The following is a 57,630-nucleotide window of genomic DNA, read 5'->3' as shown; positions in this document are numbered from 1 at the left end:
CTTAAGTTTGGGAGGGTTACCATAGGTAGTAGTGAAAAAGGTTGCTCACGTATTATAAAATATAGCGTTAGCAACCTTTTTGTATTTATCATTTTACTTAGGTGGTGTGCTTAATATTGGGGTTTGAAAATAGGTCGACCTTAGAACAGATAAAGAAATATCCCAATTTAAGTGTTTTTATAGAAAATTTTAAACATGTAGAACAACCATTAAGGTCGCAATCTGAAATTGCTGAACGGACGAACAGTAACTTAAGTAAGACCCTATTCTATAATCAAGAAGACCATAGCATGCAGCCGATAATCACTATTGGTGCACAGTGCTCAGTAGATTTAACTAAACGCACTATAAAAAACGGCAAGTTTTACTTGATAAGAACGGATAGCTTTTACGGGGTAAGAGCACTATTTAATCAGTCTGATGGTGGCCTGCTACTACAATGTAAGAACAAGGAATATCCAGATGAGAAAATTTCTAAATCCAAAACAGACAGCTTAGAGGTTCTCGGTTATGTTTATGCTTGGACTAATATGGATCCTTGGTAAAGAAATGTCTTAACGTGACCTTAAAGCTACTTATGAAGAGTACTAAATATTAAAAAAAGGTCATCTGCACCTTTAGGAAGCATAAGCAAATAATAAGCTCGACTATCCAAACGCGCTAAATCAATAGTTTAATGACAATCGCTCGAATCTGAAGAGGATCAGTGATATTAAATGCATTTGGACTACTAAGGACTGCTTGTATCTAATGTATAATAAAGAATTATGTACTAGAGAGCTTATTGGCTAAGCAATAAATAAATGTACGCAGCTGATTCGATATGCTGCGCATTCAATGTAATAATTAGGGATAAACGGTTGGGTCAAAGTTTAATTATTACAATCTATATAATTTAATATTTTGTACAATCTGCTGATAACTTTTTTGGTACTCTTAACTGAATCGAAGTCCGTTACATAAATGCGTTTCATCATATTAAAATTAACGACGAGATCTAAAACTAGTTAAACAAACCAATTTTTAAAAGTAATTTTGATACTTATTTGATACTTGAAAAATATTGTTACATCTTTTTAGTTATAGTTAAATATAGTTAATTTAACCCTAAGTAATTGTTTATAAATATATTTTATCTCTACTCATTGCTTATTATCGTTAAGTATATCTAGTTATTTGAGATAGCCAAAGGATTCAAAATCCGTTGCCTTTAAAAGCGTGTCGGTTCGAGTCCGACCACTGGTACCAATACTAAAACAATCTAGCCTCCTCTTTTGGAGGTTTTTTTGTGTCAGTCGTATTTGTCGTGGTGCTTACATCTCTATTTCGTGTTGCGTGACAGCACTAATTTTTATGGGGACGGCAAAGCTCCATGGTGTACCAGCACGGCAGTGAAAGTATCCGTCATGAAATGACACGATATAAGCAGTAAAATCATTATCATAGTGATCCATCATGGCTTGCTCATCACTTTCATCACAGACCGCACACCATATTTGTTTATGTCCGCCTGCTAGCATCGCTCGCGTTAAATCGCTCCCTTTTAGTTCATTATTCATCTTTAGCTCCTTAATTCTTTTAAACACCTTGAAAACTATGCAGTTTTAAAGCGTTAATATTACCAAACACCTTTTTCATGTTTGGTACGAGCCATAAGCAGTGTCTTTTTTTATTTATAAAGAGGCAAAGAAGACACTGTTTATCGTTCCCCCGTGATTGATTACGTTGGAGATTCTAGTGTAGAACACCAGCGTCAAAACTGTAACATTTACCTAAAATATTCATGACAGACGGTTAAATTGTCGTGATAAAAGGTAGCGAAGAAAAACCAAATTTAATAAATGTAGTATTCTGCATAAATGGCATTTTTATTCCACTAACGATTGATACTGACGTCAAGCGGTGAAGTCAGATAAGATAACAGTTATGACAGCTTCTACAAATCCGAGCCTTCGTAAGATTATTCATATCGATATGGATGCTTTTTACGCCAGTGTTGAACAGCGTGACTTTCCTGAGTTGCGTGGTAAGCCATTGGTTGTTGGGGGCGATCCGAATGGTCGCGGTGTGGTCGCAGCGGCCAGTTATGAGGTACGGCAATTTGGTGTCCGTTCCGCTATGTCCTGTTATGAGGCACGCAAACGTTGTCCAGCGGTCATCTTTGTACGTCCGCGTTTTGAAGTTTATCGAGCCGTCAGCAGCAAAATTCGTGAGATCATGTACGACTTAACGCCTCTTGTGGAACCCTTGTCATTAGATGAGGCTTACTTGGATGTCACTGGCTTGCAAGTTCATCAAGGTTCAGCGACGTTAATGGCCAATTGGCTAAGGGCGCAAATCCTAGCGCACACAGGTTTAACGGCTTCGGCTGGGGTATCATTTAACAAGATGTTGGCCAAAATCGCTTCGGATATCAATAAACCCAATGGCATAGCCGTGATCACGCCAACAGATGCTGACGCCTTTATCAGTACGCTACCTATCGAGCGCTTTCACGGTATTGGCAAGGCCACTGCCAAGCGTTTACACGCGATGGGCGTGAAGAGTGGCGCTGATCTTAAGCACACGCCAGCTGCGGTATTGGTGCAGGAGTTTGGCAAGCGCGGACAGTTCTATCATGATATTGCTCATGGCCGTGATGAGCGTGCGGTAAAACCTGAACGTACGTATAAGTCTGTTGGTTCGGAGACCACATTCAAAGACAATTTACACAATGATGATGAACTGCGAGTCCAGATTTATGAACAAAACAAAGATGCGTTTCATCAGATGCAAAAAAAACAACTCATTGCCTACACCATTACGTTAAAAGTCAAATATGCAGACTTTACTCAAATTACGCGCTCACACACCCTATCGACTGCTTTTGACAGTGCTGAATCCGCACATTATTGGTTAGATAAGCTGTTTTTAGACATTCCACGCGAGCTGCCTATTCGCCTCGTCGGCGTTACTTTCTCATCATTAGCACCAGCTGCACAGTTACGGCCGCAGTTAAATTTATTTGAGTAATGTAGTCTATAATTTTTTTCATAGAACTTTACTGATTATTATTAAATTTTACTTAGGCTATTTAAAAGTTTCAGAGCGTTTTTATATGTCTGCGTTTCTATTAAACTGTCCTTTCATAGCCTCATTTCTGCTACAATTACGCCAAAATTTACATTCATTTAAAGACTGATTATGACCAACTCTCACTCTGTAGATACTGATACTAGCGCAATGATTGATTCCGATAAAAATAATGACACTTTGAGTTATCTGAGCGTCGATGACTACGATTATGAGCTACCAGATAGCTTGATTGCTCGCTATCCGCTGTCACAGCGTTCTGCTTCAAAACTTCTGTATTTGCCCACCAGTGCACAAAGAAACCCTACCCAAGTCGAAGATCGCTTATTTGCTGAGTTGCCGGACTTGTTAAATGAGGGTGACTTAATCGTATTTAATGATACCAAGGTAATGAAAGCGCGCTTGTTTGGCCAAAAAGACACTGGCGGTAAGGTTGAAATACTGATTGAGCGTTTGGTTGATATATCAGACTTGGATACAACGACGCTGCATTTAGAAACAACAAACGAGACACCCGTCAATCGAGAGCATCTTGCCCTTTGTCATGTCAAAGCCAGTAAAGCACCCAAGCTTGGCCAACGCCTGCACCTTGCCGATGATCATATGAATGCGGTGATGGTTGGCCGTCAAGATAACTTATTTATCCTAGCGTTTGAGGCACCTATTTTGCCGCATTTAGAGCTTTACGGTGAGTTGCCTATTCCGCCTTATTTTGAGCGCCACGCTGATGAGACAGACAATACCCGCTACCAAACGGTCTTTCACGATCCAACCAAGCTTGCGAGTGTGGCGGCCCCTACCGCAAGCTTACACTTTGATGAATCCGTACTCAGTAAGCTTACGGCAAAAGGTGTGAATACGGCTTTTGTGACGCTACACGTTGGCGCTGGTACGTTTGCTCCTGTGAAAACAGACAACCTACTCAATCACACCATGCATAGCGAATATGCCCATCTGCCGCAAGCCACTGCCGAGCTTATTAATCAAACGCATGCAAATGGCAAAAAAGTCATTGCTGTTGGCACGACCGTCACGCGCGTTCTCGAAACGGCGTATCAAAAAACCGCCAGTGATGGACAAGCCCTTTCTAGCTGGTCAGGGGATACGGATATATTTATTTATCCAGGGTTTAAGTTTGGGGTCATAGATCGCTTGTTGACCAATTTTCACTTACCCAAATCAACTCTGTTAATGCTGGTGTCGGCGTTTTCGGGTAAAGCGGCTATTGAACAGGCTTATCAGCATGCCATCAAAAACCAGTATCGATTCTTTAGCTACGGTGATGCGATGCTGCTTGATAAAAAATCTGACTGAACACGATAAAGACATTTTTTATGGTGTGCCCAACAGTTATGAAATAAACTGGTAAACTAAACACTATTTTGTTATAACAGCAAAGATAACTTATCTTCATCTCCTAAAGGGCGGCTCATGTCTTGTCATTTATCTCATCGCTTGACTCCTGTATATCGCGCGATATCAATGACACTTCTCTGTTCGGTGGGCTACGTCGCTCTCATGTCGAGCACACAAGCTGCTACGATTGGCAAGACGGTTGTGACCTCTGCTCAACATGAGCCCCTCACCGCGAGTATTACGGTCACTGGCATACAAGCAGCGGATTTTTCCGCCAGCTTGGCAAGCCCAGTCATTTATCAGCAAATGGGACTTACCCCAACGGACTCCATGACGATACGCTTTACGCCTACCTCGGCGACCAGTGGTCAAGTATTTATTAGTACCTCAAAGCCTGTGTCTAAACCTTTTGCTGATGTGGTGTTGGCCATAAACGATAATGGTCAGCGCAATGTCGTCCCTAAGACTTTACTGATGCCACTTAGTGATAGCCTACCGATTGACACGACAAAACATATTGTGACAGGCGCCAAAAAACCCAACTTGCCAAGCGTTTCTGCCAGTGTGGCTAAACCCTTGACCGTTCGAGAAGGGGCACCGCCGCCACTCATATCAGCGCCTAGTAGACAAGCCCCTAGTATTCAAACCCCTACTGTGACCGCTACACAACAAAGTAACAACTTGGCTTACGCCCCTAGTCGTTTAGATAGCGGCCGCTTAGCTAATGCCCACTTAAACTCAGACAGCAGTGCTGTGACCATTAGTATTAATAATGGTACTAATAATACCGACAGCAACTCTGTTCAGCGTGCAGCTCATAATCAGACGGGTAACAAAACCGATGTAAATGACGCGGCCACAATCAGTGGTAAAGCGTTAGTGAAGGACAGTAATACGCCTACTACAGTCACGACTAACAAACCCTTGGACGTGTTAAATATACAAGTCACTCGTCAAATACAGCCCAGTAGTCAATCAGAGAAGGGCATGGTCGCTACTACGCCTACTCTTCCAGCTCCAGAATACAACGAAGTAAATACTCTAAAGACCGTTTCAGCCAGCAATGTACCTACCAGCACCGTTGAAGCGGCAACGCCTAACGTAGTCCGTAGCAGTAGTAGTACTAACACCATCGCAGCTAATAGCACTACCGCCCAGTATCAGGTGCAGCGCAACGATAGTCTATGGGTTATAGCACAGCAAATCGCGCAAGAAAACAATCTAGATATCCAAACAGTGATGAAACAGATCCAATCACAAAATCCGGACGCTTTTATCAATAAAGACGCGGATCAATTAAAAGCAGATGCCAAACTACACTTACCTAGTTACGACGTCATACCCTCACAAAAAGACCTAGAAGCCGCTATCAGTGCGCAAAGACTGTATAGTCGCAGAACGAAGCCACTTGTGCCAAAAAAATCCGCTAAGTCACCCTCCAACACATCGCCTGAGACGACAAAAACGGCCAAACGTTCTGATAAACCAACAATCACTAAAACACAAACATTACCAAAAGCACAGTTTTCAGTGCTAGCGCCTGGTAGTGAGGGTCGTGCAGATGGGACACAAGAAAAATCAGCAGCGACAACAGGCAACGGTGTCAGCACAGATATATTGGCCACGCTTAAAGCCTCAAGACAAACTGCCGCGTCACAAGCTCAGCGCTTGTCAAAAACCAGTAGTGCACTGGATAGCTACACTAAAAAAATTCAACTACAAAACCAAAAACTGGCTGAGCTACAAGCTCGTCTCAAAAAACTACGCAATCAATAATTGCCTGACTGATCAACACAGTGTGCCATGATCATAGGCGTGGGAGTAACTATGGACAATATGCTATATATCATCGCCGGATTGGTGCTTATCTTATTAGTCGCGGGTTTGGTACTGCGCAAACAAAAAGCGCAGAAACCTTCAGTACCACCGTCAGGCAGGAAAGTAGCGATGCCAACTGCAACGGCTAAAACGGATCATGATGCTCCTGCCCAAAGCAATAAAGGTGACGACAAAAAATTCGACCATATTACCATTGCCCAACGCTTTATAGATCAACAGCGCTATGACAAAGCGATTGAAACGCTCAATCGTGGTCTTAAAGAAAAGCCGCATGATAGCCAGTTGTCGCTGAAGCTACTTAGTGTGTACGCTACTACCAATCAGCCAGAAAACTTTCAACACGTGTATGACGCTATCAAGACTCAGAACGATGCAACCAGCATCGCGCGAGCCGATGAGCTAAAGGCTCTATTTTTTGAAGAGCAGAGTCAAGACGTGACACAAGAGGTGCCGGTAGAAGATAACCCCAACTTTGAAAGTATTGATTTTGATTTAGCGAGCAGTCCAGTCGCTGAGAAAAAAGCTCTTGCCGACCAGCCAGACGCTGACGAAAATAGTAGTACTTTGATAGACGCGCCTAGCGCCACCCCCACACTTTCAAATGATTTGCATGAGGTTAACGCTGCCAGTGAAAATAGCGCAGACGACTTTGACCTTAGTCTGAGCGATTTTGAAAATGACTTCGATGAACCCAACACTACTAGCGTCTCTCCTGTCACATCGTTAGATAGTACAGACTTAGATAGTACAGACGATGACAGCCGTGATGTCTCCACCACGGATGACGCTATCACCAGCGAAGACACTGACATTAGTGACTTTGATTTTAGTTTTGACGCATCTGAAGAAAACACTACACTGACAGAGTCCCCTGTCCATCCAAATAGCCCTGATAGTGCGGCTGAAGAGTTGTCGCTAGATAATGAAGAATTTATTTTAGACTTTGACGATTTAGCGAGCGATGTCGATAAAGAAACGGAACAACCTGCCGCTGAAGCATTGGCGCTTGATACCACTCAAGCAGATGACAATGACTTTACTTTATCTTTAGACAGTTTAGACGAAACAAATAGCCCAGAGACAGTATTAGAAAACGAAAATCCTGTGTTTGCAGATGACAGTAGCGATAGTGATGGTTTTATTCTTGAAGACGCTGATGTTGAAGAGAGTAAACTTGAAGACAACGATATTGAGCATGGTGAGATTGCAGAACTGTCCCTCGATGATGACTTACAACTCGATGATGACTTAGAAAATGCGCTTGATGAAGAGTCTAGTACCACACCAACTGCTCCGTTGTTATTTGATGATCACATTTTAATAGACGATGACTTCGATCTTGACTCTTTGTCTGACTCACCAACAGCAGCCACCCCAGATGCTCCGGTTGAAATCAACACTGACATTACTACTGAAGCAGAGGCGGAAACAGCAGAAGACTTCTCATCACGTTTTTCAGCAGACTTTGACTTTGTGAAATCGTTAGACAGTCATCAAGTGACGCTAGACTTGGCGGCTCAGTATCTACAATTAGGCGAATATGACAGTGCCAAGCGTTTGCTGAATGAAGTGATGGTTCAGGGTAATAGTGAACAGCAAAATCAAGCCAAAGCATTACTTGAGCGTACAGCGTAGTAAATCGCCCGCTCGCGCAACAGCAGGTATTCTATCATTGTGGGATACTTGCTGATTTTTTTGCGTTCAACCGTTATATTATGACTAGCCTCTTTTTTCTCTCACACTTTTTTATTGCACCAAGACTATACTATGCCCTCTTCTGCTATGACAAAGACCCTCTCTGATCCCATTCAACTGATTTATGCTGGTGGCACCTTTGGTAGCTATGGGCGACCCTTAGCGCCATTATCAGCAGAAGTGTTTTTACCCACGTTACAAAAACTCTTGGCTGATCAAGATAATGCTATCAATTTGCCGAAAATTTCATGGTTAGATAACCCACTGATTAAAGACAGTAGTCAACTGACGCCTAGCGATTTTACGCACTTCTATCAGCTGCTGCTAACAGCATATGCGCAAGGTGACAAGCGCTTTGTGGTCATCACTGGTACTGATACCTTAAGTTATTTGGGTGCATTTTTAGCAGAAGCCTTCGCAGGTAGCGATATTTGTGTCGTTGTCACCGGAAGTATGCGCCCATTATTGGACAGCGAGAACCTACATGCTTATAGTATCGATGCCCATAGCGATGCTTGGGACAACCTTAACGAGGCGCTAAAACTAGCAGCGGCTGGTGAGGCAGGTGTCAAGATAAGTTTTGGCGGTGAAGCTTGGCCTGCGCAGACAGTACAAAAGATTCACAGTCATGATTTGATGGCATTTACCGGTCATGCTCGGGCAGCATATCCAGCCAATAGTTATATAAAAAACCTCTCAGATATCCGCCGGCAGCATTGGCTTGATGATCGGCAAGAAATATTAAGTAGCATTCAAAGCCGCGCTCACTATGCCCGCGTTCATGCTTTATACTGTTTGCCGAATGACGTTGAGGTCATCACTCAACAACTCCAAGCCCTATTATCACAGCAACCCTGTGGCATTATTCTATTAGGCTTTGGCGCTGGTAATATTCCTTATTCAAAAGCCTTGGCAGATACGCTAGAGCTGGCTCATGAAAAAGGACACATGGTGATATGTGCCAGCCAATGCCCGTTTGGGGGTGTTAGCGATAACTATGCCGCTGGCAGTTGGCAATATGACCATCATGTCATTGCTGGTGGTCGTTTAACCATTCCTGCTATTTATGCACGGTTACTGTGGTTACTACTACGTTATGACACCCCAGCAAGGCGCAGACAGCGCTGGTTGAACAGTATCAATCAAACTGGCACGACCATCAAAAAACGGTAAACCACCATTCATTATTCTCACTTTATAAGCGCCGAAACGCCAATGTCCCAGACTAAAATCAGTAAACCTGAACGTTCGCCAACTTACACGTTAGCGATTGCGATTGAATTTTTAGGCACACATTACCACGGCTGGCAGCGGCAACGAGAGGTGCTGGGTGTGCAAGAGGCACTAGAGACGGCTATTGGTAAAGTCGCCAACGAGCCAGTAGAGGTCATCGCCGCTGGGCGTACCGATGCCAGCGTGCATGCCAGCAATATGATTGCCCATTTCACCACTCACGCGTATCGTCCCACTCACAACTGGTTGCGCGGCGTCAACAGCTTACTACCTGACGATATCGCGCTACGCTGGGTACAACCGATGCCAGCTGACTTTCATGCGCGCTTTGGTGCTATTGCCCGTCGTTATCGCTATATTACGCTCAATCAAACGCAACGTCCGGCGATACTCAATCATCAAGTGACGCACATCTATGAACCTCTCGACTTAGCAGCAATGCAACGGGCAGCGGCTGATATCGTTGGTACTCACGATTTTAGTAGTTACCGGGCGGCGGCTTGCCAATCCAATCAGCCAGTGCGTAACGTCAGCCACGCAAGGATTTTTGCTCATGGTCAGTTTATCGTTTTTGACATTCAAGCAGATGGGTTCTTACACCATATGGTGCGCAACTTAATGGGCACCTTACATGCCATTGGCAAGTATGAGTTAGTACCAGACGATTTTTTGAACATTTTGAATAAAAAAGACCGTACCATTGCACCGCCTACCGCTTCTGGTGATGGCTTATATTTTATTAATGCTTACTATCCTGAGCGCTTCCAACAACTGTTGCCAGACGCGCCTTTAACCCCTATTTGGCTCAATTTACCTGATTGACATACATATCACTTACAGGCTGTCAAGTCAAAACCAGGTTTCGTATTGCTTTAATCCGCTAACTTACGTATAATATGGGCTTATTTTTAACTGATTGATACAAATTATGGCAAAAGACGATATTATTGAATTTGAAGGCGAAGTCATCGACACCCTTCCTAATACTTTATTTAAAGTTCGTTTAGAAAACGGACACGAAATCATTGCGCACATCTCTGGTAAAATGCGTAAGCATTATATCCGCATCTTGACTGGTGATAAGGTTAAGGTTGAAATGACGCCTTATGACCTGTCTAAAGGTCGTATTACTTACCGTGGTAAAAACTAAATTTTGCTTAACTAAAATGGTTATAAAAGCATTTTTGTAAATACAGCCAGCTACTAACTATTAAATAGCTTCTTTATTACTGATATGAATGCTTGAGTGGTTTAACTGATAATAATAATGAAAATGCTAATCTGCTCATTATTGCCTATCAATGTTTTAGTGTTCAATAAAATTCCTGTTTTACCATAAAAAATACCGCTCATTTCAGCGGTATTTTTTTGTCTGGTTTTTACAGTTTATTGGAATAAAAACGTCACCTCAAGATCAAGGATTTATTTAAATTCAACCGTCGCATCATCCTTAATTACGCCCAAAAGCGCCAATGCATCCCAATTGGTCAACCGTACGCAACCCGCTGAGGCCTGACGGCTAATGCGAGCGGGATCTGGTGAACCATGAATACCATAGGAAGGTTTGCTAAGACCAATCCAAACCAATCCGACTGGGTTGTTAGGACCTGGAGGAATGATAGATTTTTCTCCGTCATCAGCTGTGTACGTATAGTTAGGCTCATGAATTTTCACTTCTACGGTGTGGGTTCCTGTTGGCGATGGGGTTGCTGTACTACCCACTGTCGTCGGATAACTGGCAACTAATTTGCCATTTTCACCGTAGGCGTATAATGTTTCTGTCGCCTTGTCCGCAACGATGCGGCTAACAGGCTTAGTATTAGGATTACCGGGATTATAGACAGTGATCGTCTCACCCGCAGTAAAACTGGCGTTAGGGTTCAGGGCTTTTAAATACTTCTCGCTGAGATGAAATTTTTCTGCTAACGCTTCTGGGATACTCTCATAGTACATACCATCGAGTTTGGCTTTGGCTTCAGCACTAGCAGGAATAGTGGTCGTCGTGACATTCACGTCAGCATCGGTAAGCTGATACTTGACCAACACTGGCTGCCTCGCGAGTTTTTCGTTTTTGGTCAGCGCTTGCCATGTCTCATTGTTTAGAGTGTCAGTAACAGTTAGACCATTTGCCTTTTGGAACGCTTGCATTGCTTTACGAGTATTTTTGCCCCAATAGCCGTCCACAGGTCCAGCACCATTATGATGCCAATTCAACAACGCCTGCAATTTCGTACCAACATTACGGTCTACATCTGACCCTGCGGTCCAAGTGGCGTCATTTACTTTTTTGGCCACGGTTGATAAGTTATCTGTCGTATACTTGATAGTAGGAAGTAACTCGTTTAGCGATGTTACCGCCTTGCTATCTCCTGTGAGCTTTTGACTGACGCCATTGGTCACGGGGCTGATATCTTGAGTAGTGCCTGCTGCATTACCCACACTCGCGCTATCCGTCGTTGCGGCAACGCTCTGCCCTATAAACATAGCCGTAGAGACGCCAATCATAGCTAGCGCCGTGCTCATTTTTTTTAATTGATACATGTCACACTCCTAATTTTTTATAAAATCGTTATTTTTTTTAAGGTTATCAAGGTTTGTTATTTTGAATTTTTGACCCTTTCATGATGAAGTTTATTGAAAGCCGACGTTTCATCCCTGCTACCTTCTAAGGCAGCCGTCAATTTTTTATTCCTTTACAAGTATAGTTATGGTGCCATAACCCTCTGTGAGCATATAACAGCTTTGTGTTAAAAAGACCTGCCTTGTACAGTGTCTCTGTTAATGATGGCTCATCATTTACGCTGCATTGTTAGAATCGAGATTCTATTAGCCATTTTTCTCTTCATTGAGATCAGTGTCCTAACACCAATAATAGCGCCATAAAAAACCCATAAATTGCTTAGCAACTTATGGGCGGAACAATCACAAAATGAGAATGGCAAAAATTCTATAAAAAATACGGCTGTACGAGAAGTGGTTTGTTTATAGCAGCTTGGCCAACACGGCTTGACCCATTTCTTGACAGCCTACCTGCTTCAATCCAGCTTCACTGCTATCTAAGATATCAACAGTACGAAGTCCATCATCTAAAACATCACTTACCGCTTGCTCGATCACTTGGGCGGCCGCTTCTTGCTTAAACGTATAACGCAGCATCATGGCGACAGACAAAATAGTGGCCAGTGGATTGGCTTTATCTTGTCCAGCAATATCAGGCGCCGAACCATGGCATGGCTCATACATGCCTTTACCTGCTTCATCAAGGCTGGCTGACGGTAGCATACCAATAGAGCCTGTTAGCATCGCAGCTTCATCAGATAAGATGTCACCAAACATATTGCCCGTCACCATAACATCGAACTGTTTAGGGTCTTTAATCAATTGCATACAAGCGTTATCCGCGTACATATGCGACAGTGCCACATCGCTATAGTCCGCTTGCTGCATTTGGGTCATCGTCTGCTTCCACAGCTCGGTGACCTCTAAGACGTTCGCTTTATCTACTGAGCAAACTTTTGCTGCCGTACCCGCTGCTTCGGCACGCGTTTTTGCCAGCTCAAAAGCAACCTTTCCGATACGTTTGATCTCGCTTGTGCTATAGACCATGGTGTTATAGCCTTGCTGCTCGCCATTTTCTAACGTGCGAATACCACGTGGCTCACCAAAATAAATACCACCCGTCAGCTCACGTACGATCAGCAAATCTAAGCCTGCAATGATATCAGGTTTGATACTTGAGGCATTGGCAAGCTGCGGATACAGCTTTGCCACGCGTAGGTTGGCAAATAAACCAAGCTCCCCACGAATTTTCAAAAGGCCACGCTCAGGACGTTTGCTACGTTCAATACCATCCCACTTAGGCCCACCAACGGCCCCCAGTAATACGGCATCTGCTGCACGTGCGCGCGCCAACGTCTCATCAGGCAAAGGCTCACCAGTCGCATCAATGGCCACACCACCAATCAAACCCGATTCTAGGGTCAAACCTAAAGCAAATTTTTTGTTGATAGCTTCGAGCACATCAATGGCTTGAGTCATGATTTCAGGGCCGATACCATCGCCTGCTAATGTTAAAATCGTTGCCATACTGGTCCTTTTGAATAGGTGGTTTATATTGATTAGAGACTTTATTAATTAGAGACACTGTAACTTAAAGGGTACGAATAAGTTTGATACTCTAATGCGCTGTTTATTTTGTTTTGGCTTTTTTACATAAGACACGACTGGCACTGCCTAAATCATGCTGGTTTCCACAAACTCACCTTGATGCTCAGTATCCAATTGCTTACAGAAGCGGCGCTGTACTTTACTACCTTGCAGCAGCTCAATACAGAGAGGCTCAGGTGAGGCGGTTTCTAGCAAACTCCCAGAACGCTCGCTAGATTTTTTTTGATAAGCGCGTAACTGATAGGTGCCCGCCTCAACAAAGTCATGAATCATCGCAAAACGCTCAACATAACCGATGTTGTTTTCTGGATAGAAATTAACGTGGACTTCGCGCTTTGCCGGCATGACCCGCGCGTAGTAGTTGGTCAGACCTGGCATCCCAGACGCGGCTAATGGAACTATTTTGATGGCACTTTTATTGGCGAGTGGAGCCACTTTCATATTCGCTGGTACTTTTACCGTATTTTTGGCCGCATAGACACTTGGTACATTGACCAGCATCTTCGAATTGACGGGTTCATGAGTGTCTGGGGCAATAACAAGCGTTTTATCTATCTGTACAATTTCGCAGTGATAAGTACCCACACAGGCAATATTCACTTCACCAGCAATAGGATGGATTTTACCTGCCCACTTCTTAGCACTTTCTGCCTCATCTATTTTCTGATAGCCAGTTAATAGCTGACAGCCTGACAATAACAAGCTCGTAGCAAAAATTGTACCTGTCCATAGAGCATAACGTTTTTTATTCATAGTGGTGGCTACTCTTCATAAGAGAAATGATAAAATATTGTAGAAAACTATCCTTCATTTTAGCCAGTTCACCCTCATAACTCAACGCTGCATTGCCGCTGTTCAGCAGTTTTCTGAGTAATAGCTTACCGATTTACTACTTATGCGCGTACTTCGTTAAATATCCACGGGGTTTTTTGCATCATCTTATGCTCATAGTTTTTAATAGCATCGCTTTGTTGCAAGGTTAAGCCAATATCATCCAGTCCATTTAATAGACAATGTTTGCGAAAAGCATCCACTTCAAACGCGTACTCTTCACCCGTTGGGGTAATAACCACTTGACGCTCAAGATCTGCGGTCAGCTCATAGCCTTCATTGGCAACCGTGGCTTTCATTAAGATATCGACAGTGGCCTCATCCAATACAATTGGGAGCATACCGTTTTTGAAGCAATTGTTATAAAAAATATCAGCAAAGCTTGGCGCAATGACCGTACGAAAGCCATACTCTGAGAGGGCCCAAGGGGCATGTTCACGACTAGAGCCACAGCCAAAATTTCGGCGTGCCAGTAAGATGCTCGCCCCTTGGTAACGCGGCTGATTTAAGACAAAGTCTGGATTGATAATGCGTGTGCTATTGTCTTGACCTGGATACCCTTCATCGAGATAACGCCAGTCATCAAACAGATTTACGCCAAAGCCTGTACGTTTAATAGATTTCAAAAACTGTTTTGCAATAATTTGATCGGTATCGACGTTTGCGCGATCAAGTGGGCAAACGATTCCGGTTTGAGTGTTATAAGCTTGCATAAAATGTCCTGTCCATTATTTTTTATTGATGAGAGGGGATCACTAGTCATTACTAGCGACCAAGCCCCAGTCTTAAAATGTTCTTACATCAACAAAGTGACCAGCCAACGCGGCGGCGGCGGCCATCGCGGGACTCACTAAATGTGTACGTCCGCCATTGCCTTGACGACCTTCAAAGTTACGGTTAGAAGTGGAGGCACAGTGCTCTTGTGGCTCAAGCTTATCAGCATTCATTGCCAGACACATCGAGCAACCAGGCTCACGCCACTCAAACCCTGCCTCAGTAAATAAAGTGTCTAAGCCTTCAGCTTCGGCTTGTAGCTTCACCTGTCCAGACCCAGCAACGACGATCGCTTCTTTGACATTATCAGCAACTTTACGGCCTTTGATCACAGCTGCCGCATCACGCAAATCCTCAATACGAGAGTTGGTGCACGACCCAATAAATATACGATCAAGGTGAATGTCAGTAATTTTCTGACCGGCTTCTAATCCCATATACGTATAAGCACGCAACCAGCCCTCTTCTTGCGCTTCATCAGCTGCTTGATCAGGTGTGGGAACCGACTGCGTGACATCCACGACCATTTCAGGCGATGTACCCCAAGAGACTTGCGGCGCTATCTCACTACCATCAATCTCGACCACCGTATCAAACACCGCATCATCATCTGAATAGAGTGTGCGCCAATACGCCTCCGCTTGCTGCCACTGTGATTCGTTTGGTGCATAAGGACGACCTTTGACATAATCAATGGTGGTGTCATCAACGGCCACCATACCCACGCGAGCACCCGCTTCGATCGCCATGTTACAGACGGTCATGCGACCCTCCATACTCATGTCTTCAAACACTTGTCCTGCAAACTCAATAGCATGCCCTGTCCCGCCAGCCGTACCAATTTTTGCAATGATAGCGAGCACCACATCTTTTGGTGTCACGCCAGCGCCAAGCTTACCAGTGACACGGATTTGCATGTTTTTCGATTTCTTTTGAATCAAGCACTGCGTGGCCAAAACGTGCTCAACCTCTGATGTGCCAATACCATGTGCCAAACAGCCAAGTGCGCCGTGGGTCGCCGTGTGCGAATCCCCACAAACAACCGTCATACCTGGTAATACTAAGCCTTGCTCAGGACCGACAACGTGCAAGATACCTTGACGCGCATCGTTGATGGTAAACTCTGCAATATCAAACTTGGTACAGTTATCATCGAGTGTGACCACTTGCAAGCGCGACACTTTATCTTTAATACCAGGTACGCCTTCTAGACGCTCTTTGGTCACCGTTGGCACGTTATGATCGGGGCTTGCGATATTGGCAGACAAACGCCATGGCGCCCTATTAGCCAGCTCTAAGCCTTCAAACGCTTGCGGACTCGTCACTTCGTGCAACAGATGGCGATCAATATAAATCAGGCTCGAACCATCATCACGTTTGGTGACTTCGTGAGCGTTCCAAAGTTTGTCATATAACGTTTGACCGGCCATGTTGCTATCCTTTATGAGTTGCTGACGACTGAATTTTTCGTTTGCTGACTAGTAAACGAGCGTCTTATTTAAATGTATGTCTATTTAGCACCGCTTTTAGAGCCACTTTATGTAAACTGCTGTTTGAGAGTAGCTGCTTTTTTAGCGTAACAGTCATTTTAAAACAGACACATCGCTTACCTGTCATTTTACATTTATTACTACATTGGGCTATCAGAACGCGCTTTATACGGCAAATTATCAAGATAATAGAATAAATATGTCACAATACGCCCTGATGTCTTGTGATTATAGCAGGCTAATCCTATAATAATAATTGATGATTTTTAACCAGATACAAACTTTTATTTCTAATACATTGTGATTAGGTTAGCCAACTTTTATTTATAGCTCGCTAAGTAGCTAAGGACATCCGTTTGAACACCACAAACTTAACGACATTCGTTACTGTCATGCACACAGGCAGTATTTCAGGCGCTGCAGAAAAGCTGTTTATCACACAGCCTGCGGTCAGTAAGCGCATCAAAAATCTAGAAGATGAGTTTAACATTACTTTGTTTGACACGGTAGGTCGCGGGATTGTGCCCACCCAAGCTGCCAGTGAAATGCTTCCCCATGCCAAGCGCTGGTTAGAAGATTATGAGAATTTCAAAATCAACCTACAACACTCTCAACATATTGTCTCTGGTAAATTAGTCATCGGCACCAGTCATCACATTGGTTTGCACCATTTAGCGCCTGTGCTTAAGCATTTTATTCAAACTTATCCTGCCGTGCAGTTAGAAGTGCATTTTGTCGATTCAGAAAAGGCACACAAAGCGGTATTGGACGGGGATTTATCGTTGGCTTTTGTTACCCTGCCCCCTGTTTACGATAAGCGTTTGACCTATCATACGCTATGGTCAGATCCGCTCTACTTTATGACAGGCACGCTGTCACCGTTAGCGACCAAGTCCAATGTGACCTTAGAACAATTGGCACGTTACCCTGCTATTTTGCCATCTGCCAATACCTTTACCAGTCAGATTACGTTAGCCGAATTCGCTAAGCATAATCTCAAGCCTTATGCCACCATGAGCACCAATCCACTTGAGTCGATTCGCATGTTGGTATCTGTCGGGCTTGGTTGGTCGGTATTGCCACAGACGATGATCAGTCAGGATTTAGAACGTATTGACATGGCAGATAACATTGAGTTGCAGCGCTATCTAGGCGTGGTCATCAATCCAAAGCTGACTCAATCTAGCAGTGTGACCGCGTTACTAGATTTACTCGCCCCCATTGAATAGGAACTAATGCGACGTTTGGCGTGCGGGCCTGCTGCTCAAGTAGAGACGTACGCCATTCGCATTTGTGACAGTCATACGTTATAATACGGCTGACGTTGTTTTTATAACAAAATTTTACCATAAGAGTACTGATAGTCATATATTGAACACTTCGAGTAAGATATGATGGTTGACAGTAGGTTTAATGGTTTTAAATGATTGGTTATATAGGCGGCTTATATTGAGATATCACTAGCAGATGCGAGCAATAAAAATGCACAGACGGAATGCGAGATTCCGGTTGCTTCTCACCCCTGCTTATTCATATTAGCCCTAGAACAGCATCAATCATATAAAACTAACAGCAAATACTGAAACAAGCCATTATGTCCTACTTAATGGCTTTTTTCGTCTTTAGATATTGTTTGGGACATCGTCTGATAAAACTTAATCTTTATAGTTAAAAATAATTACAGCCAACGATGTTGGTTAAGGACAATTATATGAACGGAGTTTCTAGTGGCGTGCTGATATCACTTGGCGCCTATTTTTTAGTGATGATTGGGATTGGCATTTACGCGTACTTTAAGCAAGCCAATGATACTGAAGGCTATATGTTAGGAGGGCGTAATTTAGGCCCAGCTGTCACCGCCCTTTCGGCTGGTGCATCAGATATGTCAGGTTGGTTACTCCTTGGCCTACCGGGTTACATGTATGCTGACGGTGTGGTTAGTGTCTGGATCGCGCTTGGTTTGACACTTGGTGCGTTTTTAAACTATATCATCGTAGCCCCTCGTCTTCGCGTTTATACCGAAGTCGCTGACAACGCCATCACTTTACCTGATTACTTCGCCAACCGCTTCGAAGATAAATCGCACATGCTGCGTGTTATCTCTGCTGTGGTTATCATTCTATTCTTTACCGTCTACACAGCAGCAAGCTTAGTAGGTGGTGGTAAACTCTTTGAAAGCTCGCTCAACCTATCTTATAGTACCGGCCTTTGGGTTACTGCTGGTGTGGTCGTTGCTTATACGCTATTCGGTGGTTTCTTAGCCGTATCAATGACTGACTTTGTACAGGGTATTATCATGCTGTTTGCCATGGTAATCGTACCTGTGGTCGCCTTTACGGATCTTGGCGGGGTTTCAGCCACTTCGGAAGCTGTTAGAAACATTGATCCAAGCTTGCTCAATATCACTAGTGGTATGAGTATTCTTGGTATTGTCTCATTAATGGCATGGGGTCTAGGGTACTTTGGTCAGCCGCATATTATCGTGCGCTTTATGGCGATTCGCTCAGTAAGAGACGTTCCTACTGCACGTAACATTGGTATGAGCTGGATGATCGTGAGTCTGATTGGTGCATTAATGACTGGTTTTGCTGGTCGCGCCTACGTACAAAAAACCGCCATGACGCTAGATGATCCTGAGACTATCTTTTTAGTCTTTACTCAATTCTTATTCCATCCATTGGTTTCAGGTTTCTTATTAGCGGCAATTTTGGCAGCTATTATGAGTACCATCTCATCGCAGCTATTGGTAGTATCAAGCTCTCTAACCAAAGATGTTTATAAGTTATTCTTTGATAAAGACGCACCAGAAGCTCGTCAAGTACTGGTCGGTCGTATATCCGTTATCATCGTTGCACTCGTTGCTATTTTATTGGCTTCTAATCCAGACAGCTCAGTACTGAACTTGGTGTCTAACGCTTGGGCAGGATTTGGTGCAGCTTTCGGACCGTTGGTGATTTTCAGTCTCACATGGCGCCGCATGAACCGTAATGGCGCAGTTGCCGGTATGGTCGTTGGTGCATTGACTGTTATCCTATGGATCTATGGTCCTTTCGAGATGAATGGTATGGCACTTAATAGCTGGTTATATGCTATCGTTCCAGGCTTTATCTTAAGCACCATTGCTATCTTTGCAGTTAGTATCATGACTGGTGGTCCAAAACCTTCAGTATCTGCTAAGTACAAAGAGATGGAGCTAAACCTAAACAAGTAAGTTTACATCCTATCTTATCGCTATAAAAAAACCTCGTCATTATTGGCGAGGTTTTTTATGGCAGGTTACTTACTGTATCTATGCAAACTTGATAAGTGATAAGCTCAAACGACTCTTATACTCCGTACCTCAACGTTCATTAATAACCTCCATGTATCTGTAGAACTAGATACAACTTCCTTACTTAATACTTAACCGCGACTCTATTACTTCCTTATTTTATCAACAATTATCTTTAATTTCACAACACACGAATGCACAACCCGCCACTCAAAGAACTAAGTGAAAGAATTAGGTACAGAGAGAAGCTTTAACCTTCAAAGTGACAAACTCTAGCGGTTCCATATAAAAGTACACGCTATAAAAGTGTTGAATTACCGTCTTTTATAAAAAGCGTTTTATCGTAACTACGGCACTAGAACCCCATTAAAAAAGCGACCTGCTATAGGTCGCTTTTTTATTATCTAACAGTTATATAAGGAGATTATTTCGCTTGGTAAGACAGCTTCAAACCAGCGACATAACCCTCATTGTCTTGGAAATCACCAACGATTTTTCCTGTTGGTAATTGACCTTTTGCATCACCGAACCACAAGTATTTACCACCAGCTGATACTGCCCAGTTTTCAGTAACGTTGTATTTGGCACCAAGACCGACACTATAGTAGCCATCGATAGGTCCTAGTGATGTGGTTGGATCACCGGCACCACTGTCCCAGCCAACGGTACCACTGATAGCAAGGGCTGGTGCGACACGCTTGGCTAGGCCCAACTCCACCTGCCATTGATCGTCTTTATACTCAACCAAGTTTAACCCATCATCGCCATATAGCTCACTATCTACACTAACCTGATTGTATAGGGGCGGGGTGATAACAAAGTCACTCCATGGCACCCAACGAACTTTTGCTGTGGCTAGTGTCGTCGGGTTGATGCCTGTTTGGAAATCAAAATTGACTGACTTGGGCGTAGTAATCTCGTAGTTACTGACTCTATTTGCTTGTGCTGCTGCCTGTTCTGGAGTAGCTCCTTCTGCTGCTGCTCTAATCCCAACTAAAGGATAAGTCTCAGATATTTTTATATCGTGATCAATCTCAGAACGATAAGTCAAAGCCGCTTTTAATGCAATTTCAGGCTTACTATAAGCGATACCTGCGATATAGCCGTAATCCATATCAGGGTTACTATTTGAGGTATAACCAGTAGCCGGACCGTAAGCCAGTCCACGTAGTTTTGTTTCAGATTCAATACGCTGTGCAACTGGACCACCATAAATTTGGAAGTTTTTGTTAGCACCAAACTTCATACCAAGAATACCTGTTAAGCTTTGACTACGAACCTCTACATTGGTATTTTCGCCTGCACTGCCTGCTTCGGCTTGTGCTATTGCACCTACCGTACTAAGCTTTGTTATTTGCTCTATAATTCCAGCTCTTATTTCTGCATTAGGCTCTGCTGCAGCTTGGTCTCTTAACGCATCTATTGTAGGGCCAAGAGTTGCACCATTAAACTGATTATTGGTTAATTGCTGAATAGAAGAATTGAGGTCGCCTTTCGAAACAAAATTGCTATCGCCAGTATATTCAGCAGCAGCACCGAAAGGCTCATCATATAGCACACCCACACTGAATGTATCGTTAATATCAGCTTTTACGCCATAACGGAAAAAATCATAAGATTCAGCAATATCACCCGTTTTGCCACCACGCTCATAATCATTTTCATTAGGATTGTTGTTAGCACTGTCATAACCGCTTACGTCAGCATCGATATAGGTATAGACAGCTTCGGCATAGGTGCCATCTTGTAAGAATGCGGTGATATCTTGACCAGAACGATCAAGACCAGCAGCGTTGGTGACGCTAGCGACAGAAAGAGCGGCAATTGCCACTGCAAGGGTTTTTAAGTGAAAGGTAGTGCGCATTGTGTATCTCCAACGGTCCTTGTTGTATTACTACTCTAATAATCAATACGTAGCATTGCTATGCTCAGTATTGAGACTATCAAAGTCGTTCCCTAAGTTGAATACTAATGCCTTTTTGACACTAAAACAACAATTAAAGCACTTTATTTCCCAAATATGACTGAACAGTACACATAATATGTAAACAAGATACTGGTTTTTTCTTTTATAACTTGACTGATCTATCTCGCTATATCTAATACAAAAGCCAAATAACACATTATATTTTAGTATTTAAACGATTTGTATAATTTAAGCAATAAAAAAGCGACCCCATAAGGATCGCCCTTTTCAACACCGCTAAGCTATATGCTCAACAGCATAGCTGGTTTACCTATTACTGCGCTTGATAAGAAAGCTTCATACCTAGTACGAAACCATCATTGTCCTCAAAGTTACTAACGATAGTTTTACTTGGTATTTGACCTTTAGCGTCACCGAACCATAGGTATTTACCGCCCGCAGAGACTGCCCAATTTTCAGTCACATTGTATTTTGCACCAAGGCCAGCACTGTAATACCCTTCGATAGGACCTAATGAAGTCACTGGATTGCCCGCACCGCTATCCCAACCGACGTTACCTGTTACTGCTAACGCAGGTGTTAAACGCTTGGCCAACCCTAGCTCAACTTGCCACTGGTCTTTATCATAGCTAACTAATGGTAGACCATCAGGACGAAATGCTGGATTAGCTGTACTAACTTCATTATACAATGATGGTACGATTGCAAAATCACTCCAAGGCACCCAACGTACTTTTGCTGTTGCTAGTGTGGTGGGATTAATACCCGTTTGGAAATCAAAGTTTACTGATTCAGGGGTAGTAATCTCGATATTACTACTTCTACTTGATGGGAACACAAAAGGTCCTCCAGCAATTGGAGGTATCGAGCCACCAACAACAGTGGCTAAAGGGTATTGCTCAAAAGCATCTGTATTATGTTCAATTTCTGAACGATACGTCAACGCAGCTTTTAATGCAATTTCAGGTTTGCTATAAGCAACACCTGCTAACCAACCGTAATCTTGATCCGCACTGATGTGGGTAGTGTAACCATTAGCAGCTTCATAAGCAGTACCACGTAGCTTTACATCAGCTTTTACACGTTGGGCAACTGGGCCACCATACACTTGGAAGTTTTTATTTTCACCAAGCTTGGCACCGAGGATGCCGGTAATGCTCTCAGTACGTACTTCTACGTTAGTACCTTCACCATTTGCATCTATAAAATTATTGTCGCCAATGTCGCCAGTATAGTCAGCCGCTGCACCAAAAGGCTCATCATATAAGACACCAACGCTAAAAGTTTCGTTGATATCTGCTTTTACGCCATAACGGAAAAAATCATATGACTCAGCTATATCATCAATTTTATTACCTGACGAGTCTTTACCACTTACATCGGCATCGATATAAGTATAAACAGCTTCGGCATAGGTGCCATCTTGTAAGAATGCGGTGATATCTTGACCAGAACGATCCAGACCAGCAGCACTAGCAACGCTAGCAACAGAAAGAGCAGCAACAGCTACTGTGAGAGTTTTTAAATGAAAAGTGGCGCGCATTATATATCTCCAAACATCCGCATTGTTTTACTGTTGTACCCAATTTTTATGGGTAAGCAGTATCCGAGGTGGAGGATATTAAAGATTTTCGAACGGTAAAACAACTGCAAAAATACATTATTTCCTTATTATGACCAAACAGTCACCAGACAGTACATTCATTTAACAACAAAAATATAGTTTTTTTACCTAGAATTTAGGCTAATGGCGTTTTTAGTCATTAGTAGTGAGGGGGTCTATCGGCCATGACATCAAATGGAGCAATCCCCCCTTCGGTGTCTTGGCTTTCAACTTGCTTATAGATGAGCTGCAACTGTCGTTGTAGCGTCTGAATGTCTTTGTCTTGTCGCGCAATCACCTCATCGAGGCGCTCTACTGTCAGCTCAAGGTGTGCCATGCTCATTTGTAAATCAATAACGTGTTGTGTCTGTAAGTCATGCTGTCCAGTCGAAGCGTCGTTTTGAGCGTTAGATTGATTCATATTCTTCTCTACATTTAGTAAATACAGGGCTAGCAGGGTTTGTTTATGATATAGATGGGTAACCCATAAATAGTAGTAATAATCTACGATGATAGCCCTAAAGCAGCGGCTAATTATAGAAGCGATAAATAGTGCTTATAAAACCATTTACGTTCACTACTGTTATGCAGTGGCATGTTATACTGCTGGCAATTTTGCAACAACCCCTATCTCTCTATTATATAAGCTTAAGATACTCTATGGCACTGATACATTTAAAAGATATTCACTTAGCCTTTGGCGTCGCACCTGTTCTTGATGGTATTGATTTTGCTATCAATGCAGGTGAGCGTGTGTGCTTAATCGGCCGCAACGGCGAAGGCAAATCCACCTTATTTAAACTGATTAATGGCTCATTGCAGCCTGACAGTGGCGAGATCATTACCAACAGCAGTATGCGTGTCGCCATGCTAGAACAAGATGTTCCTGAAACCAGCGGACGCATCTTAGACATCGTTATGGGTGGCAGTCGCCGGACGGCTGACTTGCTGATCAACTATAATAAACAAGTTGATCTTTGTGCCAATGGCGATATGGATGCCTGTGAGCACATGGCAACGCTACAGCATGATATTGATGCGGTGCATGGCTGGGATCTAGAGCGTGACGCTAGGCGCCTGATTACGACAATGGGACTTGACCCAGAAGACGATCTGTCCTCTTTATCGGGTGGTCGTAAGCGCCGTGTACTACTCGCCAGATCCTTGGTCACTAAACCTGATGTCCTACTGTTAGATGAGCCAACCAACCATTTGGACGTCGAGAGTATCGAATGGCTAGAGCGCTTCTTACTTGACTGGCAAGGATTGACGCTGTTATTTGTGACCCATGATAGAGCGTTTGTGAACAAATTGGCCACCCGTATCGTTGAGCTCGACCGTGGTCAATTGACCAGTTACGACGTCACTCAAGGCGCCAAAGGATACGCGCGCTACCAAGAGCTAAAAGAGCAGCAACTACTGGCGGAAGAAAAAAATAACGCCAACTTCGATAAAAAATTGGCGCAAGAAGAAGTATGGATTCGCCAAGGTATCAAAGCACGCCGCACCCGTAATGAAGGCCGCGTCCGTGAACTAAAAGCCTTGCGCGAAGAGCGTAGCGGTCGCCGTGAGCAAGTGGGTAATGTCAATATCACCATGGGCGAAGGCGAAAAAAGCGGTAAGCTGGTCTGTAAAGTTAAAAACCTGCATCTTGAATACGATGGCAATGTCTTGGTTGATAATTTTAGCACCACGATTATGCGCGGTGACAAGATTGGTATTGTGGGGCCAAACGGCGCTGGTAAAACCACATTGATCAAAGCCCTACTCGATATGTCTGATGCTGAAGTGACCAAAACAGGCAAGGTTGAGCTTGGTACCAATTTGCAAATTGCGTTCTTTGATCAGTTGCGTGACCAATTAGATCTTGAAGCCAGTGTGGCTCAAAACGTCTCAGAAGGCTCAGACTTTGTCGAAGTCGGTGGCCGCAAGACCCATATCATGAGTTACTTGCAAGACTTTCTGTTTGCACCAGAGCGGGCACGCACACCGGTCAAGGCCTTATCAGGTGGTGAGCGTAACCGCGTACTGCTTGCCAAGCAATTACTAAAACCTGCCAACATTTTGGTACTAGATGAGCCGACCAACGATTTGGATATGGCCACCCTTGAGTTATTAGAAGAATCTGTCAGCAGCTTTAACGGCACGATATTGCTCATCAGTCATGACCGCTCCTTTATGGACAACGTGGTCACCTCTACTTGGGTGTTTGACCAAGATGACGACGGCAAAGGTATTGTGAAAGAGTATGTCGGCGGCTACCAAGAATATTTGGTGCAAAAAAACCGTGAAGAGGCCGCCCGCGCTGCCAAAGCGCCTGCTAACAATGCCACAAGTAACAAGACGGCTCATAAAACAACAGCAGCTAAACCTACAAAAGCAGCCAAAAAACTCAATTATAATGAGCAACGTGAACTCGATAACTTACCCAAAGAGATTGCAGCGCTTGAAGCCGAGCAAAAGCAGCTAGAAGAGAAGCTGGCCGATGGCTCATGGTTCAACAAAGACGTTGATGCCGCCACTGCCGCTAGCGCGCGATTACTGGCTATTGAAGAAGAGATGATGAGTAAACTTGAGCGTTGGAGTACGCTTGAGGGTTAGTAGCAACAACTAAACTACTGTCTTTATATCAGTGTTCAATGCTCGTTGCTTATTTTTGTTTAAGTAAGCCGTGAAAGCAGCCAATAATCACCACTCTATCGTATAGAGAGGTGATTATTGGTTTATAGCGGATTACAAAGTAGTTAGATACTGAAAGTTAGTGAACATTGCCTTAATTTCAAGTATCATTCGCTATTGCTAAATATCCTTATTAATTATAAGGTCATCGCGTTTACAATCCTCAACAAAAAAACGGATGTTAAACATTGATAATCAAGCTGTTTTGCTGTGGTTACCGTGTTCAACCTTATAATATGGCCTATAAAGGTTGCTTTATTTTTAACGCAATAATTTATTTTATCACCGAAATAGCTTAGAATAGCAACAATTAGCAAAATTAGGCACAGCCAAAGTGGCTTGATATTGTATATTTTCTAAGCCACAAACCCAGTGTGGGATAATCCCATTTCATTCACCTGGAGGAAGTATTAATGAGCCAAGCCGAAGGCGTTAATGTACAACGCCGTAGAGTTCTTATTGCCTCAACTGCCGCGATTGGTGCAGCTGGGGTAGCTGCTGTGGCAACCCCTTTTGTCCGTTCTTGGTACCCAAGCGCTAAAGCTGAGGCTGCAGGGGCTGCAGTAACCCAAGATATTGGTGCTATCGAAGCCGGACAGATGATTGTTGTCAAATACCGCGGTAAACCCATTTATGTGGTTAAACGTACCGATGATATGCTGGACACTCTTGATGCAGTTAGGCCACTACTGTCTGATCCTGATTCTAGTGCCTCAGTGCAACCTGAATACTGTACCAATCCTACGCGCTCTTTAGAACCAACCGTGTTGGTGGTCGAAGGCGTGTGTACACATTTGGGCTGCGCACCAAACTACCGTCCTGATGTTGGCGCAGCTGATCTAGGTGGTAATGACTGGTATGGCGGATTTTTCTGCCCATGTCACGGTTCTAAGTATGACTTAGCAGGTCGTGTTTATAGTGGCGTTCCTGCACCGCTTAACTTACCTATTCCACAATATAGCATGGATGGTACCATCTTAACGGTTGGGGAGGCTTAATATGAGTATGGGTAAAAAGTTAATGCATTGGGTGGACGCACGTTTCCCAGCGACCGAAACCTATGAATACCACATGTCAAAGTACTATGCACCAAAGAACTTTAACTTTTGGTACTTCTTTGGCGTATTGTCAATGATTGTATTGGTCAACCAGTTGGTAACCGGTATATGGCTGACGATGATGTATAACCCAAGTGCCGAAGGGGCGTTTGCGTCTGTTGAATATATCATGCGTGACGTAAAAGGTGGCTGGCTCATCCGTTATATGCACTCGACTGGCGCATCTGCGTTTTTCGTCGTGGTGTATCTACACATGTTTAGAGCACTGCTGTACGGTTCATACCAAAAACCTCGTGAGCTAATTTGGCTCATCGGTATGGGTATTTACCTAGCACTTATGGCAGAAGGTTTCTTTGGTTATCTACTTCCTTGGGGCAACATGTCATTTTGGGGTGCACAGGTTATTCTTAACCTTCCTGCTGCTCTACCTGTAATCGGTGACGGCCTTGCTGAGTGGGTACGTGGTGACTATATCATCTCAGGTATTACCCTAAACCGCTTCTTTGCGTTGCACGTCGTTGCGATTCCATTAGTCCTTGTGGGCTTAGTGTTTATGCACATTGTGGCATTGCATCATGTGGGTTCAAACAACCCAGATGGTATCGACATCAAGAAGCTAAAAGACAAAAATGGTGTGCCATTAGATGGTATTGAATTCCATCCGTACTATACTGTGCATGACATGGTGGGTATCGTCGTATTCTTTATCTGCTTCTTTGCAGTGGTGTTCTTCTTCCCCGAAGGCGGCGGCTTCTTCCTTGAGCCACCAAACTTTGAGACAGCGAACTCACTAAAAACACCAGCGCATATTGCCCCAGTATGGTACTACACGCCATTCTATGCCATCTTACGTGCGGTTCCTGATAAGCTTGGTGGTGTTATCGCGATGGGCGCAGCCATTGCTGTGTTGTTCTTGATTCCATGGCTTGATAGATCGCCTGTCCGCTCTATTCGCTACAAAGGCATCTTGTCTAAGATCGCGCTGACTGTCTTTGCTATTAGCTTTGTTGTGTTGGGATACTTGGGTGCGACACCTGCCACACCAACTGCCACTATCATGGCACGTGTATTTACCATTCTATATTTCTTGTTCTTCTTACTGATGCCGTTCTACACTGCCATCGAGAAGTGTAAACAGCCACCAGAACGCGTTACCGGAGGTCACTAATGAACACGCTAATTAAATCCCTAGCTGGTCTAGGCTTAGGCGCGGCATTAACGTTGACTGCTGGGACTGCACTGGCAGCTGGCGGTGGCGGATGTGGTACGTTCACTAATGCTGAGGGCGTAGAAGAACATTTGGCTTGTAGTACTGCTCCTATTGATTTTACCAATAAGGGCTCACTACAAAACGGCGCAAAAATCTTTATGAACTACTGTGCGGGTTGTCACTCAGCAAAGTACGTTCGTCATTCGCGCATTGCCAAAGATTTGGACATACCACCTGAATTGGTTGAAAAGTATCTGATGGTCACCACCGATCAAATCGGTGACCATATCACAGCTGAGATTGATCCTGATGTCCAAGCCGCTTGGTTTGGCGCGGCACCGCCAGATTTGTCACTTGAGACAAGACTACGCGGTGATGACTGGGTATACACCTACCTACTGTCGTTTTATGAAGACCCAAGCCGTCCTTGGGGCTCTAACAACTTGGTGCTAGCAAATGCTGCCATGCCTCATGTCTTGCATAACATGCAAGAAGAATTGAGTGCAGAAGAGTTTGAGTCTGAAGTGGGTGACTTGGTCAACTTTATGGCATGGATGGCAGAGCCTGCACGTCATGACCGTCAAGTAATCGGTTTCTTTGTGATCTTATTCTTATTAGTACTGCTGATTCCAGTGTACTTATTGAACAAAGAATTCTGGAAAGATGTCAAATAACGTCGTGTTTAGAACGTAAAATAACCATACAATATTAAGCACTACTTCGGTAGTGCTTTTTTTGTGCTTTGTCATCAAAGCAAGTGCTAAAACCAGACAAATAAGGTCCTCACAAGCAATGTTTACGTACGTTACCTTGATAAACAAGGCGACTTTGTTTACGATGACAGTCTTCACTATTACCATTAGGCTTTCATGATTGATGCGAATGACATTCCAAGTAGTCAGCTAATTTTATACGCTGATGACGGCTACGACAGTCATGTGGTGCGCCTGTTACTTGAAGAAAAAAAGCTCGCTTACTATTTGTCACGCTTGCACTCTGAGCGTCCTGAAGATTTGACTGAGCTAAACCCTTATCACACGCTACCTGTGTTACAGCAGCGTGAAATTGCGCTCTATGAAATCAACGTGATTTTTGAGTATCTTGAGGAGCGCTACCACACAAATAAGCTGCTGCCTGATACACCGCAAGAGCGGGCGCAGTTTCGACAGTTGGCTTGGCGCATTCAGCACGATTGGCTAGCCCTTGGTAAGCGTCTACTCATGCATCCAGACAGCTTTAATAAAAGCCAAGCAGCAGTCGCTAAAAAGCAGCTGAGCGACTCTTTGATTACCTTATCGCCCCTATTTGCTCACAAGCCTTACTTTATGGCTGACGAATTTGGCTGGTGTGACGTGCTATTAGCGCCTCTTTTATGGCGGCTAGAAGAAATGGGTATCGAATTACCGCGCGCGATTAGTCGCCCACTGTTTGACTATCAAACGCGGGTCTTTGAGCGTGCAAGCTTCCAAAAAAGCGTGCGTTAATTAGACAAGTATGACTCGCTGCCTTAAAATAGATACAAGTAAATAGAGGGCAAATGTCACCCCTTTATCCTGATCATTCGGTAGACTGCTGAACAAATATCTTTTAATCATTAAAAACCATTCGTATAGGAAAGCATCAGATGAGCGAAACCACGTCTATTACCCCAACCCGCCCTTATATGGTACGCGCGTTATATCAATGGATAGAAGACAATGCGCTCACGCCATATCTGATGGTTGATGCCACTGCTGAGAATGTCCAGATTCCAACGGAACACGTACAAGATGGACGCATCGTTCTCAATATTGCCAGTCGGGCAACGGGCAACATGAGTATGGAAAACGACTATATACATTTTAGTGCCCGCTTTGGTGGGGTCTCACAAGAGATTTGGGTACCACTCACTGCGGTGATGGGTATCTACGCCAAAGAAAACTCACAAGGGATGTTCTTTGATCCAAAAGAGTATGATCACTATCAGCCTGAAGACGATTCGATCACGGCTGCTAAGAAAACCAATACGACCTCTAAACCTAAGCGCGATAATAAAGCGGGCTTAAAAGTGTTAAAATAAAAAATTGAGTCGTAAAAAAAGCCAGTCATATCACATGTATGACTGGCTTTTTTACTGGTGTTTGAGCTGAACTGGACTGTTAAAACTGTTACTAAGTTCTAGGTAGTGTCACGCCGCGTTGACCTTGGTATTTACCACCGCGATCTTTATAGCTGGTTTCACACACATCGTCCGCATCACTTTGGAAAAACAGCATTTGCGCCACCCCTTCCCCAGCATAAATACGCGCGGGCAGATTGGTGGTATTACTAAACTCTAAAGTGACGTGCCCTTCCCATTCAGGCTCAAGCGGTGTGACGTTGACAATGATACCGCAGCGCGCATAAGTGGACTTACCAAGGCAGATGGTCAATACATCACGTGGAATACGGAAATACTCCATCGTGCGTGCTAATGCAAATGAGTTTGGTGGAATAATGCACTCGTCACCGACGATATCGATAAAACTTTTTTCATCGAAGTTTTTAGGATCAACGACGACTGAATGCACATTGGTAAAAACTTTAAATTCAGGTGCGCAGCGTACGTCATAACCATAGCTTGAGGTACCATAGCTCACCAAACGCTCGCCTGCATCATTAAAACGTACTTGACCCGGCTCGTATGGCTCAATCATGCCGTGCTCTTCAGCCATTTTACGAATCCAGCGGTCAGATTTGATAGACATTTTTGTTCCTTAGCAAATATTGAATAGCGATGATTTTTTGATAGCGACGATTATACGGAATTGATGGCTCAATTTATAGTGGAGCGCCTACTTTAAATCAAAGCGGCTATTTAAGTGCTTACTACTGTGAGTAAGCCATCTTTGATGAGTCACCATTTGGCAAAATGGTCTTCCGCCAGCCCTATCACTTTATCAAGCGTAATCACTCTTTCTCCTAGATGTATCTCGCCACTATAAAAACCAATCCACTGCTCAAAAATACTGGCAACCACGCCGAAGTTATCGGTCTTTTTATAGGCCATGATAGGCGTAAAGGTTAAGTCGATATGTACTGTGCTCCAACCCAAGTTTTGATGATATATCCGCCAAGGTTTTGGGGTACTAGTCTCTGTCGTTTGGGCAGAGGCAGCTTGCTGGCCTACTGATGGTTTACACTCGTCACGAACAAACATAACAGGCGGTAAGTAGGATATCTGCCCATCAAGCCAACAGGCATTTTCACTCGCGCCCGTTTCATTTACCCCCATCGCTAGGTTCAGTACAAAATGTCGACCATCAGCCAAATAATGATTGATACACGCCCAAAACCAGTTGGTCTCGTGGCGCATATAACCAAGCGTCCAATCTAGGTTGGCGACACTACTAGCCGTAAAATCTATATGCTGGGCTTGCGCCTCAACAGCAAATTTTGAATGCGCTTTAATGAATAAGTGGCCAGATAGCGCTGTCAGTGGCTCCTTTTGCGTGAAGGTCCAGCCGCGCCTGCCAGTTGGTGTACAGACGACTAAAGGCTGCGCTTGTCGCACAAGCGTGGCCTTTACGCCAATACAGTGACTGTCTAATAAAACGCTGACTTGCGAAGGCGTAAAACTCAATGTCATCGACAGTTTGGCATGAGTAAATGCCATACGCCCTTGATAACAGTCCCCTTCTAGCTGTGTCTGGAGAGTCAACGGCTGTAGCGCTTCACACACCTCTAATTGCTCAGTATCTTCGTTATAAATATAGACAAAAGCACTGGTCGCAAGCTTAATAGTCGCAAGGGCTAAGCAGATTCGATAAGGGGGTTCGATAATCTGGATAAAACAAAACTGATTGGCTTTTAACGCTTTACGCCAAGTGGGTAGCGACTTTTGTGAGATAAGATGGCTGTGATAATCGAGATAATTGATGTTTTTAACGTGGGAGAAAACGCCAAAAACCGGTTGGCCGTTTTGGATAAGTTGCTCGAGCACAGCGGGTTTACTGGCCTTCGCGGTTTGCTCACTATAGTGTTGGTTCATCATTGCGGCATCCTAGCCAAATTTTCCTAAACGCACTATCTGTCCTTGACAGTACACGGTGGTAAGTACTACTTTTCTTCTCGTCTGTGTAAAACCCTCAAAAGTGCGGCAGTGATAACCCTAAATTTCAAGCTGGTTGATCCCTCATCGAGCGCTTGTGTCACATTTGTACTTTCTAAAGCTGATTACTATGACCATCTTTATCATAGCAATCAAAAGCTAACGGTTTTTTGATAGTTCAATTACTTATTTGGGCACGTGAGAAACACGATAATAGCGGATGTCTATAGAGATGCTTTGCAAATACTATCCTTAATAACCAAATGAGGCCATAGCACTCTTTTTAGGTAAGCATCTCAGTATAAAAGCATTCCCCATAAACAGTTTTCTCAACTATCAGAAAATGCGTTTATCATCGACAGGCTTAGCGAATTTATCAATGTTGGTTTCGATATTTTTAGCAATGTCCAAATAATAAGTGGCAAACTCATCATCAGCCAATACACTTGGCTCCCCTTTATCTACTTGCGCACGTATACCGCTTGCTAACGGCAATTGCCCTAATAACGGCACATGATATTGCTCAGCGATGCGCTCCCCGCCGCCCGTACCAAAAATCGCTTCGGTATGATTACAATTGCTACAAGTATGCAGCGCCATATTTTCAACCACACCAAGTACAGGAATATTGGTTTTATTAAACATCTCGATACCTTTTTGCGCATCGAGTAACGCCACATGCTGCGGTGTCGTGACAATGACGGCTCCAGTGACGGGAATTCGCTGTGCTAAGGTCAGCTGAATATCACCTGTCCCTGGTGGCATATCAATGACCAAATAGTCTAGCTGCGGCCAGTTGGTTTGATTATACAGTTGCATCAAAGCGCCTGTCGCTTTAGGACCGCGCCATGCAACCGGCGTGTTATCGCCATCGAGCAGGCTACCAATCGACAACATCGCCATGCCATGGGCATTCACAGGAACAAACTGCTCATTTTCCAGTTCAGGCTTGACACTATCCACGCCTAGCATGGTTGGCATACTCGGACCATAAACGTCGGCATCCAATACACCAACACGGTTGCCAAGCTTTTGTAACGCCAACGCAATATTGACTGTCGTGGTTGATTTACCAACGCCGCCTTTGCCGGACGCCACCACGATGATATGACGAATACGGGGATGCGCTGCTAATGATGCTTGTGTCGGTGCGGCTTTGGTGATTGGCGGCTCGGCATTGGTATCATTAGAATGACTATCAGCGCTTGATGATGATTTAGGCTGAGCTTCCATGGCATTAGTCGTTTCGGGCATTGGCTTTGGTAAGGTTGAGCCAGCGCCTTTCTCTGGGGCAGGTAAACGCACATTCATATGGATGGTTTTGATACCGTGCGGATGCAGAAGCTGACCAAGCTCTTGTTGAATGGTTTCAGGATTGCTACCTTGTGGCAAGCGCAAATCTAGAGTGAGCTGGTCTCCATCCCGCTCTAAACCTGTGACCATGGTTGCGATACTGAGGGTGCCGACTTCATAGCCAAGCAGCACCTTATCGACCGCACTGTCACGTTCAGCCCGCTGTTGCGGCGTTTCAGACGCTGAATTGGATTTTTTCTTCATAAAGTTAAACATAGCTACCGTTACTACCTATATAAGTGGATTGGTATGGTAAGGCGAATCGATCAATACCGTAGCAGATAAGCCTTTTGTCCAAACCTTTTATCGTGACAGTGTAGCTCAATTACAGGCATAAAAAAACCACAACGCCAGTAGGATTGAGCGTGTGGTTTTGTACTCCTCATAGCCTCTTTTAATTCATAAACCAACCATGACTGGCGACGATAGACTGGCCAGTAAAGACATTACTTGGAAACGCTGCTAAAAATAAGGCCACTCTTTTTGACAAATCCTGTTGTAATTGGGTCGCCATGTACGTTCCTTAACAGTGATCTAAAGTGAGGGTTTAATCATTTAAAGAATAGTGGAGCCAGTTGATAAATAACCCACTAAAGTATAGCGGCTACTGTTAGGCGTGTAAAAATTAGCGAGCAATGCTGACTGGTGTTTTATCTTGCAGCTCATCAAAACTAACGCCATCCGCCAGCTCAACCAGTTTTAGCCCTTTGTCCGTGACATCTAGTACCGCAAGCTCAGTGATAATACGATCGACCACCCCTTTACCTGTCAATGGTAGCTCACAATTGGCAAGGATTTTTGGATCGCCATGTTTATTGACTTGCTCCATCAGTACAATGACGCGCTGTACGCCAGCGACCAAATCCATGGCACCGCCCATGCCTTTGACCATTTTTTTCGGAATCATCCAATTGGCAAGATCGCCGTTTTCTGAGACTTCCATTGCGCCTAGTATCGCAAGGTTGACATGTCCACCGCGAATCATCGCAAACGATTCTGAGCTACTAAAATAACTGGCACCCGCCTCTGCTGTTACGGTTTGTTTACCTGCATTAATCAAGTCAGCATCGACGTTTTCTGCGGTTGGAAACTCGCCAATACCTAGCAAGCCGTTCTCTGACTGTAACCAAACATCCACGCCTTCAGGAATATAATTGGCCACAAGCGTTGGTAGACCAATCCCTAAATTGACATAATAGCCGTCTTGTAGCTCTTTTGCGGCACGCTGTGCCATTTGTTCTCTTGTCCATGCCATGTTGATTTCCTTATTTTTTACGATATTCTATTTTTATTCACTTACATAGTCAGTTATTTAAACAATTAGCTATCTAAATTATCATCCATCCAAAAACTGACCGTTAATTTTAAATACACTTAAGCTTCTACAACGCTCTGATTTAAGCACCTTCTACCGTTTTAGTGGTGGTTTTTTCGATGCGTTTTTCAGGGTTGCTGTTTAACACAATACGTTGTACAAAAATACCGGGCAGATGCACCTCATCAGGATCAAGGGTGCCCGTCTCTACGATTTCCTCTACTTCAACGATGGTGATTTTGCCAGACATCGCGCAGTCTGGATTGAAGTTACGCGCGGTTTTATTGAACATCAAATTACCGGCTTTATCGGCCTTTTGCGCTTTAATAAGTGCCACGTCCGCACGCAATGAATGCTCAAGCACATAAGTGCGACCATCAAAATCACGTGTCTCTTTGCCTTCAGCGACGAGGGTGCCCACGCCAGTTGCGGTATAAAACGCTGGAATACCAGCACCACCTGAACGAAGTTTTTCGGCCAAGGTGCCTTGCGGTGTCAGCTCAACGTCTAGCTCGCCTGCCAAGTATTGACGCTCAAACTCCTTGTTCTCACCTACATAAGAGGAGATCATTTTTTTGATTTGGCGCGTTTGTAGTAATAATCCTAAACCGAACCCATCGACACCCGCGTTGTTACTGATACAGGTCAAGCCCTTAACCCCACTATCACGCAGCGCTTCGATCAGTGCTTCTGGAATACCGCACAGACCAAAACCGCCAATAGCGAGCGTTTGGCCATCACTAACGACATCTTTTAACGCCGCTTCCGCGCTGTTATATACTTTTGAGCGACTCATGCTTATCTCCTTGCAAGTCTATTTTTTTTATTCAAGTTTATTAATCATCATTGATCTTTGCTTTTTTAAGACGCTGATACTAGCTATCTAAGTTATTGCTGACTGATACATTACTAACATATGGTTTTTAGACATTATACCAATACACTCCCTATCGATATATCATATATAAGATACTTATGCTAACTTAGCATATTATTCTAGCAGCGACTAGAGAATAACATTAAGAACGCACGAGCCAGCGCAGTGATACAGCATGTGTGAAGTCAGTATCCACCTCAGTTTATACTTAACAGAACACATTCAATAGCTCTGCTGCATTGACGTATGGCTATCTGCGGCTTAACGCATAAGCAGTCGTACTTAAACTTAGCAATGGTCACGATGGTGATCCCCCTGATCGCTGTGGTCGCCGTTATTATCTTAGGTACGATGTTTGGTTCATTCTAAGGCCTATTGAAATTATCATTCGTTTTTCATTATCGAAGCGTCCTGAGCAAATACAGGTCCCACTGAGCGAGTAGCTTGGTGGGACTTTTATGTCTGATCTACAGCTACCAAATGGGGTGCAGGCCTACTGTTTATGGTGAAAAAATGCCTGACAAACGAGAAGTAATTACTAAGGAATATCACAAATTTAGTCGAATTACGGTATCATAGGCACACTTTTTAAATTTTTATTATTTTTAGAAGTTTTTAATATTGATAATATCGCGTCTGCTGGCTATAAATCGCTTGAGACGTTAGATAACCAACCCGTTTATATAAAAATATAGGTGATAAAAGTGCGTGAGATTCTAGTAACCAGTGCGCTGCCCTACGCCAATGGCTATATCCATTTGGGGCATCTTGTAGAGTATATTCAGACAGACATTTGGGTACGCGCGATGAAAGCGCAAGGTCATCAGGTCACTTATGTCTGCGCGGATGATGCACACGGTACGGCAATCATGCTCAAAGCAGAAGCCAATGGCGTAACGCCAGAGGCGCAAATTGCCTCAGTGAAAGCCTCTCACGAAGCAGATTTTTCGAAGTTTTTGATTAACTTTGATAACTATCACACCACTCACTCAGAGGAAAACAAACAATTCTCTGAGATGATTTATCGTCGTCTAAATAATGCAGGGCACATTAGTACAAAAGACGTCGAGCAGCTTTTTGACCCTGAAAAGCAGTTGTTTTTGGCCGACCGTTTTGTCAAAGGTACTTGCCCTGAATGTGATTCGCCAGACCAGTACGGTGATAATTGCGAAGTTTGCGGTACCACTTATGATGCAACAGATCTAAAAGACCCACATTCAACGTTATCTGATGCCACACCTGTTCTCAAAACCTCTAAGCATTATTTCTTTGACTTGCCTGAATTTGAACAATTCTTAAAAGATTGGACGCGCAGTGACAATCGCTTGCAAGTGTCGGTCGCCAACAAACTACAAGAGTGGTTTGATGCTGGACTTGCCAGCTGGGATATCTCACGCGATGCGCCCTACTTTGGCTTCCAGATTCCAGACACCCCAAGCGATGAGCCAGATAAATACTTTTACGTGTGGCTTGATGCCCCAGTTGGCTACATGGCAAGCTTTAAAAACCTGTGCGATAAGCGCGAAGGGACAGAGCAAGCGCTCGATTTCGACCGTTATTGGATGCAAGAAAACGAGCACAAAACCGAGGTTTATCACTTCATTGGTAAAGATATCGTTTATTTCCACGCTTTATTTTGGCCAGCCATGCTTGCGGGTAGTGAATTCCGCACGCCAACGGGTGTCTTTGCCCACGGCTTCTTGATGGTCAACGGCGAAAAAATGAGTAAATCACGCGGCACTTTTATCAAGGCTGAAACTTACGCTGAGCATTTGCATCCTGAATATTTGCGTTATTACTTTGCCAGCAAGTTGTCTGACAAAGTTGAAGACATCAACCTTGATTTAGAAGACTTCATGCAAAAGGTTAACTCTGATTTGGTCGGTAAAGTGGTCAATATCGCCAGTCGCAGTGCTGGTTTCTTGGTGAAAAAATATGACGGTATACTCTCGGATGTTTGCGTAGAGTCTGAGCTGTTAGAAGATATTACCAAAACGGGCGATGAGATTGCTGCCGCTTATGAAAACCGTGAATTCTCACGTGCCATGCGCTTAATCATGCAGTGCGCGGACAAAGCCAACGAATATATCGACGCTAAAAAACCGTGGTCATTGGCTAAACAGGAAGGCACTGAGCAAGAAGTCCAAGACGTCTGCTCGGTGGCGATTAACATCTTCCGTCAGTTGATGGTCTATCTTGCGCCAGTACTGCCTGAACTGACGGCCAATGCCAAAGCATTCTTAAACATTGATGACTTAAGCTTTGCCAGCCGTAATGAGTGGCTGCTTGGACATAAAATCAATAAGTTCAAACCACTGATGCAGCGTATCGAAGAAAAAGATGTCGCGGCCATGGTTGAAGACTCAAAAGCCTCGTTAACGCAAACAGAGACGCCCGTACCTAGCGAAGGCAACAAACCAGACGCAAAAAATCAAACGTCTTCAACAGCAGATACCGAACAAACAGACTATATTGGTATCGAAGACTTTGCCAAAGTTGAGATGAAAGTGGCACACGTTTTAGCATGCAATCATGTCGAAGGCGCTGATAAGCTATTACAATTTACCCTAGATGTCGGCGAAGACCAACCACGTAATGTATTTAGCGGTATCCGTAAGTTTTATGAGCCTGAGCAACTGCAAGGCAAAAAGGTGATTTGTATCACCAATCTTGCCCCACGTAAGATGAAGTTTGGTGTTTCAGAAGGAATGGTATTGTCAACTGGCGAGCCAAAGACTGGCTTAACAGTCGTTACCTTACCGGATGCTTGTGTGGTTGGTGATACGTTGGCCTAACCCTATGAGGTTGGGATCAATACTGTCATGATAGGATGATTACTCAGTAGACTCTAGACACGAATAAAACTATCGCCATAAAAAAACGGTCTAAACAGACCGTTTTTTTTGTGCCTGATTTATAAAATTAATAAAAATAAAGCCTTACCCTTATCTACTCAAGATATCAATGATCTGCAACGTGTCATTAATCACCGTCACAATGTTATTTTCTGGCGTACGAATACGAACATAGCGGTCGTCATAACGATCTAAAACGACTGACCGATCATAGATATCTCTATCGAGATTGCCGACTACTCTATAGCCGTATTTATCAAGATCACGCTTAAATGAAGCATTAGGGCTAGCATTGCGATAAGCATTGATACTCGGATGGGCATTGCCCCTATGGTTATTACTGACATAAACGGATTTGTTTTTGGCATTTCCGTGACCGTTGCCATTGTGCCCATGATGGTCTTTTGCCATAGCAGGTAAACAAGTCAACGAGACGGCCGTAATACCAGCAATGGTTAGTAACTTAAGATTAGCAGTGTTCATGATGGCATCCTTAGAATATTCGGTTATAAAAGATTAGCTAAATACCAGAGTCTATCGAACATTCATTAAATCGATATCCTATGAATTTTAGACTCTCTTTAACGTTACTTTTTAATGTTACTTTCTTATGAAAATTAGCTTATGTTCATTATAAAGTGGCTACGTAATGAATGCGTTGCTGGCTTGTATGCTTTTGAACGACAGTTTTATTAGATATAAACACGCCTTAAGCGGCATTTTTTGTGATCAAAATCCGTGAAACCTTCTCTGATAAACCCCTTAGCACATGCCTTAACGCACCCTATGACGAATACGCTTTAATTTTTTATTGCGATAAGTTACATTACTGTCATAATATGACCATAATGATCGATGGAACGATTACTTTATTGTTAGCCTGCTGTCTTGGCATCAACATAGCATTGACTCGGCTAATCTGCACTTTCCAATATCATTCTTAAGAACCAACGTTAACGAAGACGAGCGTAAGCCTTACAATAATTAGGCTGAGCAAGTAATAACGTGCGCTTGGTTTTGAGACGGATATAACCTATGAGTTAACCTGATAATGACTATTGCTTCTACCTTACGCTTGAGCCTATACGGTGCTGCTATCAGCGCCACCCTTGGATTAATTGGCTGTTCAAATACTACAGACACCGCTGCCACGACTGATGAAAATACAGCTGCCGATGCTGATAAGCCTGCCAAAACATTGGCCATCACGCAAATCGTCGAACATCCTTCATTAGATGAGATGCGTCGCGGCATTATTGATGAGCTGGCTGATAAAGGCTATGTCGAAGGTCAAAACCTAACCGTCAATTTCCAAAGCGCCCAAGGCAACACAGCGACAGCGGGTCAGATTGCAAAACAGTTTGCCGGTGACAACCCAGATGCTATCGTCGCAATCTCGACGCCATCTGCGCAGTCTGTTGTCGCATCAACCAAGACAGTGCCAGTTATTTATACCGCCATCTCAGACCCGGTAGCAGCGAAGCTTATCGATGAAAATGACGTGCCTATCCAGTCCAATGTGACAGGTTTGTCTAGCGAATTACCGATCGAGCCGCAGTTAGACAATATTCAAAAAATTGCGCCCAATGCCAAGACCATTGGTTACGTCTATAGCCCAGGTGAGGTCAACTCGGTTGTGGTGCTCAATCAACTTAAGAAAGCCGCACCCGCACGTGGCCTAAAAATACTAGACGTCACCGCCAATCGCCCCACTGACGTTGCTATGGCGACTCGTAGCCTTGCGGGTCGCGCCGACGTTATTTATACCTCGTTAGACAATAATGTGGTATCAGCATTTGAAGCGATGGCCGGTGCCGCAAACGAGCTTGATATTCCGATCATCGCCTCAGATGAGTTTAGTGTCAGACGCGGTGCCACTGCTGCACTTGGTGTCAACGATTATGACTTTGGTCGTACCACAGGCAAAATGGTTTATCGGGTGTTAAATGGCGAGGCGGTAAACACAATTAAGCCTGAAGTGATGAACACCCTCACCTTATACGCAAGCCCAAAACACGCCGCTGAACAAGGGGTGAGCTTGTCAGATGATCTGTTAAAAAATGCCATCAATGTCGACAAACAAGCACAGAGTGCGGATAAATAGCTCTAACAAGTAGTACTGACAAACAGTACTAACACAAAATATTTGGCCATCTATATTGATGGCGCGCTTTACCTTTTATCCATCTATTAAATAATGTACGGACACATTATTGTTTTCAGGAGTGAGACCCATGTTGTATCAAAATCTTTTTGGTCGTTTCAATTTTAGTAAGGCGCTATTGTTAGGCGGCGTTTGTACCGCCCTCTTGACAGGTTGTAACCAGTCAGCACAAGATGCGAGTACCACGGACAGTGCAACTGGCGATGCCGCAACTGATATGAAGACCGTCGCCATTACCGCTATCGTTGAACATCCAGCGCTTGATGATGTACGCAAAGGTGTCATCGATGAGTTAAATGAGGCCGGCTTTAAAGATGGTGAAAACTTAACGGTTAACTTCCAAAGTGCACAGGGTAACACGGCCACTGCTGGCCAGATTGCCAAACAATTCGTTGCCGATGCACCCGATGTTATCGTCGCTATCGCAACCCCATCGGCCCAGTCTGTCGCCGCTTCTACTAGCAGTATTCCGTTGGTATTCTCAGCCGTCACTGATCCAGTCGCAGCCAAGCTAGTACCTAAATTAGATGGTTCTGGTACCAACGTGACGGGGGCATCAGACGCACTACCCTATGAGCCACAAATCGAATTGATGCGTCAAATCATTCCAGATTTAAAGAACGTCGGTTATGTCTATAGTCCAGGTGAAGTAAACTCAACCATCACTTTACAAAACCTCAAAGAGAAATTGACGCCACTAGGTATCAATGTGCACGAGGCACCTGCGCAGCGTAGTAATGATATCGCGATGGCAGCACGCAGCCTTGAAGGTAAAGTCGATATGATCTACACCTCGACCGACAACAACGTGGTCTCCGCTTATGAGTCGCTATATCAAATTGCTAAAGAAAGTAAGATTCCACTCATTGCCTCAGATACCAGCTCAGTTGAGCGTGGTGCAATTGCGGCATTGGGGGTAAACTACTACGATCTTGGCCGTGAAACTGGCAAAATCGTTGTGCGTATCTTAAACGGTGAAAAAGCAGGCGCTATCCCTGTTTATACCCCGCAAAACCTCGATCTATATGTCAGCCCAACACACGCTAAAGAACAAGGCATTACTTTGTCACAAGCGGTTATCGATAAAGCAAAAGAAGTGGTAGAATAACGCACTTTTATAGTTGTCTTATCATAGCAGTCACCAGATAAACGACTGTTTTGACCAATTTATCATTATTCGTCATTTAGCTTTTCGCTATGAGACCCAGTGTTTAACATAAGAAACCCAGCTATGAATCAGTAGGCTGGGCTTCTTATTTAAGCGAGAGTTATTTACTACTTTACGGTGGCTCATTTCTGATAAGACACTTGCTAAGTATAAAGTATTGACGCATTTCTAGATTGACAAATTTTTGAATCGAAGCTTTGAACCAAGGTGGCTTATGATCGTTGTTCATCGTGACATGTTTTGGTTTACCCTAACCGCAGATTGCTTAATCTGTTAAATTCACCGCTTAGCCGTTTAGCTAACATTGACTGACAAACCATAGGTAAAACAACGGTGGTGTATACCGCTCACTTACACTATGGATAGACAGTTATTTACTAAACGCTTGGTTATGACTTACTGATCTCTTATGTCCTTAATTGCTTTTTTTGGTGCGCTTGAAAGTGGTCTGATTTATGGCCTAGTCGCACTTGGTGTGCTGATCTCATTTCGCACTCTCGACTTTCCCGACTTAACCGCTGATGGTAGTTTTCCATTAGGCGGCGCAGTCGCTGGTATTTCTATCATTGCTGGTATCAACCCATGGTTGGCATGTGCCTTTGGTATGCTAGCAGGGGCAGTCGCCGGTATCGTTACTGCATGGCTACACGTCAAACTTGGTATTTTGCAACTCCTTGCCAGTATTTTGGTGATGGTAGCGTTGTATTCTGTCAACTTACGCATCATGGGTGCGCCAAACTTGCCATTGCTGGGTGAAACGACGGTCTTTAGTACCTTGGTAACCGATGGCAACGGCTATTGGATGCGCTGTCTTATCATTGGTACGGTCGTGCTACTTGCCATGTTGTTTTTAGACTGGTTTTATAGTACCGAAACGGGCTTATCCATGCGTGCTACCGGCTCAAACTTAAGAATGGCACAGGCACAAGGTATCCATACCTCATGGATGACCATCGTCGGTATGGCTGTTTCGAACGGTTTGATTGCGCTAGCGGGTGCGCTGTTTGTCCAGACTCAAGGCGGCGCTGATATTTCGATCGGTATCGGTACGATTGTCATTGGTCTGGCAGCCGTCATCATCGGTGAGACCATTATTCCTGCCAAGCGAATTTGGCTGATTACCTTTGCCGTGGTCGTGGGTGCCGTGTTATACAAGCTATTCATTCAGGTGGCTCTGTCAAGCGATACGCTACGCAGTATTGGCTTTGGCCCGCAAGATTTGAACTTGATTACCGCCTTGCTAGTGGTATTAGCGTTGGTATTACCCAAAGCCAAAAACGAGATTTTGAGCCGCAAATTACGATCTCAACGTTAACGAACAACAACGTCGTAAACAGCGACTGTGCTCACCAAGCTTGAGGCAAACATAAGGAATAATTATTATGATGCAAGCCACAGATTTACGGTTGACCTTTAATCCTGGCACACCCATTGAAAACCCTGCCCTACGCGGTATCGATCTGAACATTGCGGATGGTGAGTTTGTGACTGTCATCGGTACCAATGGTGCTGGTAAGTCGACTTTTTTAAATGCGGTCAGTGGTACCACGCGTGTCGACAGTGGCTCAATCTTGTTAAATGGTATTGATGTCACCAAAAAAAGCGCCCATCAGCGCGCCCATTGGGTGGCGCGTGTGTTCCAAGATCCAATGGCGGGCACGTGTGAGGCGCTCACTATCGAAGAAAACATGGCCCTGGCCTATAAACGCGGCAGCAAGCGTGGTTTAAGCTTTGCCCTAAACCAGAGTAACCGTGACTTATTTCGAGAAAAGTTGTCTGTCCTAAAGTTAGGACTAGAAAATCGTCTGACTGACCGTATGGGATTATTATCCGGTGGACAGCGTCAAGCGGTTAGTTTGCTGATGGCATCATTGCAACCCTCCAAGATTTTATTGCTTGATGAACACACTGCGGCGCTTGACCCTAAAACAGCCGCTTTTGTTTTAGAGTTAACCGATAAGATTGTCACGGACAATGGGCTTACCACCATGATGGTCACACACTCGATGCAGCAGGCTTTGGCACATGGCACGCGTACCGTTATGCTACATCAAGGCCAAGTCGTACTAGACGTGGCTGGTGAAGCTCGTCGCGGTATGACCGTACATGATTTGCTCGACATGTTTGAACAAACTCGCGGTGAAAAAGTTGAAGATGACAGCTTGATTTTGAGCTAGCTCATGTAAACTCACTGCCTTAAAATGAAAACAGAGAGTGCAAAACGCCTGTCTAATAACAGGCGTTTTTTATTGTCAGGCAAAATGGTTAAGCATCAATTTTTTACTAACTGTTAAGACTCAAGCATAACTAATTTTTGAATCAACTCACTGACATGCTGTGATTGCATTTTTTTCATGACTTGTGAGCGATGCACTTCTACCGTGCGGACTGATATATCTAAATGATCAGCGATATTCTTATTCAGATTACCCCCTAACAATTCATTGGCTACCAGCTTTTCTTTATCAGTCAGCTGCATGTATAGATGGCGAATCTCGTAACGCTTAGCGCGTTTAATAGTTAGCTGTTGAGCATATGCTATAGCCTCTTGTAAGCGGCTGCTCTTGATAGGCTTCTCTAGATAATCGGCTGCCCCTTGTTTAAGCATATTGACTGCATCAGCAATCTCGCCATTACCGGTTAACGCAATGAGCGCCATAGGGCTACCGCACTTGTCAAGATTTGCTTGTAAGGATTGACCACTCATCTCAGGCATCATCAAGTCACTGACAATCACTGCGGGTCTATGAATATCTACTTGCTGCAAGAACACCGTGGCACTCGACCATACTCGAGTCGGCATTCCCAAACTACTAATTAGAAAGTCACACGAGGTACGAACGCTTTCTTCATCATCGATGATATGAATTATTAACTGCTCAGGGAGTATTTCCGGTACTTTATTAGATACGTTGTCAGAATGTGTGCTTGCTACTTGATCAGAGGTCATACACTACCTTATTGGCTATATCAGTTGGATCTCAAAAAGCAAGGTGCCTCATTTCAGATACTTGTGACTCATGCCACTATCAGCATCTCTATCCGTTACAGGTAAAGGCAAATAAAAAGATACTTGTGCACCTATGAAGTTTAAAGGCTGGTGGGCAGTACTGGTCTGCGTCAGTTGGATTTTACCATTTAGGATACGTTTGAAACGCTGCAGATGTTTGCCATCTATCGCATGAATTTTATCAAGTTCATCACCTACGTTCACATTATTCAGCTGCATCACACCGCCAAGCGACTTGCATAATCGCTGACATATCATTAGTCCCAACCCTAGTCCATCTGCTTTCGTTGATTGGGTAGCGTACTGACTGGGCAGGATTTCTGGTAGGTGCCGCGCCTTAAGCTGGGCTTGGTCAAAGCCGCCAGCATCATCGCTTAGATGCAATACCAACCATTGCTTATCATTATACTCCTCTGCCTGACAGCGTAGCAGGATATTGGTCGCCCCTTGCTGTGCGGCATTAGTTACGCTATTTATCAGTAACTGATCTAGTAATAAATTTGGCAAAGTTAAATGCTGATAATCACTTGCTAGCCAAAAGTGAATACCTACTGCTTGCTCACCCAATAGCAAGATACATTGTTGGTACGTTGCTGCGATATCGACTTTGACTTCATTGGCTTGCGACTGGCCCGCCCAGCTTCGGATATTAGCTACTACAGCGGCGACTCGCTCGGTCTCATTAACGATTTGCTGCAATGCATTGTCTGTCAGTGCATTATCATTTGGCACTATATCATCAGCCTTTTTAGGCGAGTTTGCTTGCTGACTACGTATCAACAGCCCTTGCGCATAATTCTGTATAGTCGCTAGTGGCTGATTAATCTCATGGGCGATTGAGCCACTCATTTCGCCGATGACAGCAAAGCGCTCTGTTTGACGCAACTGCTGTTCATAACCTCGGATCAGACTATTTTGTTTCAGTATCTTTTGACGCTGCCGCCATGCCAGCCAGCTCATCCAGCCATAATTAATCGCCGATATCACGATAATAAAAATGATCATACCCATCCACAATCGATGCGACTTTATCCAATCTACGATGTGTGCTCCAAGCGGCTTTTGCGCTGGATGCTGATTCATCTCATATAGTATGCGTTCAGCATCAGTACTAGACTCTGGTGGTAGCCAGCGTTGCCTTAAACTGTTTTTATCATTGACTGGTCGTACTACACCAAAAATACTCTGATTGATTTGCCGTATTAAATTGGCAGGTGCTTGCTCTGTCGCTGCTAACGTCCAATTTGGATATATTCCCGTTGAAGACTGACAACTTGATACTGTCGCGACTGGATGAATCAACCGGTACTGCCTTTCATTAATTTTACCCTGCCGCGCCATCTCTTCCATTAAACAAAGCGGCGCGATTGCAGCGTCTACTTTTCCGCTAGCCAAGGTATGCAAAGTATTCTCAATCGGATAACCGACAAACTGTACTCGATAACGATTGGGTGCTAGGCCGTTTTTCTGTAATAAATGCGCTCCTAATAAATAACCACCAAATGCATCGGCATCAACCGCAGCAACACTACGTTGCTGTAAATCTTGCAGCCGATAAATATCGCTGTCAGCGGCAACCCATAGTGCACTAGCGACTTCTTCCATCGCACTAGGCTGTTTTAGTGATACACGCTCATTTAATTTATTAAATTCATTGGCGAGAATGACAGTGGTAGAAAGCTGATTCTCATATTTGCGCGCATCAAAACTTTGAGCATTGTCATTCGCGGGAGCAATTAAGTCCGATTGGGCAGTATCTGCTTGGAGGGTAGCCAACCAGCGCCATCTCGTGGTATTCATTTTTATAAACTGTACTTGAGGACCAAGCACCAAAGCAAACTGTTGGGCACCAATTTGCTGTTGCCAATTTTCCAGCGCTAAGGGTACCAATATCACGGTGTCATCTGACAACTGATTATTGAGCTCATCGAGCCATGGCTGCCAGCGATTTTGCGCGGCAGTCTCACCTTGAGGTGCCAACACACCTAAATAGTAAGTTTGTGCGTTTGCCTTGGACAAGATTGACCAAGCAAGAAGCGCTGCAAAAATAACGCGAAAAGCGTTTAAGGTCACCAAGCTTTTAAGCCTTCTATGCATAAATTTCGCTTTCCGTTTGTCCGCCCAAACTTGCATTATAAATGAAAACCTTATTTATAATGTGGTTTTCCACAATATCACAATGTTACCCGCTACCCTATACTAGATGACAGTCGTGTAACTTTTAATTCGCGAAGCTTAAATCACAAATATTTGTTTTTCATCTGGATGACTAACACTCCTCATGAAATATGGGTGATGGATTATAAGCTTGGTAAAAATATCTTATGGAGGGCGGGCTTATGAAAAAATGGCCACTGATTATAATAGTAACAGCCATTATCGGGCTGGCCGTTGCCTTTATTATTGGGCAATTACTGCCAAATATACGTACTAGCAGTAGCGATATCGAGGTCAATATCACTGATCCTGCTCTCATCAAACAGGGTGAATATATCGCACGCACCGCTGATTGTGTCGCTTGTCATACCACGCTCAATGGCGAGACTTATGCAGGCGGCCTGCCTATGCTAACGCCGCTTGGGGCAATTTATTCAACCAATATCACGCCAGACAAAGAAACCGGCATCGGCAACTATAGTTTCGACGACTTTAAAAACGCCGTTAAACATGGGGTACGCCGTGATAATAAAACCTTGTACCCTGCTATGCCGTACCCATCTTACCAGCTCATGCCAGACGAAGACTTAGCCGCTATGTACGCCTTCTTTATGTCCGATGTCAAAGCCGTCAAGCAAACCAATCTAAAAAGTGAGCTACCTCCCATAGCAAACTGGCGCTGGCCCTTGGCATACTGGCAGGTCTTATTTGATCGCAAGCGTGACTTTGTTCCTGAGACAGACGACGCCCTATTGACTCGTGGTCAATACTTAATCGAAGGTCCCGGGCACTGCGGCTCTTGTCACACTGGGCGCGGTATCGGTTTCCAAGAAACGGCTCTAAGTAATGCAGATTCTAACAAATATTTGAGCGGTGCCATCATCGATGGCTGGCGTGCCAAAAGCATACGCGGTGAGCATCGCGGACTTGGTACTTGGACAGTTGCAGAACTAAATGATTTCTTTAAGACCGGACGTACTGATACCACTGCTGCTTTTGGCGCCATGGCTGAAGTAGTTGAGCATAGCACCCAATATATGACGGACTACGATATCAACGCCATGTCATCCTATCTAAAAACGTTAACACCAGCGCCAAACAAGGAAGCCACACTGCCTACGAAAAAAGACATCACCACGCAAAAACTACTAGATGGCGACTATGATTCGCGCGGTTCAATTTTGTACGCCGAATATTGCCAAGTTTGTCACCGTGTCGATGGTAAAGGGGTCGCGCGTATTTTCCCAGCGCTTGATGGTAATAGTGCAGTCTATTCTAAAAACGCTGATTCGGTACTACAGATTACCTTGAGCGGAGGTCGTATGCCTGAAACCCCACATGACCGTATGGCATTCACTATGCCTGAATTCAGCAATCTTAGCGATGCAGATGTGGCAGAAGTGGTAAATTACGTCCGTAATAGCTGGACCAACCAAGCGCCCAAAATCGATGTCAATGACGTGGTAAAAATGCGGGCTTTCCTCGCTAAAAAACCAAAAACCAGTACGGATATCGCCCCAGACTTAAGTATTGATGCGCAAACAAAAGGAGCAAAATAATGAAAAAACCTCCACTCAACTTGCATACTATTGCCAGCGTTATCTCTCAAAAAATCAAGATGAGCAACCTAACCACCGCTATCCTTACTGCTTCAGCGGTTAGTGTCGCTGCTATCAGTAGTGGTTGCTCACAGCCCGAGCCTGTCGAGCAAAATGCACCTGAGTACGGATTAGTCACCGCAGATGATGCCAACGAAGATATCGGCACTTATGTGCTGCCGCAAGACACGGCTATCTTGGATGAGCCAAACGCTGATGAGATATTTTATGGTAAACGCTTATTAAATGAAACCAAGCGCCTATTACCAGAGCACGTGGGCGCGCAAATGAATTGCAACAGCTGTCACATCTCGCAAGGTAAAGTTCCGCTTGGCGATCCATATATCAATAGCTATAACACCTATCCTCGTATCATGCCACGCTCTGGAAAAGAAGTCGATTTAGAAGCACGGATCAATGGTTGCTTTCAACGCTCAATGAATGGCAAGCCCTTAGATCGCCAGTCCCCTGAAATGCTGGCGATGATGGCCTATATGAAATGGTTGTCGCAAAACACGCCTAAGGAACAAAAGGTCGATATTCGTAACGCTGGCAAAGTTGATGACTCATTAATACCAGACCCTATGCGCGGTGAACAAATTTATAAGGTTCAATGCGCGACTTGCCATGGCGATAATGGCGAAGGCCTCAAAGACAGTCGCGGCGATATCGTCTTCCCGCCACTATGGGGCGATGAATCCTTTAATATCGGTGCGGGTATGGCACGTACTTATAAAGCGGCGGCTTTTGTAAAATACAATATGCCGATGGGTATCCAGACCAAAGGGTTGTGGGGTCACGGCAATGTACTGAGCGATCAAGATGCCGTCGATGTGGCGCATTTTTTTACTCACCAGCCGCGACCTGACTTTGCTGGTAAGGTCAATGACTGGCCAAATGGTAAAAAACCTAAAGACGCACGTTACTGATATATTAAAAAGATGATATTTATGAAAACCTCACTTAAGAAGACGTCATTCTACGCTCTCTTGTGAGTGAGTATTTACATGATAAACCTTCAAGAAAGCATGGCTTCTTGAAGGTTTTTTGTTATCTATAGTTAATGGTCGTATGAAGTTTTCACTGTCCATTATATAGTTATTGTCTACCAAAGCCTCGCTATCGTCACTTATCTACGAGATCTGTCATGCGCAAAATTCCTATTTATACCTACCCTGCCGCTGGTTGGCCTGCGCTGATCTCCTCCACGCGTAAGCTGATGGATTATCAAACCTTTTTACGAGGGGGTCTGAGTGTATTCAAAAGCAATCAGCCTCAGGGTGGATTTGACTGCCCAGGCTGTGCTTGGCCTGATCATAAATCACATAAAGCCATTGATGTCTGTGAAAACGGCATCAAGGTTATTGCCAGTGAGACCATGACCCGTAAAGCGGATGCCAAATTTTTTGCAAGACATAGCGTCACCGAGCTACAAGGCTGGTCAGGTTATGAGCTTGAGCACATTGGCCGCTTGTCAGAGCCACTATATTATGATGCCACGCAAGACCGCTATGTTCCCATCCCTTGGGTCAGCGCTTATCGTCTGATTGCTGAACAGTTAGGACAGCTTGACTCCCCAGATGAGGCGCTGTTTTATACCTCAGGACGTGTCACTAATGAGCCTGCCTTTATGTATCAGTTGTTTGTCCGCTACTTTGGTACCAACAATTTACCCGATTGCTCGAACATGTGTCACGAGCCAACCTCAGTAATGCTGGGTAGACAATTGGGTGTTGGTAAAGCGACGGTAACCTTAGAGGATTTTGGACAGGCCAAGCTCATATTGATGTTTGGACAAAATCCAGCCACCAATCATCCGCGTATGCTGGAAATGCTCGCCCATGCTCACAAGCAAGGATGTCGCATTCTCTCGATCAACCCAATGCGCGAACAAGGCCTCAGTAAATTTAGAAATCCACAAAAGCCCACGCACATGGCGGCAGGACAAAGCGCGGATGTGGTTGACGACGTTATTCAAGTTCAAATCGGCGGCGATGCGGCACTATTGACGGGTATTGCCAAATGGTTGGTTGAAAATCATAAAATCAATACGAATTTTATTACGACGCACACCTCAGGTTTTGAGCCATTAAAACAGTGGCTAACCGAGCAATCATGGTCAGACATTGAGCTGGGTAGCGGCATTTCTCAAGCAGAAATCATAAGCCTTGCTAAGCTGGTTGCCGATAGCTCAGCAACGATTTGCACATGGGGCATGGGTATCACCCAGCACGTGCAAGGTGACGACAATGTGGGTATGATTGCCAACTTGTTACTACTGATGGGTATGATTGGGATTGATGGCGCAGGCGCATCTCCCGTTCGTGGACACTCTAATGTACAAGGCGATCGCACCATGGGTATCCATGAGCGCCCTGCGCAAAAACTGCTGGATAGCCTTGAACGTGTTTTTGAGCATCCTATGCCGCAAGTACAGGGTTATGATGTGGTGACAGGAGCAAAAGCACTGATCATGGGCAAGCTAAAAGTCTTTATGGGTATGGGTGGTAATTATGCCGTGGCCGCGCCCGATACCAGCGCGATTCAACAAGCGTTAACCAAGACTCAGCTGAATATTTTTGTGGGCACCAAGCTCAACGAGACGATGCTATACCCCGGTGCAAACAATCTTATCTTACCTTGCTTGGGTCGTACAGAGCGCATCATTACCGCTAAAGGCGAGCAGTTTGCGACCATCGAAGACTCTATGTGTCAGGTGGTACCCACTCAAGGTAACCTTAAGCCCGTTAGTGAGCATTTAAAATCTGAAGCGCAGATTGTGGCAGACATCGCAACCCATGTGTTTGGCTCTGACTCGTCCATCCCTTGGCAAAGGATGAGTGAGGATTTCGATGTCGTTCGTGATTATATTGCCCAAGCGATTGACGGTTTTGAAGATTTCAACCAACGTATTCGTGCATCTGAACGCGGTTTTCATTTGTATCACCCTGCTCGCCATCGCGTATGGAATACCAGCAGTGGTAAAGCACAGTTTGAAGTACCCCAATATCCAATTATTTATGTCGCAGCACAAATGGCAGAGGCGACCTCCTCGTTTAGAACGGTGACAGATACTACGATCCCTATGAATGGCGCTCAAGACAATGAACAAAAGATTTGGCAGTTGACCAGCGTGCGTAGCCATGATCAATTTAATACCATGATCTTTGGGTTCAAAGATCGCTATCGCCATACCAATCGCCGTGACGTCTTGTTTATGCATCCTGATGAGATAAGCCGCCTAGGCTGGCAGACAGGTGATAACGTGATGGTAACCCGACAACCTAATAAAAACAGTACGGATCAACCACGTGTCTTAGGGCCATTAGTATTGACTGAGATGGATATTGCGTCAAACGCCGTGGCCGCTTATTATCCTGAGTGTAATGATTTATTTGATTTAGACACTCATGCACCAGATTCGCACATACCAGCGTACAAATCAACGACCGTGGTTTTGCAACGGATGAGTGCAGAGGAAGGCATAACTGATCCTACCTAGTAAATGATAGACAAATGATTAAGTAATGCTCGTGTTAACAAGAAAAATCACCAAAAAACCACACCAGTGACCAGATCATATGACACACCATGATAATAGCGAAAGCCGATGTGAAAGAAGGTAAACCAGCTAGTGAGGAGCTCTTAGCACACAAGATATCGAATGCTACAGATAAATTTACGACGCCGCTTGTGCGCGCGCATTCATCGCAAAAACACTGTTATTCATCAGATAGAGTTGACCAAAGCGGTGCTGCTCAGGTTTGTGTTGATAACCAGCCAGCGAGTTTGGCGGTGGAAGCCGCTGTCGCCATTGTAATCAACGGCATACACTATGCCGTACTGATGGCAAGTCCTAGCCAGCTTGAATACCTAGCGGTAGGGTTTTTGTTTAGTGAAGGCTTGATTCAGCATAGCCATGAGCTACTAGATTGGGAAGTTACTTCGCTTACTGACCCCTCAAGTTACCAACAGTTTACCCAAGGTTCAGATAATAAAGATGGGGACGCGGCCGAATTTGAGAAAATCACGCAGCAGTTGCAAGACTATGACGTTTATGTAGTGGAGCTGGTACTAAACCAGCGCTGTCACCAACGTATTCAAGCACAGAAACGTCAGCTGGCAGGACGTACAGGTTGCGGTATGTGCGGTATCACAGGATTGACCCAAGCTCTACCCGACTTGAGTTGCTACTCACAAGGCAGCTTGCAAGACTGTCAAAATTCCACAACTGCCCTCCCCAAAAAGATCGTACCAAGCCTTGACTGTCTGTTAGATCTGCGACAACAAGTGGAAGCCGCCCAGCGTACCCACCAACTAACAGGCGCGTTGCATGCCGCTGCGACCATTGACAATCAGCGCTTACACCTATTTGAGGACGTAGGGCGTCATAACGCCTTAGATAAACTGATCGGCTGGCGACTGCGACACAAGACAGACGTGGACTGCGTCCTCATGACCTCACGCTTATCGATTGAACTGGTACAAAAATCTATTCGCGGTCGCATACCTTGGTTAATTGGTATGTCTGCACCCACCAGTACGGCAATACGTGTCGCTGAGCGCTATGGATTGGGCGTGGCTGGTTTCTTACGCAATGACAGAGTAACTTATTATTCAGGCTACTTAGATTTTTAAGGCGCAGCGCTAATTTTTATTCATACTCTCCCTCCTATGAGTTAAAACTTATCAATCAACTACCTCTGTCCAGAACTTATAATAGTTAAAGTCAGGAAAAATTTGAGGTTAAAGACATAATAGGTTACTCTTACCGCACGAAAATGTTACATACACTTAACAGATATGTAGTTTTATTTAGTAATACAGCATTCATGGCACTGATTACTCAGACTAGATTGCATTCGCTCTTAAAACTGCAGATTGTATATCAACTAAGAAAATAGAGTGAAAATCTCTCTCATGGTTTCTTGTACCGTTGATCATTCTGTCTAAATCTAGCTCAGGCCATGCAGTGTGGCTTGACGCTTTCCGTAATATGGCTATGGACGCTCATCTAACGAGCCTCTTATGACATTCAGCGACCCTTGAGCGTATGTCTCTCATAGCGTTAGGGTGCCTTCATCAGTTAACGATTACTGAAATGTGCCCCTCTCATTTGTTGATATATTTTTTAGTAAATATCCCAAGTGACGACGTCACGACACTCAAATTCAATGCTTACTTGTCGTAACAGTTAAGTAATGTTGCTAGCTGTGCTTGTTATTTCTACTAGCAGCTCATTAGCTTGTCTCCATAAGCGGTATTACCTATCTAAACTTTTGGGATCCATTCAATCCCATTAATTTTAATTCATCAAAAACAATTGCGAGGTATGAATTTGAAAACTGAGTCATTGTTCCAATTTTCATCGTTGACCATTATTTTATTATTGTTGGCGTTTTATGGTGGTACTTATTTACTTTCTTTATTAATTAAAAAAGACAAAGAAACGACTTCTGGCTTTATGGTCGCAGGTCACGGTGTTGGCTTTGGCATGGGTGCCGCCAGCATGACCGCCACTTGGATTTGGGCAGCATCGTTTTATGCAGCAGCTACATCCGGCTACAAATACGGTGTGTCAGGTCCAATACATTACGGCTTTTGGGGGGCACTGATGATTTTGTTCATTTACCCTTTTGGCATGCGCTTTCGTGAATTGGCACCAGATGGCCACACTTTAGGTGAGCTCATCCACGCCCGACATGGTTCATCAAGCCAATTAATTTTAGCCATATCTAATATTATGGGCAGCTTAATTAGCTTGATGGTCAACTTCACCGCTGCTGGCGCACTGGTGTCTGTTTTATCACCATTATCGTTCCAAACAGGGGTGATGATCGCGGGTATTGGTGTGTTGAGCTACACGTTAACCTCAGGGTTTCGAGCCTCCGTCTTTACCGATTTTGCCCAGCTGGTCGCATTAATGGCAATTGGGATCATCATTATTCCAGCGGTACTGTTTGCTATGGGTGGTCCTGAAGTCATGGTCAGTGGACTGTCAAACCTGACTTTAGAACAGCAAAACTTCTTTTCTTCTGAAGCCTTTTTTCAGCAGGGAGCGCCCTATTTTGTCGCTGTACTGGCTTATGCAATCGGCAATCAAACCATTACCCAGCGCTTATTTGCCATTGATAAAACCAAGATTAAAGCCACGTTTGTCACCGCTACCGTTGGTTACGCAGGCATTGTTATTGGTCTTGGCATGATTGGACTGATGGCTTTGACCATTGGGATTGAACCACTCGATGGCAACATGAATAATTTGATTCCACAAATGGTTAGCACTTATCTACATCCTGTGTTTATCGCTCTGTTTTTTATTTTAGTGATTGGTTCGTTATCATCGACCGCTGACTCCGATTTATCAGCGCTATCGACAATTATGATGGCGGACGTGTACGGTAAGAATATCGCTAAAGGTCGCGTTAAACCAAAAACCATGATGCTAATCGGTCGTGGTACGATGATTATCGCCACTGCTGCTGGCCTGATTTTTGCCAGCTTTAAGCTTGATATTCTCGTCATGCTGGTTTTCGTTGGGGCATTATGGGGCGCCATTGTCTTTCCTGTCATTGCCAGTGTGTTTTGGAATCGTGTGACCAATACGGCCTTTACCTCAGCCGTAATCATTGGCCTACTCCTATTTTGTGTTGCCCGCTTTGAGTTGCTGCCGATTACTGGCTTCACTGCTCTGTTCTTTGAGATCTTGGCCAGTGTTGGGGCGGCGGTCGTTATTGGTTTGATGGTCTTTGGCTTCTTAGGTCGAAAGATTGGTATGATCGCAGCTGCTATTACACTGGTGCTGATGCTAGTCTTTGCCACTGGCTTCCTACGCCAATATATGGTCTTACTCGCCTCATTGACGGCTTACGGTGCCAGCACTATCGTCTGTGTGATTGTCAGCCTCATGGGTGATGAGCACTTCGACTTTGGCCTCATCAAACAGCGGGTGGGTAATTATGATAAAAAGACTAACGTAGCACCAACATCAGAAACTTAAATCAGGTCATCTCATGCAGAGAACGATTGAGCAATGCGAAATAACTAACGTTGGCTGCTAAGAGAGACTATAAGGAGAGATCATGGACAACGTTTTTATCTATGGCTTATATGTTTTAATTTGGCCAGCCATTACCCTTGGGGTACTGGTATTGATTTGCACCGCGACTTATCGCGACGTCAAAAAAGCCAAACGTAACAACAAAGACATCCTTTAAAATACTATTTTTTAGAATTATTTTTAGCTCCTTATCACTAGGCAACCGCTTAGTGATAAGGCCATAACGACTTTTAATCGCTTAAATCCCTACAAAGAACAGTTAAATGTAGTTAAGTAAGCAAATAACCTGTTTTTAGTTAAAAAATGACTTGTAATTTAATATATTTTTGCTAATATAGTCCACCTTGATTGGCTGGATGGCAGAGTGGTCATGCAGCGGACTGCAACTCCGTTAACGCCGGTTCGATTCCGACTCCAGCCTCCAATTATTTATTAACTTTACGTTAATTTTAGCTTGCATTATTAGTATAACCGCTTATAATAGCCAGCACTTATCTAGCAAGTAACATGTTTACTATATAGATAATACAAGTTTTGCCCGGGTGGTGAAATTGGTAGACACAAGGGATTTAAAATCCCTCGCTAGCAATAGCGTGCCGGTTCAAGTCCGGCTCCGGGTACCATTACATAGTCCTATACTAACTTATAGAACAGCCAAAGCCCCTGATATCAGGGGCTTTGTTGTATCTGGCGTTCCATACTGTCCTGCTCTATCTATCCTGATCCATGCACTTTGAGTACATTGTCAAATGTACCGATGTTTGAGTGTACTTATGGACATCTAAGCCAACTCTCTAAATACAACCGAAAGAACCTACAGATAAGGCTGAACGCTGTATTGATGCTCGAGTTTTTTAGTGGTGATCCTGCAACATTAATCAAAAACCATTTAGCCAACTCTAGTTATGGCTATCGTCCTGCCTTGACTAAAATAAAAGACTTGGTAACCCTCCCAAACTTAAGACACCTAATAAATAGAATTAAGCTGCCTGATTGAGTTTCTGTATCGGTGTAAAACCGCCATTGCCCATGTTTGGGCGCTTATGATTATAATGGTATAACCAGTTTTCTGCTTGTGCGCGTACCTGCTCTAGATTATCAAACAGCTCCTGATTTAACCAATCATATCTCATGGTTCTGTTAAAGCGCTCTACATACGCATTTTGCTGTGGATTGCCAGGTTCAATATAGCTTAAGATGATACCTTGCTGTTCAACCCAGTCTTTGAGCGCATTGCTGATGTATTCAGGGCCGTTATCGCATCTTATCTGCACAGGTTTGCCTCGGTACTCAATAAGCTGATTAAGACTGCGTATGACCCTTTGCGCCGGTAGCGAGAAGTCGACTTCAACGGTGAGTGCCTCACGGTTGTAATCATCAATGACATTGAACAGTCTAAAGCCGCGGCCATCAGTTAAGCCGTCGTGCATAAAGTCCATGCTCCAGCTTTGGTTAATCCTATCAGGTACTGCTAATGGTATTGGTTTAGCACGTTTAATGCGACGCTTAGGCTTGATTCTAAGGTTGAGTTCAAGCTCGCAGTAGATGCGATATACCCGCTTATGGTTGTACGGCAGTCCTAGCACATTACGCAAGGTTAAAAAGCACAAGCCAAAGCCCCAGTTCTTGTTCTCATCAGTCAGTTTGATAAGTAAGTCCGCTATTTGCTGGTTCTCATCTGTTACCACCGACTTGTGATAATAACAGGTGGCGCTGATGTTAAAGATACGGCAAGGACGGCGTATGCTAATGCTACGATCTTCAATGTAGTGACAAACCAACGCTTTGCGCCTTTGGGG

At 44.2% G+C, this 57,630-nt stretch carries 45 protein-coding genes and 2 tRNA genes; 29 read left to right on the top strand and 18 right to left on the bottom strand.

Annotated features, from left to right (window positions below; all coding sequences use genetic code 11):
- Positions 1-101: 101 nt before the first annotated feature.
- Positions 102-545, top strand: a complete 444-nt coding sequence (locus B2P60_RS12330) for a S24 family peptidase (protein ID WP_414706620.1) — start codon at positions 102-104, stop codon at positions 543-545.
- 768 nt (positions 546-1,313) lie between these two features.
- Here the strand turns inward: B2P60_RS12330 and B2P60_RS03660 are convergent.
- The gene (locus tag B2P60_RS03660) at positions 1,314-1,559 is read right to left on the bottom strand and encodes a hypothetical protein (RefSeq protein WP_193006679.1); all 246 of its coding nucleotides are present in this window, start codon (positions 1,557-1,559) and stop codon (positions 1,314-1,316) included.
- Between the two features lie 367 nt (positions 1,560-1,926).
- Between B2P60_RS03660 and dinB the strand changes: the two genes are divergently transcribed.
- The 7 genes from dinB to infA all read left to right on the top strand — a co-directional run bounded on the left by dinB (position 1,927) and on the right by infA (position 10,345).
- Positions 1,927-3,012, top strand: a complete 1,086-nt coding sequence (dinB, locus tag B2P60_RS03655) for a DNA polymerase IV (protein ID WP_193006678.1) — start codon at positions 1,927-1,929, stop codon at positions 3,010-3,012.
- Positions 3,013-3,222: 210 nt separating this feature from the next.
- Positions 3,223-4,386 (top strand): tRNA preQ1(34) S-adenosylmethionine ribosyltransferase-isomerase QueA, encoded by a 1,164-nt coding sequence (queA, locus tag B2P60_RS03650; RefSeq protein WP_414706621.1) that lies wholly within the window; start codon positions 3,223-3,225, stop codon positions 4,384-4,386.
- Positions 4,387-4,590: 204 nt separating this feature from the next.
- Positions 4,591-6,204, top strand: coding sequence for a type IV pilus assembly protein FimV (locus B2P60_RS03645; RefSeq protein WP_286739508.1), 1,614 nt, complete (start codon positions 4,591-4,593; stop codon positions 6,202-6,204).
- Positions 6,205-6,255: 51 nt separating this feature from the next.
- A complete protein-coding gene (locus B2P60_RS03640) occupies positions 6,256-7,902 on the top strand; it encodes a FimV/HubP family polar landmark protein (RefSeq protein ID WP_286739505.1) in 1,647 nt (548 codons plus the stop codon).
- A gap of 132 nt (positions 7,903-8,034) precedes the next feature.
- Positions 8,035-9,135 carry an asparaginase gene (locus B2P60_RS03635; RefSeq protein ID WP_226949556.1) on the top strand — a complete coding sequence of 367 codons (1,101 nt, stop codon included), beginning with the start codon at positions 8,035-8,037 and terminating at the stop codon, positions 9,133-9,135.
- A gap of 42 nt (positions 9,136-9,177) precedes the next feature.
- Complete coding sequence (truA, locus tag B2P60_RS03630; protein WP_193006674.1) at positions 9,178-10,017, top strand: tRNA pseudouridine(38-40) synthase TruA; 840 nt, start codon at positions 9,178-9,180, stop codon at positions 10,015-10,017.
- 106 nt (positions 10,018-10,123) lie between these two features.
- On the top strand, positions 10,124-10,345 hold the full coding sequence (infA, locus tag B2P60_RS03625) for a translation initiation factor IF-1 (protein WP_021814850.1): 222 nt from the start codon (positions 10,124-10,126) through the stop codon (positions 10,343-10,345).
- A gap of 272 nt (positions 10,346-10,617) precedes the next feature.
- On the opposite strand, the gene B2P60_RS03620 is transcribed toward infA, so the two are convergent.
- The 5 genes from B2P60_RS03620 to leuC all read right to left on the bottom strand — a co-directional run bounded on the left by B2P60_RS03620 (position 10,618) and on the right by leuC (position 16,397).
- The gene (locus B2P60_RS03620; RefSeq protein WP_286739504.1) at positions 10,618-11,736 is read right to left on the bottom strand and encodes a L,D-transpeptidase family protein; all 1,119 of its coding nucleotides are present in this window, start codon (positions 11,734-11,736) and stop codon (positions 10,618-10,620) included.
- Positions 11,737-12,177: 441 nt separating this feature from the next.
- Positions 12,178-13,281, bottom strand: a complete 1,104-nt coding sequence (gene leuB, locus B2P60_RS03615) for a 3-isopropylmalate dehydrogenase (protein ID WP_230710534.1) — start codon at positions 13,279-13,281, stop codon at positions 12,178-12,180.
- Between the two features lie 147 nt (positions 13,282-13,428).
- Positions 13,429-14,115 carry a hypothetical protein gene (locus tag B2P60_RS03610; RefSeq protein ID WP_286739502.1) on the bottom strand — a complete coding sequence of 229 codons (687 nt, stop codon included), beginning with the start codon at positions 14,113-14,115 and terminating at the stop codon, positions 13,429-13,431.
- A 140-nt stretch (positions 14,116-14,255) separates the two neighbouring features.
- Entirely contained in the window at positions 14,256-14,906 is a 651-nt protein-coding gene (leuD, locus tag B2P60_RS03605) for a 3-isopropylmalate dehydratase small subunit (protein WP_198334128.1), read from the bottom strand.
- Positions 14,907-14,978: 72 nt separating this feature from the next.
- Positions 14,979-16,397, bottom strand: a complete 1,419-nt coding sequence (gene leuC / locus B2P60_RS03600) for a 3-isopropylmalate dehydratase large subunit (RefSeq protein WP_286739501.1) — start codon at positions 16,395-16,397, stop codon at positions 14,979-14,981.
- A gap of 416 nt (positions 16,398-16,813) precedes the next feature.
- On the opposite strand from leuC, the gene B2P60_RS03595 reads away from it, so the two are divergent.
- Positions 16,814-17,686, top strand: coding sequence for a LysR family transcriptional regulator (locus B2P60_RS03595; RefSeq protein ID WP_193006668.1), 873 nt, complete (start codon positions 16,814-16,816; stop codon positions 17,684-17,686).
- 482 nt (positions 17,687-18,168) lie between these two features.
- Positions 18,169-19,668: a sodium/proline symporter PutP gene (putP, locus tag B2P60_RS03590; RefSeq protein ID WP_198334130.1), complete on the top strand. Its 1,500-nt coding sequence runs from the start codon at positions 18,169-18,171 to the stop codon at positions 19,666-19,668.
- A gap of 484 nt (positions 19,669-20,152) precedes the next feature.
- On the opposite strand, the gene B2P60_RS03585 is transcribed toward putP, so the two are convergent.
- The 3 genes from B2P60_RS03585 to B2P60_RS03575 all read right to left on the bottom strand — a co-directional run bounded on the left by B2P60_RS03585 (position 20,153) and on the right by B2P60_RS03575 (position 23,679).
- A complete protein-coding gene (locus tag B2P60_RS03585) occupies positions 20,153-21,592 on the bottom strand; it encodes an outer membrane protein transport protein (protein ID WP_286739500.1) in 1,440 nt (479 codons plus the stop codon).
- Positions 21,593-21,968: 376 nt separating this feature from the next.
- Positions 21,969-23,198, bottom strand: coding sequence for an OmpP1/FadL family transporter (locus tag B2P60_RS03580; protein ID WP_286739499.1), 1,230 nt, complete (start codon positions 23,196-23,198; stop codon positions 21,969-21,971).
- Between the two features lie 220 nt (positions 23,199-23,418).
- Positions 23,419-23,679: a SlyX family protein gene (locus B2P60_RS03575; RefSeq protein WP_193006664.1), complete on the bottom strand. Its 261-nt coding sequence runs from the start codon at positions 23,677-23,679 to the stop codon at positions 23,419-23,421.
- 239 nt (positions 23,680-23,918) lie between these two features.
- On the opposite strand from B2P60_RS03575, the gene B2P60_RS03570 reads away from it, so the two are divergent.
- The 6 genes from B2P60_RS03570 to B2P60_RS03545 all read left to right on the top strand — a co-directional run bounded on the left by B2P60_RS03570 (position 23,919) and on the right by B2P60_RS03545 (position 30,264).
- Complete coding sequence (locus B2P60_RS03570) at positions 23,919-25,859, top strand: ATP-binding cassette domain-containing protein (protein WP_286739498.1); 1,941 nt, start codon at positions 23,919-23,921, stop codon at positions 25,857-25,859.
- Between the two features lie 491 nt (positions 25,860-26,350).
- Positions 26,351-26,935, top strand: a complete 585-nt coding sequence (gene petA, locus B2P60_RS03565; RefSeq protein WP_198334134.1) for a ubiquinol-cytochrome c reductase iron-sulfur subunit — start codon at positions 26,351-26,353, stop codon at positions 26,933-26,935.
- A gap of 7 nt (positions 26,936-26,942) precedes the next feature.
- Positions 26,943-28,163: a cytochrome b gene (locus tag B2P60_RS03560; RefSeq protein WP_404672196.1), complete on the top strand. Its 1,221-nt coding sequence runs from the start codon at positions 26,943-26,945 to the stop codon at positions 28,161-28,163.
- On the top strand, positions 28,163-28,879 hold the full coding sequence (locus tag B2P60_RS03555) for a cytochrome c1 (RefSeq protein ID WP_286739497.1): 717 nt from the start codon (positions 28,163-28,165) through the stop codon (positions 28,877-28,879). Before B2P60_RS03560 ends, B2P60_RS03555 begins: the two co-directional genes overlap by 1 nt.
- A 195-nt stretch (positions 28,880-29,074) precedes the next feature.
- A complete protein-coding gene (locus B2P60_RS03550) occupies positions 29,075-29,689 on the top strand; it encodes a glutathione S-transferase N-terminal domain-containing protein (RefSeq protein ID WP_193006660.1) in 615 nt (204 codons plus the stop codon).
- Between the two features lie 140 nt (positions 29,690-29,829).
- Entirely contained in the window at positions 29,830-30,264 is a 435-nt protein-coding gene (locus tag B2P60_RS03545) for a ClpXP protease specificity-enhancing factor (protein ID WP_286739496.1), read from the top strand.
- Between the two features lie 91 nt (positions 30,265-30,355).
- On the opposite strand, the gene dcd is transcribed toward B2P60_RS03545, so the two are convergent.
- The 5 genes from dcd to B2P60_RS03520 all read right to left on the bottom strand — a co-directional run bounded on the left by dcd (position 30,356) and on the right by B2P60_RS03520 (position 35,738).
- The gene (dcd, locus tag B2P60_RS03540; RefSeq protein ID WP_149489812.1) at positions 30,356-30,931 is read right to left on the bottom strand and encodes a dCTP deaminase; all 576 of its coding nucleotides are present in this window, start codon (positions 30,929-30,931) and stop codon (positions 30,356-30,358) included.
- A 149-nt stretch (positions 30,932-31,080) separates the two neighbouring features.
- Positions 31,081-32,217 (bottom strand): DUF2804 domain-containing protein, encoded by a 1,137-nt coding sequence (locus tag B2P60_RS03535; RefSeq protein WP_319020891.1) that lies wholly within the window; start codon positions 32,215-32,217, stop codon positions 31,081-31,083.
- Between the two features lie 393 nt (positions 32,218-32,610).
- Positions 32,611-33,843, bottom strand: a complete 1,233-nt coding sequence (gene apbC, locus B2P60_RS03530) for an iron-sulfur cluster carrier protein ApbC (RefSeq protein ID WP_286739495.1) — start codon at positions 33,841-33,843, stop codon at positions 32,611-32,613.
- Between the two features lie 409 nt (positions 33,844-34,252).
- The gene (locus tag B2P60_RS03525) at positions 34,253-34,882 is read right to left on the bottom strand and encodes a CoA transferase subunit B (protein WP_193006657.1); all 630 of its coding nucleotides are present in this window, start codon (positions 34,880-34,882) and stop codon (positions 34,253-34,255) included.
- A 142-nt stretch (positions 34,883-35,024) separates the two neighbouring features.
- A complete protein-coding gene (locus tag B2P60_RS03520) occupies positions 35,025-35,738 on the bottom strand; it encodes a CoA transferase subunit A (protein WP_286739494.1) in 714 nt (237 codons plus the stop codon).
- Between the two features lie 776 nt (positions 35,739-36,514).
- Between B2P60_RS03520 and metG the strand changes: the two genes are divergently transcribed.
- Entirely contained in the window at positions 36,515-38,614 is a 2,100-nt protein-coding gene (metG, locus tag B2P60_RS03515) for a methionine--tRNA ligase (protein WP_286739493.1), read from the top strand.
- 150 nt (positions 38,615-38,764) lie between these two features.
- Here metG and B2P60_RS03510 read toward each other — a convergent pair whose 3' ends face one another.
- A complete protein-coding gene (locus tag B2P60_RS03510) occupies positions 38,765-39,157 on the bottom strand; it encodes a hypothetical protein (RefSeq protein WP_286739492.1) in 393 nt (130 codons plus the stop codon).
- Between the two features lie 568 nt (positions 39,158-39,725).
- On the opposite strand from B2P60_RS03510, the gene B2P60_RS03505 reads away from it, so the two are divergent.
- From B2P60_RS03505 to B2P60_RS03490, 4 genes are all read left to right on the top strand, one after another.
- A complete protein-coding gene (locus B2P60_RS03505) occupies positions 39,726-40,778 on the top strand; it encodes an ABC transporter substrate-binding protein (protein ID WP_286739491.1) in 1,053 nt (350 codons plus the stop codon).
- Between the two features lie 130 nt (positions 40,779-40,908).
- Positions 40,909-41,946 carry an ABC transporter substrate-binding protein gene (locus B2P60_RS03500; RefSeq protein ID WP_193006652.1) on the top strand — a complete coding sequence of 346 codons (1,038 nt, stop codon included), beginning with the start codon at positions 40,909-40,911 and terminating at the stop codon, positions 41,944-41,946.
- 469 nt (positions 41,947-42,415) lie between these two features.
- The gene (locus B2P60_RS03495; protein WP_193006651.1) at positions 42,416-43,321 is read left to right on the top strand and encodes an ABC transporter permease; all 906 of its coding nucleotides are present in this window, start codon (positions 42,416-42,418) and stop codon (positions 43,319-43,321) included.
- Between the two features lie 67 nt (positions 43,322-43,388).
- A complete protein-coding gene (locus tag B2P60_RS03490; RefSeq protein WP_193006650.1) occupies positions 43,389-44,183 on the top strand; it encodes an ABC transporter ATP-binding protein in 795 nt (264 codons plus the stop codon).
- A gap of 113 nt (positions 44,184-44,296) precedes the next feature.
- Here B2P60_RS03490 and B2P60_RS03485 read toward each other — a convergent pair whose 3' ends face one another.
- On the bottom strand, positions 44,297-44,956 hold the full coding sequence (locus B2P60_RS03485; RefSeq protein ID WP_198334143.1) for a response regulator transcription factor: 660 nt from the start codon (positions 44,954-44,956) through the stop codon (positions 44,297-44,299).
- Positions 44,957-45,004: 48 nt separating this feature from the next.
- Complete coding sequence (locus tag B2P60_RS03480; RefSeq protein WP_286739490.1) at positions 45,005-47,113, bottom strand: PhnD/SsuA/transferrin family substrate-binding protein; 2,109 nt, start codon at positions 47,111-47,113, stop codon at positions 45,005-45,007.
- 242 nt (positions 47,114-47,355) lie between these two features.
- Here B2P60_RS03480 and B2P60_RS03475 point away from each other — a divergent pair, with 242 nt between their 5' ends.
- From B2P60_RS03475 to B2P60_RS03440, 8 genes are all read left to right on the top strand, one after another.
- Positions 47,356-48,732: a cytochrome c gene (locus B2P60_RS03475; protein ID WP_227670117.1), complete on the top strand. Its 1,377-nt coding sequence runs from the start codon at positions 47,356-47,358 to the stop codon at positions 48,730-48,732.
- Positions 48,732-49,700 carry a c-type cytochrome gene (locus B2P60_RS03470; protein ID WP_230710556.1) on the top strand — a complete coding sequence of 323 codons (969 nt, stop codon included), beginning with the start codon at positions 48,732-48,734 and terminating at the stop codon, positions 49,698-49,700. Before B2P60_RS03475 ends, B2P60_RS03470 begins: the two co-directional genes overlap by 1 nt.
- A 218-nt stretch (positions 49,701-49,918) precedes the next feature.
- A complete protein-coding gene (locus B2P60_RS03465; protein WP_286739488.1) occupies positions 49,919-52,273 on the top strand; it encodes an FdhF/YdeP family oxidoreductase in 2,355 nt (784 codons plus the stop codon).
- A gap of 89 nt (positions 52,274-52,362) precedes the next feature.
- The gene (locus tag B2P60_RS03460) at positions 52,363-53,409 is read left to right on the top strand and encodes a formate dehydrogenase accessory sulfurtransferase FdhD (protein ID WP_286739487.1); all 1,047 of its coding nucleotides are present in this window, start codon (positions 52,363-52,365) and stop codon (positions 53,407-53,409) included.
- 715 nt (positions 53,410-54,124) lie between these two features.
- Positions 54,125-55,771 (top strand): sodium:solute symporter family protein, encoded by a 1,647-nt coding sequence (locus tag B2P60_RS03455; RefSeq protein WP_226949558.1) that lies wholly within the window; start codon positions 54,125-54,127, stop codon positions 55,769-55,771.
- Positions 55,772-55,853: 82 nt separating this feature from the next.
- On the top strand, positions 55,854-55,988 hold the full coding sequence (locus B2P60_RS03450; RefSeq protein ID WP_226949554.1) for a putative transporter small subunit: 135 nt from the start codon (positions 55,854-55,856) through the stop codon (positions 55,986-55,988).
- A gap of 193 nt (positions 55,989-56,181) precedes the next feature.
- Positions 56,182-56,255 (top strand) — tRNA-Cys (locus tag B2P60_RS03445).
- Positions 56,256-56,367: 112 nt separating this feature from the next.
- A tRNA-Leu gene (locus B2P60_RS03440) sits at positions 56,368-56,454 on the top strand.
- Between the two features lie 357 nt (positions 56,455-56,811).
- On the opposite strand, the gene B2P60_RS03435 is transcribed toward B2P60_RS03440, so the two are convergent.
- The coding region (locus B2P60_RS03435; RefSeq protein WP_286739485.1) for an IS3 family transposase at positions 56,812-57,630 on the bottom strand (819 nt) is incomplete at its 5' end.

Source organism: Psychrobacter sp. UBA3068 (assembly GCF_002366815.1).
Lineage (GTDB): Bacteria > Pseudomonadota > Gammaproteobacteria > Pseudomonadales > Moraxellaceae > Psychrobacter > Psychrobacter namhaensis.
This window is presented reverse-complemented; position numbering and strand designations above follow the sequence as displayed.

What these genes read in the sequence shown, in the direction of transcription:
- B2P60_RS03645 (WP_286739508.1), top strand. Translation starts at nt 4,591, where the DNA reads ATGTCGAGCACACAAGCTGCTACGATTGGCAAGACGGTTGTGACCTCT.
- B2P60_RS03610 (WP_286739502.1), bottom strand. Translation starts at nt 14,115, where the DNA reads ATGAATAAAAAACGTTATGCTCTATGGACAGGTACAATTTTTGCTACG.
- B2P60_RS03465 (WP_286739488.1), top strand. Translation starts at nt 49,919, where the DNA reads ATGCGCAAAATTCCTATTTATACCTACCCTGCCGCTGGTTGGCCTGCG.
- infA (WP_021814850.1), top strand. Translation starts at nt 10,124, where the DNA reads ATGGCAAAAGACGATATTATTGAATTTGAAGGCGAAGTCATCGACACC.
- B2P60_RS03485 (WP_198334143.1), bottom strand. Translation starts at nt 44,956, where the DNA reads ATGACCTCTGATCAAGTAGCAAGCACACATTCTGACAACGTATCTAAT.
- B2P60_RS03520 (WP_286739494.1), bottom strand. Translation starts at nt 35,738, where the DNA reads ATGAGTCGCTCAAAAGTATATAACAGCGCGGAAGCGGCGTTAAAAGAT.
- B2P60_RS03560 (WP_404672196.1), top strand. Translation starts at nt 26,943, where the DNA reads ATGGGTAAAAAGTTAATGCATTGGGTGGACGCACGTTTCCCAGCGACC.
- B2P60_RS03620 (WP_286739504.1), bottom strand. Translation starts at nt 11,736, where the DNA reads ATGTATCAATTAAAAAAAATGAGCACGGCGCTAGCTATGATTGGCGTC.
- B2P60_RS03460 (WP_286739487.1), top strand. Translation starts at nt 52,363, where the DNA reads ATGATAATAGCGAAAGCCGATGTGAAAGAAGGTAAACCAGCTAGTGAG.
- B2P60_RS03635 (WP_226949556.1), top strand. Translation starts at nt 8,035, where the DNA reads ATGCCCTCTTCTGCTATGACAAAGACCCTCTCTGATCCCATTCAACTG.
- B2P60_RS03575 (WP_193006664.1), bottom strand. Translation starts at nt 23,679, where the DNA reads ATGAATCAATCTAACGCTCAAAACGACGCTTCGACTGGACAGCATGAC.
- leuD (WP_198334128.1), bottom strand. Translation starts at nt 14,906, where the DNA reads ATGCAAGCTTATAACACTCAAACCGGAATCGTTTGCCCACTTGATCGC.
- B2P60_RS03660 (WP_193006679.1), bottom strand. Translation starts at nt 1,559, where the DNA reads ATGAATAATGAACTAAAAGGGAGCGATTTAACGCGAGCGATGCTAGCA.
- B2P60_RS03550 (WP_193006660.1), top strand. Translation starts at nt 29,075, where the DNA reads ATGATTGATGCGAATGACATTCCAAGTAGTCAGCTAATTTTATACGCT.
- B2P60_RS03585 (WP_286739500.1), bottom strand. Translation starts at nt 21,592, where the DNA reads ATGCGCACTACCTTTCACTTAAAAACCCTTGCAGTGGCAATTGCCGCT.
- dinB (WP_193006678.1), top strand. Translation starts at nt 1,927, where the DNA reads ATGACAGCTTCTACAAATCCGAGCCTTCGTAAGATTATTCATATCGAT.
- B2P60_RS03510 (WP_286739492.1), bottom strand. Translation starts at nt 39,157, where the DNA reads ATGAACACTGCTAATCTTAAGTTACTAACCATTGCTGGTATTACGGCC.
- B2P60_RS03525 (WP_193006657.1), bottom strand. Translation starts at nt 34,882, where the DNA reads ATGGCATGGACAAGAGAACAAATGGCACAGCGTGCCGCAAAAGAGCTA.
- dcd (WP_149489812.1), bottom strand. Translation starts at nt 30,931, where the DNA reads ATGTCTATCAAATCTGACCGCTGGATTCGTAAAATGGCTGAAGAGCAC.
- leuB (WP_230710534.1), bottom strand. Translation starts at nt 13,281, where the DNA reads ATGGCAACGATTTTAACATTAGCAGGCGATGGTATCGGCCCTGAAATC.
- leuC (WP_286739501.1), bottom strand. Translation starts at nt 16,397, where the DNA reads ATGGCCGGTCAAACGTTATATGACAAACTTTGGAACGCTCACGAAGTC.
- petA (WP_198334134.1), top strand. Translation starts at nt 26,351, where the DNA reads ATGAGCCAAGCCGAAGGCGTTAATGTACAACGCCGTAGAGTTCTTATT.
- apbC (WP_286739495.1), bottom strand. Translation starts at nt 33,843, where the DNA reads ATGTTTAACTTTATGAAGAAAAAATCCAATTCAGCGTCTGAAACGCCG.
- B2P60_RS03500 (WP_193006652.1), top strand. Translation starts at nt 40,909, where the DNA reads ATGTTGTATCAAAATCTTTTTGGTCGTTTCAATTTTAGTAAGGCGCTA.
- B2P60_RS03535 (WP_319020891.1), bottom strand. Translation starts at nt 32,217, where the DNA reads ATGATGAACCAACACTATAGTGAGCAAACCGCGAAGGCCAGTAAACCC.
- B2P60_RS03480 (WP_286739490.1), bottom strand. Translation starts at nt 47,113, where the DNA reads ATGCATAGAAGGCTTAAAAGCTTGGTGACCTTAAACGCTTTTCGCGTT.
- B2P60_RS03475 (WP_227670117.1), top strand. Translation starts at nt 47,356, where the DNA reads ATGAAAAAATGGCCACTGATTATAATAGTAACAGCCATTATCGGGCTG.
- B2P60_RS03570 (WP_286739498.1), top strand. Translation starts at nt 23,919, where the DNA reads ATGGCACTGATACATTTAAAAGATATTCACTTAGCCTTTGGCGTCGCA.
- B2P60_RS03495 (WP_193006651.1), top strand. Translation starts at nt 42,416, where the DNA reads ATGTCCTTAATTGCTTTTTTTGGTGCGCTTGAAAGTGGTCTGATTTAT.
- B2P60_RS03545 (WP_286739496.1), top strand. Translation starts at nt 29,830, where the DNA reads ATGAGCGAAACCACGTCTATTACCCCAACCCGCCCTTATATGGTACGC.
- queA (WP_414706621.1), top strand. Translation starts at nt 3,223, where the DNA reads ATGATTGATTCCGATAAAAATAATGACACTTTGAGTTATCTGAGCGTC.
- B2P60_RS03580 (WP_286739499.1), bottom strand. Translation starts at nt 23,198, where the DNA reads ATGCGCGCCACTTTTCATTTAAAAACTCTCACAGTAGCTGTTGCTGCT.
- B2P60_RS03490 (WP_193006650.1), top strand. Translation starts at nt 43,389, where the DNA reads ATGATGCAAGCCACAGATTTACGGTTGACCTTTAATCCTGGCACACCC.
- B2P60_RS03470 (WP_230710556.1), top strand. Translation starts at nt 48,732, where the DNA reads ATGAAAAAACCTCCACTCAACTTGCATACTATTGCCAGCGTTATCTCT.
- B2P60_RS03450 (WP_226949554.1), top strand. Translation starts at nt 55,854, where the DNA reads ATGGACAACGTTTTTATCTATGGCTTATATGTTTTAATTTGGCCAGCC.
- B2P60_RS03640 (WP_286739505.1), top strand. Translation starts at nt 6,256, where the DNA reads ATGGACAATATGCTATATATCATCGCCGGATTGGTGCTTATCTTATTA.
- putP (WP_198334130.1), top strand. Translation starts at nt 18,169, where the DNA reads ATGAACGGAGTTTCTAGTGGCGTGCTGATATCACTTGGCGCCTATTTT.
- B2P60_RS03505 (WP_286739491.1), top strand. Translation starts at nt 39,726, where the DNA reads ATGACTATTGCTTCTACCTTACGCTTGAGCCTATACGGTGCTGCTATC.
- truA (WP_193006674.1), top strand. Translation starts at nt 9,178, where the DNA reads ATGTCCCAGACTAAAATCAGTAAACCTGAACGTTCGCCAACTTACACG.
- B2P60_RS03555 (WP_286739497.1), top strand. Translation starts at nt 28,163, where the DNA reads ATGAACACGCTAATTAAATCCCTAGCTGGTCTAGGCTTAGGCGCGGCA.